This window comes from Sphingobium sp. SCG-1, from assembly GCF_002953135.1.
Classification (GTDB): Bacteria; Pseudomonadota; Alphaproteobacteria; order Sphingomonadales; family Sphingomonadaceae; genus Sphingobium.
Map to the genome: position 1 here is coordinate 512667 of NZ_CP026372.1, position 57671 is coordinate 570337.

46 protein-coding genes (2 of these 46 cut by a window edge) are annotated in these 57671 nt (G+C 57.4%); 22 read left to right on the forward strand and 24 right to left on the reverse strand.

The annotated features are described in order from the left end of the window. From C1T17_RS02315 to C1T17_RS02340, 7 genes are all read right to left on the reverse strand, one after another. Positions 1 to 1055, reverse strand: the 5' portion of a protein-coding gene (locus tag C1T17_RS02315; RefSeq protein WP_104952030.1) for a hypothetical protein. It extends 277 nt beyond the left edge of the window; 1055 of the gene's 1332 nt are visible here — the first part of the coding sequence; the start codon lies at positions 1053 to 1055; the stop codon falls past the left edge of the window. A 435-nt stretch (positions 1056 to 1490) separates the two neighbouring features. Beyond that, positions 1491 to 1673 carry a helix-turn-helix transcriptional regulator gene (locus C1T17_RS02320; protein ID WP_104952031.1) on the reverse strand — a complete coding sequence of 61 codons (183 nt, stop codon included), beginning with the start codon at positions 1671 to 1673 and terminating at the stop codon, positions 1491 to 1493. A gap of 155 nt (positions 1674 to 1828) precedes the next feature. After that, on the reverse strand, positions 1829 to 3010 hold the full coding sequence (locus C1T17_RS02325; RefSeq protein ID WP_104952032.1) for a tyrosine-type recombinase/integrase: 1182 nt from the start codon (positions 3008 to 3010) through the stop codon (positions 1829 to 1831). A gap of 653 nt (positions 3011 to 3663) precedes the next feature. Further along, positions 3664 to 3786: a hypothetical protein gene (locus C1T17_RS21875; RefSeq protein ID WP_262982719.1), complete on the reverse strand. Its 123-nt coding sequence runs from the start codon at positions 3784 to 3786 to the stop codon at positions 3664 to 3666. 256 nt (positions 3787 to 4042) lie between these two features. After that, entirely contained in the window at positions 4043 to 5248 is a 1206-nt protein-coding gene (locus C1T17_RS02330; RefSeq protein ID WP_104952033.1) for a 3-hydroxybenzoate 6-monooxygenase, read from the reverse strand. Continuing rightward, positions 5245 to 6099 carry a fumarylacetoacetate hydrolase family protein gene (locus C1T17_RS02335; RefSeq protein WP_104952034.1) on the reverse strand — a complete coding sequence of 285 codons (855 nt, stop codon included), beginning with the start codon at positions 6097 to 6099 and terminating at the stop codon, positions 5245 to 5247. Before C1T17_RS02335 ends, C1T17_RS02330 begins: the two co-directional genes overlap by 4 nt. Further along, a complete protein-coding gene (locus C1T17_RS02340) occupies positions 6099 to 7163 on the reverse strand; it encodes a cupin domain-containing protein (RefSeq protein ID WP_223262752.1) in 1065 nt (354 codons plus the stop codon). Before C1T17_RS02340 ends, C1T17_RS02335 begins: the two co-directional genes overlap by 1 nt. Before the next feature lie 390 nt (positions 7164 to 7553). On the opposite strand from C1T17_RS02340, the gene C1T17_RS02345 reads away from it, so the two are divergent. From C1T17_RS02345 to C1T17_RS02355, 3 genes are all read left to right on the forward strand, one after another. Next, positions 7554 to 8306 carry an IclR family transcriptional regulator gene (locus C1T17_RS02345; protein ID WP_104952035.1) on the forward strand — a complete coding sequence of 251 codons (753 nt, stop codon included), beginning with the start codon at positions 7554 to 7556 and terminating at the stop codon, positions 8304 to 8306. 126 nt (positions 8307 to 8432) lie between these two features. Further along, positions 8433 to 9908 (forward strand): aldehyde dehydrogenase family protein, encoded by a 1476-nt coding sequence (locus C1T17_RS02350; protein ID WP_223262753.1) that lies wholly within the window; start codon positions 8433 to 8435, stop codon positions 9906 to 9908. A 10-nt stretch (positions 9909 to 9918) separates the two neighbouring features. Beyond that, on the forward strand, positions 9919 to 10677 hold the full coding sequence (locus tag C1T17_RS02355; RefSeq protein WP_104952037.1) for an SDR family NAD(P)-dependent oxidoreductase: 759 nt from the start codon (positions 9919 to 9921) through the stop codon (positions 10675 to 10677). Between the two features lie 306 nt (positions 10678 to 10983). Here C1T17_RS02355 and C1T17_RS02360 read toward each other — a convergent pair whose 3' ends face one another. Beyond that, entirely contained in the window at positions 10984 to 11751 is a 768-nt protein-coding gene (locus C1T17_RS02360; protein WP_104952038.1) for an IclR family transcriptional regulator, read from the reverse strand. Between the two features lie 433 nt (positions 11752 to 12184). Then, positions 12185 to 12472 carry a hypothetical protein gene (locus C1T17_RS21150; protein ID WP_189338464.1) on the reverse strand — a complete coding sequence of 96 codons (288 nt, stop codon included), beginning with the start codon at positions 12470 to 12472 and terminating at the stop codon, positions 12185 to 12187. Here C1T17_RS21150 and C1T17_RS02365 point away from each other — a divergent pair. The 8 genes from C1T17_RS02365 to C1T17_RS02405 all read left to right on the forward strand — a co-directional run bounded on the left by C1T17_RS02365 (position 12471) and on the right by C1T17_RS02405 (position 24055). Continuing rightward, on the forward strand, positions 12471 to 13637 hold the full coding sequence (locus tag C1T17_RS02365) for an iron-containing alcohol dehydrogenase (protein WP_189338465.1): 1167 nt from the start codon (positions 12471 to 12473) through the stop codon (positions 13635 to 13637). The genes C1T17_RS21150 and C1T17_RS02365 overlap by 2 nt on opposite strands. A gap of 5 nt (positions 13638 to 13642) precedes the next feature. Then, positions 13643 to 14611, forward strand: a complete 969-nt coding sequence (locus C1T17_RS02370; RefSeq protein WP_145958936.1) for an amidohydrolase family protein — start codon at positions 13643 to 13645, stop codon at positions 14609 to 14611. Then, positions 14608 to 15348 carry a class II aldolase/adducin family protein gene (locus tag C1T17_RS02375; RefSeq protein WP_104952041.1) on the forward strand — a complete coding sequence of 247 codons (741 nt, stop codon included), beginning with the start codon at positions 14608 to 14610 and terminating at the stop codon, positions 15346 to 15348. Before C1T17_RS02370 ends, C1T17_RS02375 begins: the two co-directional genes overlap by 4 nt. Positions 15349 to 15394: 46 nt before the next feature. Continuing rightward, a complete protein-coding gene (locus C1T17_RS02380; RefSeq protein ID WP_104952042.1) occupies positions 15395 to 16264 on the forward strand; it encodes a CmcJ/NvfI family oxidoreductase in 870 nt (289 codons plus the stop codon). A 1164-nt stretch (positions 16265 to 17428) separates the two neighbouring features. Continuing rightward, on the forward strand, positions 17429 to 19837 hold the full coding sequence (locus C1T17_RS02385) for a TonB-dependent receptor (protein WP_104952043.1): 2409 nt from the start codon (positions 17429 to 17431) through the stop codon (positions 19835 to 19837). 446 nt (positions 19838 to 20283) lie between these two features. Beyond that, positions 20284 to 21948 carry an MFS transporter gene (locus tag C1T17_RS02395; protein WP_189338466.1) on the forward strand — a complete coding sequence of 555 codons (1665 nt, stop codon included), beginning with the start codon at positions 20284 to 20286 and terminating at the stop codon, positions 21946 to 21948. Between the two features lie 35 nt (positions 21949 to 21983). Further along, on the forward strand, positions 21984 to 23186 hold the full coding sequence (locus tag C1T17_RS02400; protein WP_104952046.1) for a CoA transferase: 1203 nt from the start codon (positions 21984 to 21986) through the stop codon (positions 23184 to 23186). Then, entirely contained in the window at positions 23183 to 24055 is an 873-nt protein-coding gene (locus tag C1T17_RS02405) for a MaoC family dehydratase N-terminal domain-containing protein (RefSeq protein ID WP_104952047.1), read from the forward strand. Before C1T17_RS02400 ends, C1T17_RS02405 begins: the two co-directional genes overlap by 4 nt. Here C1T17_RS02405 and C1T17_RS02410 read toward each other — a convergent pair. From C1T17_RS02410 to C1T17_RS02440, 7 genes are all read right to left on the reverse strand, one after another. After that, positions 24028 to 24252 (reverse strand): hypothetical protein, encoded by a 225-nt coding sequence (locus C1T17_RS02410; RefSeq protein ID WP_104952048.1) that lies wholly within the window; start codon positions 24250 to 24252, stop codon positions 24028 to 24030. The genes C1T17_RS02405 and C1T17_RS02410 overlap by 28 nt on opposite strands. A 252-nt stretch (positions 24253 to 24504) precedes the next feature. Beyond that, positions 24505 to 25287, reverse strand: coding sequence for an enoyl-CoA hydratase-related protein (locus C1T17_RS02415; protein WP_104952049.1), 783 nt, complete (start codon positions 25285 to 25287; stop codon positions 24505 to 24507). A 72-nt stretch (positions 25288 to 25359) separates the two neighbouring features. Further along, complete coding sequence (locus C1T17_RS02420; protein WP_104952050.1) at positions 25360 to 26835, reverse strand: aldehyde dehydrogenase family protein; 1476 nt, start codon at positions 26833 to 26835, stop codon at positions 25360 to 25362. 162 nt (positions 26836 to 26997) lie between these two features. After that, positions 26998 to 27747, reverse strand: a complete 750-nt coding sequence (locus C1T17_RS02425; protein WP_104952051.1) for a TetR/AcrR family transcriptional regulator — start codon at positions 27745 to 27747, stop codon at positions 26998 to 27000. A gap of 11 nt (positions 27748 to 27758) precedes the next feature. After that, on the reverse strand, positions 27759 to 28523 hold the full coding sequence (locus tag C1T17_RS02430; RefSeq protein ID WP_104952052.1) for a FadR/GntR family transcriptional regulator: 765 nt from the start codon (positions 28521 to 28523) through the stop codon (positions 27759 to 27761). Between the two features lie 796 nt (positions 28524 to 29319). Then, positions 29320 to 29514: a ferredoxin gene (locus tag C1T17_RS02435; protein WP_104952053.1), complete on the reverse strand. Its 195-nt coding sequence runs from the start codon at positions 29512 to 29514 to the stop codon at positions 29320 to 29322. 71 nt (positions 29515 to 29585) lie between these two features. Continuing rightward, positions 29586 to 30902: a cytochrome P450 gene (locus C1T17_RS02440; RefSeq protein WP_223262754.1), complete on the reverse strand. Its 1317-nt coding sequence runs from the start codon at positions 30900 to 30902 to the stop codon at positions 29586 to 29588. A gap of 482 nt (positions 30903 to 31384) precedes the next feature. On the opposite strand from C1T17_RS02440, the gene C1T17_RS02445 reads away from it, so the two are divergent. From C1T17_RS02445 to C1T17_RS02455, 3 genes are all read left to right on the forward strand, one after another. Then, on the forward strand, positions 31385 to 32776 hold the full coding sequence (locus C1T17_RS02445) for an MmgE/PrpD family protein (protein ID WP_104952054.1): 1392 nt from the start codon (positions 31385 to 31387) through the stop codon (positions 32774 to 32776). 71 nt (positions 32777 to 32847) lie between these two features. Beyond that, positions 32848 to 33792, forward strand: coding sequence for a cyclase family protein (locus C1T17_RS02450; RefSeq protein ID WP_104952055.1), 945 nt, complete (start codon positions 32848 to 32850; stop codon positions 33790 to 33792). Positions 33793 to 33827: 35 nt separating this feature from the next. Continuing rightward, on the forward strand, positions 33828 to 35903 hold the full coding sequence (locus C1T17_RS02455) for a PQQ-dependent dehydrogenase, methanol/ethanol family (RefSeq protein ID WP_223262755.1): 2076 nt from the start codon (positions 33828 to 33830) through the stop codon (positions 35901 to 35903). Between the two features lie 478 nt (positions 35904 to 36381). On the opposite strand, the gene C1T17_RS02460 is transcribed toward C1T17_RS02455, so the two are convergent. Both C1T17_RS02460 and C1T17_RS02465 read right to left on the reverse strand, forming a co-directional pair. Further along, a complete protein-coding gene (locus tag C1T17_RS02460; RefSeq protein ID WP_104952056.1) occupies positions 36382 to 38748 on the reverse strand; it encodes a xanthine dehydrogenase family protein molybdopterin-binding subunit in 2367 nt (788 codons plus the stop codon). Positions 38749 to 38752: 4 nt separating this feature from the next. Continuing rightward, the gene (locus C1T17_RS02465; RefSeq protein WP_104952057.1) at positions 38753 to 39268 is read right to left on the reverse strand and encodes a (2Fe-2S)-binding protein; all 516 of its coding nucleotides are present in this window, start codon (positions 39266 to 39268) and stop codon (positions 38753 to 38755) included. 261 nt (positions 39269 to 39529) lie between these two features. On the opposite strand from C1T17_RS02465, the gene C1T17_RS02470 reads away from it, so the two are divergent. The 5 genes from C1T17_RS02470 to C1T17_RS02490 all read left to right on the forward strand — a co-directional run bounded on the left by C1T17_RS02470 (position 39530) and on the right by C1T17_RS02490 (position 45671). Continuing rightward, a complete protein-coding gene (locus C1T17_RS02470) occupies positions 39530 to 41656 on the forward strand; it encodes a PQQ-dependent dehydrogenase, methanol/ethanol family (RefSeq protein WP_145958938.1) in 2127 nt (708 codons plus the stop codon). Between the two features lie 177 nt (positions 41657 to 41833). Beyond that, a complete protein-coding gene (locus tag C1T17_RS02475) occupies positions 41834 to 42853 on the forward strand; it encodes an acyl-CoA dehydrogenase (protein WP_104952059.1) in 1020 nt (339 codons plus the stop codon). A gap of 23 nt (positions 42854 to 42876) precedes the next feature. Continuing rightward, complete coding sequence (locus C1T17_RS02480) at positions 42877 to 44040, forward strand: acyl-CoA dehydrogenase family protein (RefSeq protein WP_104952060.1); 1164 nt, start codon at positions 42877 to 42879, stop codon at positions 44038 to 44040. Positions 44041 to 44070: 30 nt separating this feature from the next. Then, positions 44071 to 44496, forward strand: coding sequence for a Zn-ribbon domain-containing OB-fold protein (locus C1T17_RS02485; RefSeq protein WP_223262756.1), 426 nt, complete (start codon positions 44071 to 44073; stop codon positions 44494 to 44496). After that, the gene (locus tag C1T17_RS02490; RefSeq protein ID WP_223262757.1) at positions 44493 to 45671 is read left to right on the forward strand and encodes a thiolase family protein; all 1179 of its coding nucleotides are present in this window, start codon (positions 44493 to 44495) and stop codon (positions 45669 to 45671) included. Before C1T17_RS02485 ends, C1T17_RS02490 begins: the two co-directional genes overlap by 4 nt. A 753-nt stretch (positions 45672 to 46424) precedes the next feature. Here C1T17_RS02490 and C1T17_RS02495 read toward each other — a convergent pair. After that, the gene (locus C1T17_RS02495; RefSeq protein WP_104952061.1) at positions 46425 to 47402 is read right to left on the reverse strand and encodes an acyl-CoA dehydrogenase; all 978 of its coding nucleotides are present in this window, start codon (positions 47400 to 47402) and stop codon (positions 46425 to 46427) included. A 1-nt stretch (position 47403) separates the two neighbouring features. Continuing rightward, positions 47404 to 48573, reverse strand: a complete 1170-nt coding sequence (locus C1T17_RS02500; protein ID WP_104952062.1) for an acyl-CoA dehydrogenase family protein — start codon at positions 48571 to 48573, stop codon at positions 47404 to 47406. Positions 48574 to 49162: 589 nt separating this feature from the next. Here C1T17_RS02500 and C1T17_RS02505 point away from each other — a divergent pair. Further along, positions 49163 to 50212 (forward strand): enoyl-CoA hydratase/isomerase family protein, encoded by a 1050-nt coding sequence (locus C1T17_RS02505; RefSeq protein WP_189338467.1) that lies wholly within the window; start codon positions 49163 to 49165, stop codon positions 50210 to 50212. Here C1T17_RS02505 and C1T17_RS02510 read toward each other — a convergent pair. Together C1T17_RS02510 and C1T17_RS02515 are read right to left on the reverse strand one after the other, a co-directional pair. After that, positions 50169 to 51551 (reverse strand): amidohydrolase family protein, encoded by a 1383-nt coding sequence (locus C1T17_RS02510; RefSeq protein WP_104952064.1) that lies wholly within the window; start codon positions 51549 to 51551, stop codon positions 50169 to 50171. The two genes, C1T17_RS02505 and C1T17_RS02510, sit on opposite strands and share 44 nt — an antisense overlap. A 124-nt stretch (positions 51552 to 51675) precedes the next feature. Next, positions 51676 to 53142: an MFS transporter gene (locus C1T17_RS02515; protein ID WP_104952065.1), complete on the reverse strand. Its 1467-nt coding sequence runs from the start codon at positions 53140 to 53142 to the stop codon at positions 51676 to 51678. 66 nt (positions 53143 to 53208) lie between these two features. Between C1T17_RS02515 and C1T17_RS02520 the strand changes: the two genes are divergently transcribed. Both C1T17_RS02520 and C1T17_RS02525 read left to right on the forward strand, forming a co-directional pair. Further along, a complete protein-coding gene (locus C1T17_RS02520; protein ID WP_104952066.1) occupies positions 53209 to 54405 on the forward strand; it encodes an acyl-CoA dehydrogenase family protein in 1197 nt (398 codons plus the stop codon). Then, entirely contained in the window at positions 54402 to 55466 is a 1065-nt protein-coding gene (locus C1T17_RS02525) for an acyl-CoA dehydrogenase family protein (RefSeq protein ID WP_104952067.1), read from the forward strand. The genes C1T17_RS02520 and C1T17_RS02525 overlap by 4 nt, the downstream gene beginning before the upstream one ends. Positions 55467 to 56521: 1055 nt before the next feature. Here C1T17_RS02525 and C1T17_RS02540 read toward each other — a convergent pair. Both C1T17_RS02540 and C1T17_RS02545 read right to left on the reverse strand, forming a co-directional pair. Further along, the gene (locus tag C1T17_RS02540) at positions 56522 to 56956 is read right to left on the reverse strand and encodes a nuclear transport factor 2 family protein (RefSeq protein WP_104952070.1); all 435 of its coding nucleotides are present in this window, start codon (positions 56954 to 56956) and stop codon (positions 56522 to 56524) included. Positions 56957 to 56986: 30 nt separating this feature from the next. Continuing rightward, positions 56987 to 57671: the 3' portion of an SDR family NAD(P)-dependent oxidoreductase gene (locus C1T17_RS02545; protein WP_104952071.1), read on the reverse strand. It continues 86 nt past the right edge of the window; the window shows 685 of its 771 coding nt (coding positions 87–771); its start codon lies beyond the right edge, outside the window; its stop codon occupies positions 56987 to 56989.

Consider the following 57671-nt stretch of genomic DNA (forward strand, 5'->3'; position numbering starts at 1 on the left):
AGGCCAGTATCGATCCCACGCTTCTTAAGCAGATTGGCCTTCGCCTCTTCGGGCCAGCGCCTGTGAAATTGATGATGCCCCAATGTTGCGGTGACCCAAGCCTTGATCAAATCACGGGGAAGCCCATCGATGGTGTAGGCGTCCGCAGGGTTGAAAGCCACCTTGTGCAGGGCATGAAGAATGGTGAGATGGCTTGCGCTGAAATCGACATCTGCCGTCGGCTCCCCATTGATTGTGATAGTAAAGCGATCCTCCTTGGAAGCCTGCTGATAACCGCCCCCCAAGATATATAGCCGTCCCCCTCTATCCCAGCCATAGTTGGGCAGATCGCCTTGGCTAAATATCCGTTGAAATGGGGCATTTAGCTCAGCATCATCAATTTTCGGCGAAGCTATTATCTGTCGAGCCATATAGGCGTTGAAGGCGTTTACCTCCGCTATGAATGCATCAACGGGCGGCAAGGTCGGATCGAAGTGCATGGCCTCACCATCGACGGCAACGTTCCCCCATTTCTTGACCTTGCTGGATTTCAGCACGACTGGCGAAGCTGCTTTTACGGATCGATCAACTGCAAAATGTTCCGCCCACTTTGCAGGCTCGATACCGTGCGATACTACAAGCTCATATAAGGCGGATGTGGCCCTCATCCGGGTTGCCATACCCTTTCTATGGATATTACGCGGGTCTTTGTACCCCGTATGGACCTCAAGCAAGCCTGCATCCCGCAGGTGGTCCATTGCAGCTTTGCAGGGGCGATATCCGACGTAGTGACCTGTGAAGCTGCCAGCGCTCATCTGACGATAGCTGTAACGGCCAACATTATGCTTAGTGGCCCGCAGCAGGTCTGAGATGATGGCACCTAATGCCCTATGGTATTTGTCGGAAGCCGCCTTCCTGCCTGTTGGATATAGCTGTTTAGCTAGAGCAGTAATCATAGCCTTGGCTTGATCGGAAACCGCTACGCTGATGAGCGGCATGTACGCTGCCTCTAGGGCCTGTTCATCGGTCAGTTCGCCTGCCAGATCATTGGCAGGAATGGCAGTGTCGTAGTTCACAAATCACCTTTTCCATACAGGGCTTCTCAGCCCGTATTCCCTCTATTTTCCTCCTCTAATTGAGCGCCATAATCGAGCCATCACACCTACCTCAAACGAATGTGTTACACGTATACTAAGCTAAGCTCTCTAAATAATTTAATAAGTTAGAGTCATTTAGAATTTATAGATGAAGGTTTAATATGATTTATCTATATTTAGATCCCAGTTTAAATATAATGATCCATTTAAACTTATCGGTTATACATTGTCATCATTCAACCTGTTGAAGTGTTGTATTGAGACATTTAGATACGATTATGGTTTCTATTGAGGCATGTTGCAGTTCCATGCAGCTAGTTCGATGCGATAAAGCTAAAACTCACATAGCAAAACGAGTTTGGGCCGTGCCCAAATAGGGTTTCGAGAAGACCTGAGCGTTACCAGATAAGACGGTCAACGACTTGAAGGCCGGGTTGCGATCCAATTTCTGACTTCGCTGGCGTACCAGCCAACCGCTCTCTTTGATATGCGGACAGGCCTAGGAAACTCGCCTCTGTCCATAAGTGCGTAGATTGACGAGCGGCTTAGGGAGGTCATTCCCTCTACCGCAGGTCGCCTCAATATAGATTCATTCATTCCGAACTCCTTGCTAAAGAAGCCGTGTATCTATGCTCAAAAATAATCCCGTCAAGCAAAATACACCATATAATATTGAAATATAAAGATTAAAATAACAATAACAATCGCCTTAATGATTTCAGATGCTTGCAAGATAGGACCAATATTTGATTTTACTTTAAGTAATCTGACCACGTTTGCATCAATAGCTTTCTCTTCTCAAAAAGGTCAGAACGAGCATAGGCGGCTTCGGCCTTGTCTTTGATGACATGGGCTAGGGCAAACTCTATTACCTCACGGGGGAAACTGGTTTGCTCGCCAGCCCAATCCCGGAAGGAGGAACGGAAGCCATGCGGAACAGCTGCGATACCGAGTTCCTTTACCAGTTTCGAAAGCGTAACATCGGAAAGGGGTTTTCCGGTTGTAGCGCTGGGAAATACCAACTCACTATCACCATTCTTGAGGGCCTTAGCTTGCTCAAGAATTTCAAGGCATCGGTCGGAGAGAGGAATGCGATGAGGCTTCTTTGCCTTCATGCGGCTGGCTGGAACAATCCACTCTGCTTTCTCAAGATCAAACTCGTTCCATTGCGCCAGCCGAGTTTCTCCCGATCGGGTGGCCGTCAATATCAGAAACTCCATCGCTAGCTTCGTCGCCACCATAGCTTCGCTAGCTTGAATGGTGCGGATGGCGTCAGCTACCCTGTCATAGGGCAGGGCCTTCCGATGCTCCACTTTCGACCGGTCATGCTTAGGCAATGCCTTGGTTATCACGTCAGCCGGATTATCGGTTCGCCAGCCCTGAGCCATGGCCCACTTCATAACTGTACCGATACGCTGCTTAACGCGCCTTGCCGTTTCGGGATGGCTGTTCCAGATTGCCATGAGGGCGGTCAGCACGTCGCTGCTGCTAACAACGTTGATCCGCTTATTGCCGAAATGGGGATAGGCATATTTTTCCAAGGTAGTCAGCCATTGGCTGCCATGCTTGTCATTACGCCATGTTGGTACATTAAGGTCATGGACCTTCTGCGCCGCCTGCTTGAACGTAAGCACAGCCATATCCCGTTTCCGGGCCTCTAGAGGGTCAATGCCCGCTCTGGCCTGCCGTCTATTGTCCAAAGCCGTCTCACGCACATCAGCGAGCTTAACGAGGTTTGCAGACCCTAATCCGATGTCGGTACGCTTACCATGTATAACCAGCCGTTGAACCCAACGCTTCGCACCGGAGGCATCGACCTTGAGATATAGGCCGTGGCCATCTGCATAAAATCCCGGTTGTTTGAGGTTGTTGATCGCGACGACCGTAAGCCTCTTTTCCCGATGTCGTCCCTTACTCTTCCCTGCTTTGTCCATAACATTCCGCCCAACATTCGTTTCTGGATGTTGCCTAGCATATCAGGAATTTGCTGGAACTGGTTTTGTTAAAACCTTTTTAAATAAGATAGTTATGGAACGCTGTGGAATGTGTCGGAACTACAGCCGGGGGACTCCGTCTCCGCCAACGTCCATTGATAATGCTAAACTTTATCTGGCGTTGGCTTCCTATGCCCACTCACGAATCGGCTTTGGGCGAACGTCCACCAACGTCGTTCCCACGTTGACGGCCTATAACTGGTCGAGCATGGTAAACCCCAAATATCTATCACTCCCTATCGGCCGCTTTGGCATAGCCTAGGCTCTCGTAGTGGTTTTTCAGGGAAGCTGTGGAACATAGCTGGCCGGTAGGACCGCTTACCACTTTCTTTGCGCCTCAACGAAACCGCGCCTCTCGCCCTTTGCGACGATGCCGCGCGACGAGCTTTTGTAGAAGCACAATGGAATCGGTTGTCAAAGCCCGGGAATCTGCATGACTGCTGGGCCACAGGCGGAACATCCGACCTTCCCAGACGCTCAGCCGCCAATTTTCACTTCCCAAGTGCAGACCGGTCGCCATTCCAATGTGGAAGACCAAGACTGGCCGATTGCGGTATGGTGGCTTCGCCTCGGCCACATGCAGTTAGCTGACATTAGCCTACCTCATTGCCTTCCAGTCCACGCGCACTAATGCGCGGCGCGACACCTTCACGCAGATGGACGACATGATCCGAGAGAAGTGGGGCGGGATCAATCAGGTCGGCAGAGCCCGTCATTCTATGGGTTGAGGAAGCCACCGCCTCGGTTGTCACGCCACGCGAGGCTCCTTTGCGTTTGCACCGGGGCGTACACCTACAGTGGACGCCTTTTTCCTGGCCGCAGATGCTCGACCCGACGCGCTGCATGGCAGGAGTTGATCCAGGATGAGCAATTCAGCAAAGCTCGGTAATTATGGACATCGGTATGCGGCGGCGGGCCGGAGAAGAGCGAAGGAACCATTTGTTCAATAGCTCCATTCCGTTTGTCACCGATTTATATTATTCTAGGCTTCACAACGGAACCTGGATCAAAATCGTAAAGCCACGCCAGGCTCTCAAAGGACTCCGCATCATTGCGCGATTGCAGAAATCGGGTTGCAAGCTCGCGGGATACACCTTCCGCATGATAGAAGCCGCCGTAGATACGCGCCATAATTTGGCACCGTCCGGTTCGCAAATATCTGAGTGTCGAGTAACGGGCGAAGGCTGACGAAAGGTCTTCCGGGGATTTTTGAACTTCTTGCGCCAATATGACGGAGTCTTCCAGAGCCATGCTGGCGCCCTGCGCCAGATATTGGAGCATCGGATGGGCGGCGTCGCCGACTAAGGCCGACCGTCCCTTATGCCAAAATTTGGCCGGTTCCCGATCGCAAAGGACCCACATGCGCCAGGTTTCGACTTTGCTGAGTAGGGTGCGGACAATGTCGCAATTGCCGGCAAAACGATGCTTTAGTTCCTCCGGATCCCCTTGACGGTCCCACCCCTCAACATAACGATCGGAATGAAAGACCGCGACAAGGTTGAAAAGCTTGCTGCCACGGAGCGGATATTGAACTAAATGATTGCGAGGCCCGGCCCACAATATCATGTCGTTCTTGCGGAACCGCTCTTCGACGGCTTCAATGGGAAGAACGGCGCGATAGGCGATATGGCCGGAAACGCGCGGCGGCCCGTCACCTAGGAGCGCTTGGCGTGTCATCGACCACAGGCCGTCGGCGCCTACAATACCATCGGCTTCGATGGTTGCGCCTGCGGCAGTACCGATTTGTACCTTCGACCCATCATCTGTGTAACCGCTGACCTGTACGCCGGCGCGGAGTTCGATACGCTCGTCCGCTTCGCAGGCGTCGACCAGAGCCTGGTGAAGGTCGGCGCGGTGGATAAGCGCATAGGGATATGTGAAGCGGTCGCGAAAGGCGCTGCTGCCCACGGGGACGCGCGTGACTTCCTCTGCGCTCACGCCGTCCATTACTATCAGGTTGTCAGGGAATACAGCGGCGGCAGCGACGGCGTCGCGCAAACCCAAGGATTCGAGCAGCCGGAAGCCATTCGGGCCGATCTGAATCCCTGCACCGACTTCCTCGAACTGAGGGGCCTGTTCGAGTACGACGGACTGCCATCCGGCGAGCGACAGCGCCCGCGCGGTGGCCAGACCGCCTATGCCACCGCCAACGATGGCGATGCGACCGGTGATGCTCATGCCCCCACCACGTCGATGAACAAAGCACCCACTTTCTCGATGCTAGCGGCGATCTTTTCGCCCGGAAAGATCGGCCCGACGCCTTCTGGCGTACCGGTAAATATGATATCGCCCGGGAAGAGAGTGTAGAAGCTCGATGCAAAGGCGATCAATTCCGGGACATTCATGATCAAATCACGCGTGTTTGCACGCTGCCGCACTGCTCCGTCCACCGTGAGCAGCAATTCCAGTCTCGCAGGATCCGGGATTTCGTCGGCAGTCACGAGCGCGGGCGCGAGCACGGAGTAAGTATCGAGGGACTTACGCAGCGAGCGTTCCTCGGGTCCGCGAATGGTAATGTCGAGACCGATGGAATACCCCGCAACATAGTCGAGCGCATCGTCCACGGAAATGTCGCGGCCGGTCTTGCCGATGATGACGGCGAGTTCGATTTCATGATCGGTGCGGCGATCGGAGTGACGGACCTGGATCGGGGAACCGGCGCCTATGAGCGAGCTTGTGGCTTTCAAGAACAGTCCGGTCTCCTGGATCTTGCGCACATGGGCTCGACTGAAGGTGCCATGATCGGCGATCGCTTCGTCCAGATGAGCCTGATAATTGACCGGCGCTGCCACCAGCTTGCCCGGATTCGCCACTGGACTGAGCAATGTCACCGAGGATAGAGGCACAATGTCACCCCCGGACAGCATATCAATCTCGGCCGCGATGGTCGGGAGATGCTCTATCAGAATGTCTTGACAGGGGAATGGATAACGAAAAGCCGGAAGCTTCTGTAGTGCCGGGGAGACGTCGCGCACAGTATCGCCCTCAATCAGGCCGAGCCTGCCCCCATCATACCGGCATAAACGCATCAGGCTCTCTCCTTATCCATTCGTTCTTCTCGCCAGAAGCCGAGTTGCCTTTGAAGCACCTCGTCCGAAAAACCGAACAGGATGAGTTCTTCGTCCACTTCGAACTGCGACCATGTCCAACTCGGCACCACGAACACGTCATTCAGGCCGATGTCCCAGCTTTGTGAGCCGATGCAGACGCGCCCATGCCCTTCGACCACCGACATCACCGTGCCCGACACGCACCGGTAGGGATCGCTCGAAAAACCCGCGGGTAGGAGGCGCATCGAGGCAGTCATGGTAGGAATGGGCGACTTTGCGCTCGTGGGATCGATGAAGTCCATTTTGACGCCCAGAGCGGGATCCACGCGTCCCGCCTTGTTGAGCAAGTCGAGCGCCGGCCTGGTGCGGCTGTAGGGCCAGCAGAAAATCGGCGAACCGCCCTGCGCGCGCGTGAAACCGTGCGGCACTAGGCCGCTAGAGAAAAGCGCCGCCGATTCACCGGATGTTTTGGTGATAGGTTGTCGCGCTTCGGGATAGGTGTCGGCGAATGGGGCGTTGAGAAGATTGACGACGAATACGTCGAGTCCATCCAGCCAGATGATCGGATGGTCTGTTTCGTTGCCATGATCGTGAAACGTCCCGGATGGCGTGACGATGAAGTCCCCGGGCGACATGATGACTTGCTCGCCGTCCACGGACGTATAGCCACCTCCACCTTCCATGACCAAGCGCAATGCGGAGGCGGTGTGGCGGTGGCTGGGCGCGACTTCGCCCGGCAAGAGCAACTGAATGCCGCCATAGAGTGAAGATGTCACCTTGCCTTCGCCCGGAAACTGCGCATTTTCTAGCACAAGTACGCGGCGTTCAGCCTCTTCGGCGGTAACGAGTTCGCCAGCGCGCATGACGCGATTACGAAGGTCGTTCCAGGACCAGTGCATCGGCGCACCACCCTTGGCAGGTTCGAGTGCTGCCAGCTTGCGCATTATTTCCCACAAGGGGGCGAGATGATTGGCCGCCAAATCGGTCCGAAATGCGTCCATAGCCATGTCCAGATTGCTGGCGCGATCCGCAGTTGTGCTCATCTGTCCATCCCAACAAAATCTTCTGACCAGAACATTCAACTGTGACGATCTTCCAGTCGGAATGCGGGCTAGCGAAGCTGGTGTCCCCGCATTGGCCAAGCGGTACTTTCATATATGACATATTATGTCAATTAGTACCTATACGCAATGAAGCAGCTTCGTGAATTGCTTTACATGATGCTATGAAATCGCTACGTCTTATCGAAATGGTGATGCGAACGATCCTTATCAACATTGCCGCACTGTGACAAAAATAGATCTTAGGAAGCAGAATGGGCGGGGTTGAACTTCCTGAAATATGTAGAGGTCGCTTTTGGCGGTTCGGTGGCTATATTCGCCGATGGGGCGAGGCGCCCCGCAATGGATCATGTTTAATTTTGCGAGCTCTGGATGTCATCTTCGGACCGAATGCTGGCTGTTCTTTCGCTATTTTCTCTGGATCGCCGCGAAGTCACGGTGGAAGAAGCAGCCGAACTGCTGGGAAGCTCCCTGCGGACGACCTATCGCTATGTTCGAAGCCTTGCGGCGGCGGGCCTCTTGTCACCCATGAGGGGCGGCCGCTACGTTCTGGGTCCGGCCGCGGTTCAACTAGATTGGCTGATCAGGAATACCGATCCGCTGACCAGCGCGGCCGGCCCGGCCATGTCCATCCTTGCAAACACCGTTCAAATCCCGGCGGTTATCCTGTTATGTCGGTTGTACAAAAATCAGGTGATGTGTATTTCGCAGTTGGCCTCGGGACTACCGCCCTTTGCCTCCAGCTATCAACGCGGACGGCCCATTCCGCTATTTCGCGGCGCGGCGTCGAAATCGATCCTCGCTTCCATGCCCAAGCGGCTGGTGCGGCAATTCTATTCGCAGCATCGGGAAGAGATGGCGGCGAGCGGGCTTGGCGTATCCCTGCTGGAGGTGCACGCGACGCTGTCGCAGATCCGGGAGGCGGGCGTTTGTACGACCTCGAGCGAACTCGATGTTGGACTAACCGGCCTTGCGGCTCCGCTGATAGGCGCGGACAGCCTCCCGGTCGGGTCGCTGTCCATCGTGGTGGCGGAAGCGAAGCTGACGCCGGACTTGGAAACCAGCGTCAAACATTTGCTAAAGGCTGGCGCAAATCAGGTCAGCGGAACTTTGCAGGCCCTTTAAAGAGCGCCGTCACGCCGAGCGTTCAAGCGCGTCCCGTCATCAAGCTGGGCAGTCACGCTCTGCCGAGCGCCCTGACATCTGGTTCGAAGCGCAATGATTTGCGCTTCGAACGCGAAGGAAGCTGAAATGGCAGTCATATTTGATCCTGATCTCATAGACTTTCCTTCGGGCAGCCTGATAGCGGGCGAACGTCTGAGAGGCAGTGGCCAGCACTATGCTGTACTGCGGCCTTCGGACGGCAAGGTCGCTCGAGAGGAGCGGGGGGCAGGTCAGGATCTGGTCGACCGTGCGGTCAACACTGCGCGCGACTCTTATAAGACAAGCGGGTGGCCCACTTCTGAACCTAGGGCCCGGCAGCGCGTGATGCGCAAATGGGCCGATCTGATCGATGCGCATTTCGAGGAGCTGGCGAGGCTCGAAGCGGCGGTGTCCGTTCGAGTAATCGGCGCCGTCAGGCTGCGAGACGTCGCCATGTCGGCCGAACTTATCCGCTTTTACGGCGAGGCGATCGATAAGATCGAAGGCTCGGTCCTGGCGACGCGCGCGGGAAAGCTCAGCACTTTGGTGCGCGAACCCTATGGCGTTGTTGCCGCCATCGCTCCTTGGAACACTCCATTGCTGTTGGCGACGTTGAAGATCGCGCCGGCCATTGCGGCAGGAAATGCCATCGTCCTTAAGCCGTCGGAGTTAACGCCCTATTCGATCATACGTCTGGCCGAATTGGGCGTGGAGGCCGGACTGCCCGCAGGCATGATCTCCGTGCTGCCGGGGCTTGGCAGTGAGACGGGCAGCGCGCTTATCCGTCACCCTGGCGTAAACTACGTGTCTTTCACAGGTTCGGCAGCGACCGGGGTTCAGGTGATGTGCGATGCCGCGCAGACGGGGCTCAAACCGGTATCGCTCGAGTTGGGTGGAAAGTCGCCACAACTGGTATTCGCCGACGCGCCGGACCTGGATCGGGTCGCCGATCTGGTGGCCCAGTCGGTATGCGCGAACGGCGGCCAAGTCTGCTTTGCAGGTACGCGCCTTGTCGTGGAGCGTTCGATCGAGGGGGAACTGGTCGAAAAAATCCGGACCCGCATGCAAAATGTTACCCCGGGACCAACATGGGACGACCAGACGACGTTGGCGCCGATAGCCTCCGCTTCGCAGGCGGCGCGGCTAGAAGCTATTCTGGAACAAGCGAAGGCCGGTGGCGCCGAGACGCTCGAAGGCGGCGGGCGCGTCGAGGGTGAACCAGGAGGCATTTTCTTCGCGCCGACGATCCTGCACAAGGCACCCCCCGAGAACCCAGCGGTGAGGGATGAAATTTTCGGACCTGTGCTCACGGTTCAGCCATTCGAAGACTTCGAGGAGGGGCTCGCCCTGGCAGACCATCCGACCTTCGGCTTGGCGGGAGGGGTACATACCTCCAATTTGCAGAAAGCTTTGCAGGCGGCAAACGCCATCCAGGCGGGAACGGTGTGGGTCAATCATTTTGGGCCGAATACCGATCCTAACGCCCCCATGGGCGGCTATAAGCAGTCTGGGTTTGGCAAGGATTTCGGTGTGATGGGACTGAATAAATTCCTTAAGACGAAAAATATCGCAATTACATTCTAGGGGAAACGGGATGCCAAGCTTGGATCAACGTGTCGCAATCGTCACAGGCGGCGCGAGCGGGATCGGTCTTGAGTTTTCAAGGCGTCTGGCAAGCGACGGCGCGGCCGTCGTAATCGTCGACATCGACGGTGCTACGGAAGCCGCGGCGAGACTCATTTCGCAGGGACTGAAGGCGATCGGAGTCCGCGCAAATGTGTCCTCCGAGGACGATGTGGCAGGCATGGTCGAGGCCGCGTGTTCGACGTTCGGCGGGCTCGATATCCTCGTCAACAACGCTGCCCTATTCAGCACGTTGGCACCAGGCCCGTTTAGCGCAATAAGCGTCGATGACTGGCAGAAGGTGATGGCCGTCAATGTGCTGGGGCCATTTCTGACGGCCCGCGCCGCAGTTTCGGCGATGCGCGCGAGGGGTGCCGGCCGGATTGTGAACATCGCGTCGAACACTGTTCATAAGGGCGCGCCGGGCCTGCTGCATTATGTCACCAGCAAGGGTGCCGTGATCGGAATGACCAGAGCGCTGGCGCGGGAATTGGGGGCGGATAACATCACGGTCAATGCGCTCGCGCCTGGATTTACGCTGAGCAGCGGCGTCACCGCTAACGCCGCCTACCAGGATACGTTCAAGGCCGCTGCGGTCGACGTGCGCGCGATCCGGCGCGATCAGGTACCCCAGGATCTGGTGGGCGCACTGGCTTTCCTGGCGAGTGACGATGCGGCGTTCATGACAGGGCAGACGCTCGTCGTCGACGGCGGCAATATCTTCCTGTAGAATTAGTCGGAGCGGGCGATCGCCATCTTCCCGTTAACACCGTTGGGCTCATCTGCAGCTTGGATTGCCGGTTGATTAGGTCAATTGGACCCGCCCGTCCCCGTCGGGTCCGGCGGCACGTCCTTGCATGCGCGGGAAGCCTCCGGGATATTCCCTGTGGTGCTCGACATTCAGAAGCTGCTCGCCTCGACATCGTCACGGATGGCAGGTCCCCTGGGAGCGCTGCCTGCCGGTAGAGCGGATGCAGATATAATTCTGTGCAGGGATCTGACCAACGACTAAAACAACCAGGAAAAGGCACTGAGTTTAGCCAGTGTCGAGGAGCACTTCATTTATGAAGTCCACATTGATTTCTTGCGTGTGTGATTTCACGATGTCGCAGGAAGCTTTTACCGCTTCATCCTGTAGCTTGTCGGACAGCACCGCGCCGATGCTGCCGATGACGTTTCCGTCCGCGTCATACAAGGGCGCAGCAATGCCGATGACGCCTGCGTCGAGTTCGGAGTGAGTCACAGCGACGCCAGCGTTGCGGAGGCTGCGGAGCAATCCCCGAATGTCGTGCCATTCAGGCCCGAAGCCAACTTCGGCCAATTCCTGGCTGTGCCGCAAGCAATAGGATTTAACGAAGCGGGCGGGCAAATGGGCGAGGATGATTTTGGATGCAGCGCCTCTGTGGAGAGACATTAACTTACCGCGTTCATAACTGACGGTCAGCCCGCGTACGTCAGTAGGCTCCTGATGAATGCACATGACCTGATCGCGATAGAGACGGCATACCAGCACGACTGCTGGCACCGGGAGCGCTTTTAGAATCTTTTGCGTTCCGTTGCGCGCGGCGGCAATCAGGGGATCAAGAAGACGCATCTGACGGTCAAGCTGCGTAATGGCGGGCCCGAGAATGTAACAGCCGGAGCGGAACGCAACGATGAGACCTGCATCAGCAAGTACCTTGAAATAGCGATAAGTGGTGCTGCGTCCCAAATCCAGCTCTTGAGCAGCTTCATCGACCGTCCACTCTGGGCGCTCGAACGAAAAGAGATCAAGAACGGAGATAATATTGCTCGCTGTGCGCATAAACCCCTAAGGCTTTAGGTGACGATGAAGGACTGCGAAGTCTCCGCTCTTCGCTAACTAGCGGCTGGATTGTTGGCAACCTTCTTTGCGTTCCCTCCTGTCCATCATGCCCCACAGGGTTCCGCAGACGTTCAGCCAGTGGGCCCGAATTCTACGTGTGATCGTTCTTCAGCAGTATAAGCGAGCACCAGTAGGTGGCCAGCCTTTTGGCCATGGAAACAGCAACTGCCCACTCGCTCAAGGTCGGCAACGCTTGCCATCGAACCGCTGAGCCCGCAGCGCCCTGCTCGTTGATGGCTAAGCAATTGCGGGCCGATTATCGCCTTTGGCCCGCTCGTACCGGCTCCACTCCCTTCACTCCACGTCACCTGCTTTTCCGTAAAGCATATCGCCATCCCACTCCGCGTCTGCCCGAACCAGAACTTGTCTCTGTTCAAGGATGTCCGAAAGCGCTGGAGGCGACCGCTATTTCTAAGCAAATTTCTCTGAATAAGGGAATTTCGTTGACAAGCGCCGCTTCACGGCCTTTTGTGTCATAAGACAAGATCATATCAGATCGGGGGTCCGAGTAGGAGAGCGGAACGCTCGTGCGTGATCGAGCGAAGCGGATGCGCTGCTGCTTTGGCAAATAGGAAGCGGATGATGCCGAACCAAGCAATGCAGATCCGTGTTCGCCGAAGGAATCGGCTATGACACAAACCGGAAATATTCCTTTCTTCATGCCGACAAAGATTGTGTCGGGACAGGGCGGACTCGCGCGATGCGGCGCACTGGCCCAGTCAATCGGAATGGCCAAGCCGCTTGTGGTAACTGACGCTGTTATCGCCAAGCAGGACTTTTGTAAGTTTGTAGTTCAAGCCATAGAAGAGGCGGGGCTTCGCTACGAGCTGTTTGAAGACTGCGCAGTCGACGCACGGCTGCAACAGGCCGAATCGCTGGCCGGATTATGTCGCCGCAAAGGGCTTGATGGCGTTCTCGCGATAGGCGGCGGGTCGGTAATGTGCTGCGGCAAAGCAACGGCAATCTCCGCCGTCAATGAAGGCAGCCTCAGGGATTATGCCTTTCCCAGACTGGCCCCGCGCCATCCCTTGCCTACCCTCATGATTCCGACGACGGCCGGGTCGGGTGTCGAAGTCAGTCAGTTCAGCGTGCTGAAGGATGAAGAGCTTCACGAGAAGCTGATCGTCGGCGGCGCGAGCTGCTTCCCAACCCTTGCCTTGCTCGATCCGGCCACATTGGCGAGCTTGCCGAAAGCTCTGGCGGCGGCAAGCGCGGTGGATGCGCTTTGCCATGCGCTGGAAGCCTATTTTTCGAGCTTAGCAACACCGTTGACGGACAGCATCGCGATTGGCTCGGCCAAAACGCTATATAATTGTATGCGCAAGTCTGTTCTTGATCGAGATCTCGACGCGCAAGCCGATAATCTTCTGGCAAGCTCGATGGCTAACATAGCCTGTGGCAACGCGCGGCTTGGTTTGGGGCACGCGCTGAGCGATCCGCTGGAAAGCCATCTCGACGTTCCGCACACCGTAGGCGTCTCCGTGCTGCTGCCGCGCGTCGTCGCCTTCTGCGCGGAGGCGGCTCCGGCCAAGGCCACAATCGTGGCGCAAGCACTGGGAGGCGTGCCCGGTCAAAGGGATCCGATCGATCATATTCGCCGATCACTTTTCGATTTATACGATGACCTTGGACTTCGGAAGAGCTTTTCACTTGAGCAGCTTCCGTTAGAGAAAGCGTCGGCAATTGCGGCGCTAGCCGTGCCCGGATTGTACGGAGGCATGGTTCCACACAGCATTGATAACGAAACACTTATTAACAGTCCCGCGCTCCGCAGCATGACGGTGAAGCAGGCGAGGGAGTGCCTTCTTGCCTGCTTGTCTGAGTGACAGCCATGTTGATTGATTTCCACCATCATTATCTGCCACCCTTTCTCATCGAGGCTTTCGAAGAGGCAGGACGTCGCGCGTCCTTGGCTCGATTCCCCGAATGGTCTCGCGATGGTTCGCTGGCCTTGCTGGACTTGATCGGTGCCGAGATGGCGATGATGTCGGCCCCGACACCCGGCGTGCATCTGGGGGATAATGGCGCTGCAGCCGATCTGGCGCGCCGCTGTAACGACTTCACGGCCGGGCTTTCGGTGGAAACAGCGGGGCGGTTGAGTGCTTTTGCGACCTTATCCCTCCCTGACATCGACGCCGCGTGTAAGGAAGCCGAACTGGCGCTCAACATGGGCTTTCTGGGAGTGGGCGTGCTCGCTAGCTATGGCGATATTTTTCTTGGCGATCCGCTGTTGGATCCGTTAATGAGCATATTGGACGAACGCGGCGCGATGATGTTCGTGCATCCCGTTGGACATCTCAGCAGCAGTGCGCTGGCGCAGCCTGCCCCATTGTGGATGATCGAGTATCCGATTGACACCACCCGGGCAGCGCTCAATATGATCTTAGCCGGAACTCAGGATCGCTTTCCCAACATCCGCATTATCCTTGCGCATGCAGGGGGTTGCCTGCCCTTTCTCAGCGTGAGGCTGCGGGAAATGTCGGTGATTGACAGCCGGTTCGCGCATCTCACTCCCGAACGCATCGACCGCCATATTGCAGGCTTTTATTATGATCTTGCTCAGGCGTCCGGTGCCGCAACCTTTGCGGCGCTTGGCGTCGTGGCGCAACCTAATCATCTGCTGTTCGGCAGTGATTTTCCCTATTGCGGACGGCAGGCGATCCAGAACATGGCTGACAATGTGTCGTACCTTGCCGGCGGCTTTGGCCGCTTGCGCACAAATGGCAGCAAACTTCTGAAATCGGCATCCGAGGGAAGAGCCGGTGGTAACGTCAAGGTGAGAGGGGAAATTATTGCATGAACGAGCCAGCGGAGCTGAACAGCGCCGACGAAGCCGGTGGGCATTTGGCTGGACTCAAAGCGGAACTCGTGAAGGCCAACAAGATATTGGTGCGCTATGGCATCGTCGATGCGTTTGGCCATATCAGTGTACGTCACCCCTCAAAGCCCGGAATATTCCTTATGGCGAGGAGTGTTCCTCCCGGTGTGGTGCAGACAGACGACATTAAGGAGCATCGCCTGGACGGTGAATTGGTGAATGATGACGGCTCCAAGCTTTTTCTAGAACGTTTCATTCATGGCGAGATATTCGCAGCGCGCCCCGAGGTGCAATCCGTCGTCCATAGCCATTCGCCCACGATCGTGGCGTTCGGCGTTGTGGAATCTTTGCCTTTACAAGCGATATGCCACACCTGCGGGTTCCTTAAGGGGCCGACGCCGAATTTCGAGATGCGCGATTTCGCGGGAGATGACACGAACCTTCTCATCGATTCACGGGAGAAAGCCCATTCGCTAGTCGGCATCCTGGCTGACAAGAATGTGGTCCTTATGCGCGGCCATGGTTCAACGGTGGTCGGATCCAGTATCGGACAGGCTGTTTATCGAGCAGTCTACACCGAGACGAACGCACGCATTCAGGCCACTGCGACGACGCTCGGCACCATCAAATATCTTTCGGATGCCGAAGCGGATGCCTGCGAGGCGCTGAATGAAAAGCAGGTCGAGCGTACATGGCAATTATGGAAGCATGAGACCTAAGCTCGCGGAGGCGCGGTGTAGAACTGCGGAAGGTAAGGAGAGAGTCATGAATCAGGTCATCGAAAAAGTCGCGCAACCTAGAATGGTCGAAGCCCAACTTAGCTACTGTGGTCATATGGATTACAAACCGCAAATCGGTGTACGCACGAAGTTAAAGGATGGCAGCGTGGAAAGCGACGCCGATCGCGCGAACCGCGACTTGAAAATAGAGCCGCGCAGCGTTTCGATCAGGGATGGCAGTAGTGTCCCCACCATGACCGATCTCGATAGGGAGGGGTTCATCTTTACTCATCATCCAAGCATAATGGAGCATCGCCCTGACGAAACGAGCGACTTTCATAATGAAGACAAGATCGTGCAAGTCCATTTTCTGGAGGTGCGGGCGCTCCTCAAGGAACTGACGGGCGCGGACGTTGTCGAATTTCCCTTCACCAGAGGCTCCGTCCGCAGCAGTGCTCCAGGTGCGCCTCAAGGACCCGCGCCGTTCCCCCATATCGACTTCAGCGAAGCGGGCGCGGTAAATACCGTCGACAGAATTTACCCTGACCGGCCAAAGGACGTCCGTCGCTGGGCTATTATTCAGCTATGGCGGTGCCTTTCTCCGGACGCGCCGGTCGACCGGCCGCTCGCTTTGCTGGACGCACAGAGCGTGAAACCCGAAGACTGCGTACGCATCGATGTTCAGTTCGACACCCATGTCGGGATGAACGAGGTGTTTTTCATGAAATATAGTCCCGATCATCGCTGGACCTATTTTAGCGAAATGAAGCTTAATGATCTGCTCATATTCAAATCCTATGACTCCGATCCCGGCAGGAATTTTCCGGCCGCCCATGTCTCCTTCCAGGAAACATTGCCCGATGCGCATATTCGTATGAGCTATGAATTGCGGGCCTATGTGGGATGGTACGAATAGGGATTGCGCGTGTCGCAAGGCGATGCTGTGGAAGGGCAAAGGGGTCAGCACGTTCGATGTTGGTCCGCACGGAAGGATGTCACCGAATGCCGTCGCTTACGAACTGGCGGCCGCCAAACTCCGCATGAACCGTGGTAGTCGCTGAAAGAAGTAACGCGGCGACCGGTGTTGGCGACCTATTCCTGGGCAGTGCTGAGTCTTATGATCCCATTCGAGCAGGCGAAGAATGTGTCGTCCGGTTACGGGAGATTACAACTTCTCGCCTGCCTCTGCCGCGGGTGCGGCATGCGTGGAAGAGATCACGGGAAGGGTGGGGAGACCCGCGCGCGGTGGGGTATAGAGGACTGAACGCGCGTAGCTTTGCAGAAACGATCCATCTGGCCGTTTCCTTGAAGCCGCGAACAGTCCGCCTTCTCTTCTGCTTTAGCCATCGCGCGTCATCATTATCTTCTGTTGTCAAAGCAATGCTGGTGCCATCAGCCAGTGTTCCATTCTTTATGATCACTATCTTTGATTTGGCTTTACAGTCACACCCTCCACGGTGTCCGAGCGACCTTATGGGCGTCAGTAGCCGACGAAACTGACGAAGGTGGTACGCTCAGGCGCGCTTCATTCTCCGGAAATTCTAGAGCCGGCAAAAGGAGGCTTGATCGTTGAGCGCCGCGTCCAGCAGCACATCGGAGCGATCGTATTAGATCGGCGACAGCCGTGCCTCGAACATCACAAGGGGTCGCCAAGCGGGCTGGCCTTGGAGGTTGGGTAGAGCAGATCGAGCAGTATAGCGATCAGGCTTTAGTCGATCAGGAAGGAAAGCATGTCGAATTATGACGCCGCTCGCCCGCGACCTCCAAGCCGATACGCTCCCGAACCCATCGGACAATGCCGCCATCCGATGCTCTCCCGGCGGGAAAGCTCCCAGGATCATTCGCCATTGCTGCCGTCTAGACCATCTGCGCACGCGTCTCCTGGCGAAATGAGGGCCGGAGCCGAGATCGCCGCCTTCAAAACTAAAGTGCTAGCGAGCATCGAAGTTTAACCCCTTTTTTCTGTGCACGCCATCAACGCGTGGCGTTTGACGTAAACATTATAAGGATCTATATAATACGACGAAATGCCGAGTTCAACGGGCATTGGGCGCTCAGCGTTAAAACCATAGGGGGGTACATGAATAAGCGGTCTAGGGCGGGCTCTCGTCAAAAAATAAAAGCGGCATTGCTGTTGGCTGGCTGCTCCTGCGCGGGCCATACTTGGGCGCAGGCTCCTGCAAAGACCGCCCTCGCGCAAGACGCCGCGCCTGAAATTGGAGAAATAGTCGTTACCGCTCAGCGTCGCGAGCAGCGCCTCAGCGAAGTTCCATTGTCGGTGCAGGCGGCAAGCGGTGAAGCGCTTCGGCAAGCTGGGATCACGGACTCTCGTGCTCTCGAGCAGATCTCGCCCGCCGTTAGCTTCAATTCAAACTATTCGACAACAACAACGACATTGGTCATTCGCGGCGCGGCGTCCATCGCACAGGAAGGCGGCATCCAACCGAGCGTGGGTGTCGTGATCGACGGGGTTCCAGTCGCACGCCAGGGCGAATTCGTCGCCGACTTGGCCGACATCGACCGCGTCGAAGTGCTTTCGGGGCCGCAAGGCACGCTGTTCGGGAAAAATTCGACGGCTGGTGTTATCAACATCATCAGTAATCGTCCGAAGCATCAAATGGAGGCTTCATTTGACCTTTTGGGAACGTTCGACGGGGAAATAATCCCTAAGGCCATGGTAAACGTCCCGGTAGGCGACAATGTTGCACTACGGATGAATGGCTATTATCATTACATCAAGCCTCAGATCGAAAATTTGGCCGGTCCCGACATTCACGGCCAGAGATCATGGGGTGGCCAAGCCAAGCTGCTGTTTGACGTCTCCGAAAGAACAAACATATTACTCAGCGGCTCGTACAACAATTTCTACAGCACATTTGGAAATAATTTTGTAGTCACACCGAACTCCGGGCCATTCGGAGATTTCCAACGTCTGGTTTTCGGACCGATAGGCTGGGGTGTTGATGTTGCCAATCAGGACACAATCTCCTACTCCAGAAACCGGCTTTATGCGCTGGTCGGCGAACTGAATTCCGAGCTGTCCGACAATTTGTCGCTGGTGGCTATCGCTGGCTATCGAAATTCGCTCAACAGGACGGAAATCGATGTCGATGCAGGACCCATCGGTGTTAATCCGGGGCGTGGCATTTCCCCCAACCCCTTCGGTTATCCCCTTGAATATGTGGCGACGGAGGACGACCATCAGGTCGAGCGGTATAAATACTGGTCGCAGGAGCTCCGTTTAGCCTATAGCGCACCAGGCATCGATGTTGTCGCGGGCGCTTATTATCAGGATTATAAGGAGACCCGTCAGCTTCTTCTGCCCTTCCTGTTGGACGGCTCTGCGGTGCCGGATGTTCCTGTCGTAACACCTGCAGGTGCGCGCTTTTTCAACAGCGACGAGCTTTCTACCGGTCTCACAGACAAAACCATGGCAGCCTTCGCGGACGTTACTTATGAGATCGTACCCACGGTCAATCTATTCGGCGGCCTTCGCTATACGCATGAAAAGCTTAGGCTCACTTACCGCCATGACGTATTCTTCAATCCCGCTACAGGGTTCTTCAACCCAATCACGGTGACAAACACCGCCCCTCCTGTCGATACTCAGAACTTCATATCGCGGCGTAGCGACGACAATCTCTCCGGGCGTATCGGCGTGCAATGGCAGCCGACCCGCAGCCTGAATTATTATGCATCCTACAACCGCGGTTATAAGGGATCTGCAGCCAATCAGGGCCGTACGGCGGGTTCATTGGTGCGGGCGGCGAATGATTCGTCCCTAGCGCTAATCGACCCTGAAATTGCAGAAGCCTTCGAAATCGGCGCGAAGCAACGGTTCTTGGACGGGCGTCTCACATTCAACCTTGCTCTTTACAAACAGATAATCAAGAATATCCAACAGACAGCCGTGACGCAGGGCATCAGCGTCGATCTGATCAACGCCGGTGATCTCAAAATTGATGGTTTCGAGTTCGTTTCGACGGCGCAACCGTTTGAGGGGCTGAATTTGTCACTTGGCGTGGTTTACAACAAAGCGCGGTACAGCGGTCATAATTTCTTCCCTTGTGGTCCATCGGACACACGCGGCGTTGGCAAATGCGGAATCAACGGCCTCCAGGATCTCGACGGCCAACGTGCGATTTCGTCGCCCAAATGGAAGGTCGTTACGTCCGCGGCTTATGAAACGCCGATGTCCGAGGATTTGAAGCTGATGCTTCGCGTTGCTTATAATTGGCGCAGCAGCATCCAGTTCCAGTTGTTCGAAGATCCGCTTACTGCGCAACCTGCCTATGGGTTGCTCGATGCCTCGATTGGCTTCGGTTCTATTGACGACAAGTGGGCGTTAACTCTCTTTGGCAAGAACCTGACCAACAAGTTCTACTATGGCAATCTGAACACCGGCGACGGATTCATTGGTCAGCAGTTCGGTAATATTCCGCGTGATTACAAGCGATACGGCGGTTTGCGCCTGACTTACAAGATGTGAAAATATCAGGAACGGAGGCAGAAGTTATGCCTCCGTTCCATTACTGATTGAGCAGCCGATCCATGGGCAGGTGCTTAATGTCGACGGCGGTTGGATCGTAAGGCCATAGACCTGCAAGACCTCCGACATATAACTGCCTGGACAACGCAGCCTCGAAGTCGATGATGCCAGCTGGATGTGCGGCTGAAGCGGGCGGCGGGATCACCGCGGACCTGCTGGCGGCAGCTGCCAATCGCATCGCTCGAACGCCGCCGAAAGCTCCTGCATAGTCAGGTAGGTCTTCGTCTCGTCCGCCAAGCACAGCGCCATGCTATTTCGATGTGACAAATATCATATATAGAATTAGCAGGATTGCGTGCGAGTTGAGGGTACGAGAATGGCGAAACGACAGGCCCTGAGCTTCTACACAAATTGCTGCCGGTCGGGCAGGGGCGGTAAGGATGAATATGGGAACAAGGCAAAAGGCTCTTGACGCCTCTCTAGCCGCGCCTTTACGTGCACCGCTTTTCCGGCGCCTATGGGTGTCCAGCATGATGGGCAATTTGGGTTTGATGATACAGGCGGTCGGTTCCGCCTGGGCGATGACCAAATTGACCGACAACCCGGAAATGGTGGCGCTTGTACAAACGGCGCTGATGATGCCGGTCATGATTTTTGCGGTGCCCGCGGGCGCGTTGGCGGACATGTTCGACAGGCGTAAGGTAGGCATCTTCGCCGTCATGGTCTCGGTGACCGGGGTGATCTGCCTGTTCAGTACGGCGGCTGCCGGTCTCCTCGATGCCCGCCTGCTCCTTTTCTTCTGTTTCACCATAGGAACGGGCTCTGCGTTGTTTGGGCCTGCGTGGCAGGCGTCAGCCGCCGAGGTGGTTTCCCGACAGGATCTACCGCATGCCATCGCTCTTAATTCGATGAGCTACAACGCCGCGAGGGCAATCGGTCCGGCGATTGGAGGTTTCGTTGTCGCGAGTTGGGGAGCCGCAGCCACATTCGGCATCAATGCCGTGCTTTACTTGCCGTTGCTGTTGGTGCTGTTCACGTGGCGCAGAACTGCCATGGCCTCACGGTTGCCAGCGGAGGGCTTCGGCCGCGCGATTACCTCTGGGGGACGCTATTTTTTGAATTCGCCGGTCGTTCGCAACGTCATCGTGCGCGCCTTCATTACCGGTATGGCCGCGGCTTCGATCACTGCGCTGCTACCTCTCATTGCCCGCGATATCATCGGCGGAGGGCCCCAGACATTCGGAGCATGTCTGGGTGCCTATGGATTGGGAGCCATATTGTCGGCGTTTTTCCTCCCGCGTATCCGATCCCGGTTTTCCGAGGTTCAGATCGTCATAAGCTGCTTGTGCTTAATGTCGGCTTCGATCCTGGTCGTCGCCTTTTCGGGGCACCTTGCTTTGGCTTTGATGCCGCTACTGATATTTGGCGGCGCATGGCTGACCATAGCGACCATATTCAACGTCGGCATTCAAACCTCCGCGCCGCGCTGGGTTGCCGCACGTGCAGTCGCTGCTTATCAGGCCAGCATCGCTGGCGGCGTGGCGCTTGGTAGCTGGCTTTGGGGCACGATCGCCGACGAGACAAGTCTGGTCACCGCGTTGCTTTCGTCTGCTGCTGCCGTCCTGTTGACCATTTTGGTGTCGCGTCGGCCGCTCGCCGAGACGATAGAGAGCCATTCTTACGCAGCCATCGAACTTCCGCCGTTGGAGACCGCAATGGCCTTGACGGACCGTAGCGGTCCCATTCTGGTCGAGATTGAATATCGGATAGATCCGGAACAGGCGCGCAGATTCTATCGGCACATGGAGAAAGTTCGCGCGTCACGCGCCCGGCTGGGCGCCTATAGCTGGATGATTGCCCGTGACATCGCGGACCCGTGGCTGTGGACCGAACGTTTCCATTGGCCCACCTGGCTCGATTATCTTCGCCATCGGACCCGGCATACTTCTGCGGAGCGCGAGCTTCAGGACGAAGCCAAGAACTTTCATATAGGGAGTGCTCCGATCCGCATCCGCCGCTGGCTTGAGCGGCCTTATGGTTCGGTCCGCTGGCAGGAAGGAGCTCTTGATCCCAGGCTGGAAGGATCTCCGGCAGGATCCCCAAACATATAGCGTGAGCGCGTGCTCAGCACTTCAGGAGACGAAATATGTACGATCTATTGGGAACGATGCGGGTGGTCGAAGCCTCCTCATTCGTAGCCGCCCCTTCAGCGGGACTGTATCTTTCCCAAATGGGAGCGGAAGTGATCCGGATCGACCAGATCGGCGGCGGCCCCGACTTCAAGCGCTGGCCGCTCGCCGACAATGGCGCAAGCTTCTATTGGGAGGGGCTTAATAAAGGCAAGAAGTCCGTCGCCCTGGATCTTGGCAATCCGGAGGGGCGCGACCTGCTTGCGGCGCTGATTACGGCCAATGGCAAAGAGGGCGGGCATTTCTTAACAAATTTTCCTGTTGTGGGATTTCTTGCGCATGATAAGCTTGCGGAGCGTCGCGCTGACCTTGTCACTGTGCGTGTGATGGGGAAGGCGGATGGTGGCCCCGCATTCGACTATACGGTCAACTGCGCGCTCGGTATCCCACAGATAACCGGGCCCGGACCAGCGCCCGCCAACCATGTGCTTCCCGCCTGGGACTTGCTGACCGGAGCCTATGCCGCATTTGCGATGTTGGCGGGGTCTCGCAACCGTGCCGCCGCCGGCGAAGGAGGGGAGATCAGAATTCCTCTGGCGGATGTCGGAATTGCAACTGTGGCCAATCTTGGAATGTTGGCGGAAGTGCAATTCTCCGGTGCGGATCGCGAGCGCTTCGGGAACGATGTCTATGGCGTCTTCGGACGTGATTTTGTGACGCGGGACGGCGCTCGGCTGATGATCATGGCCATCACGCCACGCCAGTGGAGTGGCTTGCTCAAAGTGCTGAGAATCACCGGAGATGTGGCACGGATTGAGGCTGAGCTGGACGTGTCGTTCACGAGCGACGAGGGACTGCGTTTCACTCACCGAAACCGGCTGACGCCGTTGGTCGCGGCGGCAGTTGCGCAGCGTGATGCGGGGGAACTGAGCAAGCAGCTCGATGACGCCGGTTGCAGTTGGGGACCTTATAAAAGCATGTCCGAAGCGATCCGCGATCCGCAGCTTGTCACGGAGAATCCTGTATTCGCCCAGATCGAGCAGGTCAGCGGCTTCAGCTATCCCGTACCCGGTGCAATGGCAACCTTGGCCGGCATTGACCGGCGTGCGCCTGTACGCGCGCCACGCCTTGGCGAACATACCGATGACGTATTTAGCAACGTGCTGGGCTTAGGGTCGGGATCTATCGGCCGATTGCATGACCAGGGAATTATCGGATGAATGAGGAAATCCGTGAAGACATCATAACGCCTGCGCTGGCGGCCCGAATCGCGGCGACGTTTGATCGCGAGCCGCCGCAGCATGATGCGCGGCAAGGCGTCCACTGGTGCCTGTGCACCCCCGATGCCATGACGGCAAACCTCGGACAGGATGGCCATCCAACTGGCAAAGGCGGTTTTCTGCCGCGTAGTCCGCTGCCCCGGCGAATGTGGGCGGCTAGCGAAGTTGAGTTTCTGCGGCCGTTGAGGGTCGGAGCGGTCGTCGAACGGCGCTCGACCGTTGTGAACACCGCAGAAAAATCAGGCGGCAGCGGTCAGTTGATGTTCGTGACGGTGGAGCACGAGGTGCGCTGCGGTGGAGAGATGGCGGTCCGCGAGAAGCAAACCATCGTCTATCGCGAGGCGGCAACGTCAGAATCCGGTCAGTCGGAGGAGATGTCCTTCCCGAAGCCGGATCCCTCTCGCGGTGATGGATGGGCCTGGCAACGGGCGATCACGCCCACAACTCCTCTGCTGTTTCGCTATTCGGCGCTGACATTCAACAGTCATCGCATCCATTATGATCTGCTTTATGCGCGGAGCGAAGAGGCCTATCCGGGCCTTGTAGTGCATGGCCCTTTGATGGCGAGCCTGTTGCTGGACCTGTGCGACAGACAAATGGGTAGCAATCGGCTGGCTTTCTTCGCGTTCCGCGCGAAATCGCCTGCATTTGTCAACGAGCCGCTGTTGCTGGTGGGGAAGCCTGGCGCCGGGGAAATCGAGCTGGCGGTTTTGGGCGGAGACGGGCGCGCAGTCATGGCGGCGAACGCTCGAGTAGAGTGCCCTAGTGGAGCGACTAGACCTCAGTTGCGCGGCAGGACGCCCGTCTGATCCATGACCCACGCGGCCTTCAGCGCCAGCGGCATATCTCCGGCGGCGACGGCCTGACGAAAGGACCGGATCGCCAGCGCCGCATTGTCGGAATCTGCGGCGAGCGCCCTGCATAGCCGCTGACCGCGAGCGGGAGCGCCGTGTCCCCGCTCGCCAGCCGCGCGCGTGCATAGGCATTCAGTGAGCGTATCGACCACCGCGCCCGCGCCTGCCCCTGGTCTCCGCTGAAGGACCGGTCAGCGACGGGAGGCCCACTCCACCGCAACGGATGTGCTAAGGGTTGAATGATAATCTTACCGCAACATGAACGAACGGCGATGGTAGCCGGGCAAGGTCCAGTTGCTTCCGCATTGGTGCAGCAAAATAGCCGTTGAGCTCGCGCGATGCCTCCGGCTGCGAAGTGCCTTAGTCCGCATTCTAGAGACCCAGGCAAGTGGGATCATGAGAGTTCAGCGCCCCTTGAATATGGGAGGGCGCTTCTCGCGGAATGCCGCGACCCCTTCATAGCAGTCCTCGGTAAGGCCGGCCGTCCGCTGATTGCGCCTTTCTAACAGCAACTGTTTTTCCAATGGCGCATCGAGCGCCGACCAGGCTGACGCCTTTATCATTCCTAACGAGCGCGGCCCCTGAGCCAGTCTCGTTGCCAATTCGTGCGTCGCCGCACTGAGTTCCTCGTCCGAGACCACGCGGTTAATGAGCCCCCACTCTAGCGCCTTGGGCGCATAGAGCCGTTCTCCAAGGAGCATCAGTTCCATCGCGCGCACGCGACCGATCGCTTGGGACAGGAAGTAACTCGATCCACCATCTGGGCTTAGCCCGATCTTGCAAAAAGCCAGGTAAAAAAAGGCCTTTTCCGCAGCTATGATAAGGTCGCCAGCCAGTCCGATCCCGCAACCAACGCCAGCGGCTGCGCCGCGGATCGAGGTGATCACCGGCAGCGGTGAGTCGCGCATTGCGAGAATGAGCGGGTTAATAAACGGCTCCAATTTCTCGCCCAGGTCGCGCTGAGGGTCGTCCATATCGAAACCGCCCTCGCCCAGATCGCCGCCGGCGCTGAAGACGCGGCCCGTCGTGCCGATCACAATGGCGCGCGCTTCGCCTTCGGCGCGGCGGATCCCGTGCGTCATCTCTGCCGCCAGCTCACGCGACATCGCATTGAGTTTCTCGGGATCATTCAGCAGAATGGTTGCGACGTTATCGCGCAGCTCATACTGGATTTTTCCATATTTCATGGCGCGCTACCTGTTTCTTCGTTGGTGATCAGGACAAGTTCATGAAAGCACGCACATTGGGTCACTAGTGCCTTATTCGGCATGAAAATGAATATTTTTCATGTAGGTGAACTCGTTAAGCCCCTCCATGCCATATTCACGACCGTAACCCGACCGTTTGATGCCGCCAAAGGGTGCCTGGCTGGACATTCTCCCCGCGCCCCCATTAAGCGCAACGGCGCCGGTGCGGATGCGTAGGGCCATTTCATAGGCGCCGCCAACATCGCGAGAAAATATCGCGCCAGCCAAGCCAAATTCGCTATCATTTGCCAATGCGACTGCTTCCTCGTCATCCTCGAAGCCGATTACGACGGCGATAGGGCCGAAAATTTCTTCTTGAGCGACGCGGAAACTGTTTTTCACATTATCGAACAGGGTGGGCTTGTAGAAGAAGCCGGCGCCTGCTTCGCTAGGACGGCCGCCGCCCGTGACGAGCGTGGCTCCTTCCTGCAACGCAATGTCGGTATATTTCTCGGAACGCGCCCGCGCCGCTTCCCGGATTAGCGGCCCCATGCCGACCGACCGGTCAGCTGGATTGCCGACCTTGATGGCGTCGATCTTTCGCGTGATCATGTCGACATAGTCTTTGCGGATTGAATTGTGGACAAGATGCCTGGTCAGCAGGCCGCAACCCTGGCCACAATGCGTGATAAAGCCGGCGAGCCCGTTGGAAGTCGCTTTGTCCAGATCGGCATCCGAGCGTACAATGAGGGCGGACTTGCCGCCTAGCTCGAGAAGGAGGCGTTTGAGTGTCGGCGCGGATTGCGCCTGGATCGCCGCGCCAACGGTGTCCGACCCGGTGAAGGTGACAAGATCGACGCGCGGGTCCGTGGTCAGAGCTTCGCCAACGTCCATGCCACCCGTCACAACATTAAGTACGCCATTGGGAAGGCCAACTGCTTCGGCAATTTCGCCGAAGATAAGTGCTTCGAACGGCGTATAGGGCGACGGCTTCAAAATAACGGTGCAGCCGACGGCCATTGCAGGAATGATCTTGCCGAGATTGAGGAAGAATGGAAAATTATAGGGAGTGATGGCGCTCACTACCCCGACAGGCTCCCGCGAGAGCGCGCCCGCACCGAGCGTCCTGCCGCCTGTTCCATTCGGAAAACTGTCGACGAACAACGGTTCCACTGCCGGCCGGGAAGAAATCGCCACGCTGTGACGCGCATGGCGAACAGGGGTGCCATATTGATGGTATTCGGCAAGGCTGATGGTTGAGCCGGCTTCGGCAACGATGAGGTTGATGATTTCCTGCGCACGTCGCTCTATTTCGTCGAGAAAGGCGCTGAGAACCGCCTGCCGCTCGGCTTGGAGCATGCGAGGCCACGGTCCTTTATCGAAGGCATGACGGGCAGCGGCGAGGGCATCTTCAACATGCGCCCGTCCACCCACCGGCGCTTCGCCGATCATTTCTAGAGTGGCTGGATTGATGATGGCGTCATGCTTGTCCGTTGGGATCCATTCACCGTCGATATAAAGTCCCCGGCTTTTATATGTTTGGGTCATTGCATCCTCTCTCTACCCGATCAGCATGTCAGAGCCAGTTCAAGCCGGGCCGACGATATAGCTATATTATATATATTTTTAAGGAGCAAGTTACGCAAGGCGCGATCTTGCTCCCACCCCACCTCACGGTTCAGGTGGCGGGCCGTAGATCGCGGTCATTCTTTATAAGGGTTCGACGTCGCCGGGCAGCGCGGTCACCGCCGCCAGCATGATTCTTGCCGCTGAGTTAACGTAATCCTTCTTCGTAAAAAGCCGGGCCCTATAGGGGCCCTGCATGAGGAGGATGGTAGCACGGTCTATCATGCCGATTAGCAGCCCTGCAGTCAGGCGCGCGTTTTCGGACAGATGGGCCGTTATCTTTGCGTTGTTAATCTTGCCATGCGTCACAATTTGGTGCGCCAGCATGTCGATGATCGGTTGAGCAGTCTGGGAACGGATTTTCGCCAAACGGTCATCGCCTTCGTCAGCGAGATGATTGCGAAGCCGGATGATTGGGTAGTTCGCGACATTATAGTCGATGAGGATAGTCATCATTTCGATTATGCGGTTCAACGCCGAGGGTCCTGTCCACGGCACCTCAAGAAAGCCACTGACGTTGGGGATGTCGAGCGCCACCGCTTCGGAAAGCGCTAAGATCACGGCGGCCACATCTTCAAAGTATGTATAGAGCGTCGCGACAGAAACCCCGGCACGCTTGGCAATCTCCACAGCCGAAATGTCACGGAAGGCGCGCTCGAATATCATATCGCGCGTCGCATCCATAATCGCTTGCCGAGTCCGGGCGCCTTTGTTTCCCAACACCTGTCCGCGCTGGTTCTGTGGTTTTGCCGTTCTGCGGGCAATTGTCTTCACTTCGTGCGCACTCTGCCCTGTCTTAAGCGCTTCAGATATTTCGGTGGTGAGTTTCTGCATATTCGCCCTGGTCACATCCAACTCGTATTGTCGAGCACCTCCAGAACCGAAGTCTTCTCCAGTCCGGGCAGGATAATCTCCGCAAGCTTATCCATGTGGCGGCGCCAGTGGGCCTCGGCTTCCTCGGCTTCTCCGCGCAAGATCAGGTTTGCAAGTTTTTCATGGGAGCGTACGCCGGAACGGCTTCTTTGGGCCTCGCTTGGGGCACGGGTCTGATGAAAAAGCTTGAGGTGCCTAAGCACCAAGTCGTGCAGGGCGACACCGAGCAGGGCGAAGGTCTTGTTGCCGCATTCGCTCAGCAAAAGCCGATGGAAGTCCGCCGCATCATTTGCGTTTAGCCGAATCTGATTTTTAAGGGTTTCAGCTTCTTTTTCGGCCTGATTGAGCAGTTTCGTACCTGCTTCCTCACTTCGGAATTTTGCAGCCATGCCTGCCGCTGCAGGTTCGAGGACTGCGCGAGCGGCATAAACATCGCCTAATGTGGCGTTGGTTGTCTGGAGCGCAACGCCGACTGCCTTCGAGACGAAATCGGGACTTGGGGGTTGAACCACCGCGCCTCCCCGCGCGCCCCGCGTTACGTTGATCAGGTTTTCAAACTCGAGAATCCGGATCGCTTCGCGAATCGTAGGTCGCGAGACCTCGAACAGTTCGATCATCTTTGCTTCGGAAGGAAGAAAGTTGCCTGGTTCTATCGAGCCGTCGACAATCGACCGGCGAAGTTTGCCTGCTACGATCTCAGCCGCCTTTGGCACTCGTACGCCAGGTTTACTGTTCATTCCATTCCGACCTTGATCATTGCATGGTTATCCTAGCTGACCGATGGAGCCACATAGGCCATTGGTTGCATTACTGTTATCATAAAATCTGCAAAAATTCATTTCGAGCCCGTTTGCGTGACCGAGTTCCTCAAGCTCTAACACCTTGCATTTCGGAAATTCGCGTGAACTCCCATTGGTTGAACAATCTCCCCAACGCCGATTATGATGTAGTGGCCAGAATCAACTTTCGTTGCAAGTGCCATGCCGCCGGCTGAGTTGACGCTCGCCTGCACGGCGCTATTGGCGTTCCGCCTGCTATTTCTTGACCTTGCCGGTGGAGCCGGTTCACCCTCGGTGTTGGCTGTGCAGGGGGAAGCAGAGGATGCATCGCGTAACCTTAAGACCAGAGCGGCTGCCTCGCCTTGTCTCTGGCAATCCGCAGCAAAGATTGTGGAACGCCCTATCCGACCCAGAAGGGGCCGCTGCCGTTGCAAATTCTGCCTCGCAGCAATTTCTCTTGATCAAGGACGCAGGCAATAACAGGCCGGAAAACAGCTCATCTTGGCGGTCGTCGCCACTTCCGGGGTTACTCCACGCAACAGTCGCAGTGAGCGGCCTTCGCCAAGTGCGGCCGGCCGAGCTTCGAAAACATAAGCGTCAGCCACCCCACCGTCGATTGTTTCAGATCGACATGTGGGCCATCGTCAGCGGCACGTGGAGCGTATCATCTCAAGCGTTCGGTCTTGAGCGAAATGGAGACAAGCCGACATGCCTTTGAGGAGGCAAAGACAGTCCAGCGAGGCGGGTGCATCGATTACTCCTCGATGATTTCCAAGGCTCTTTCGGGGCAGGCTCGCACGCCCCTCCGCGCCATTGCTTCGTTTTCAGGGCTGACCTCGATTTCTCCGATAGCAATATAGCCGTCATCGTCCAGATCAAAGATATTAGGAGCAACGACCGCACAACGGGCATGACCCGAGCATTTTTCCTTATGAGCCTTGATCTTCATCGCATTTCTCCCGCGTTTCGGATGTCGCTTGGAAGGAACAGGCGCAGCCCGCCTCCTTCCAAGCGAAATATTTACCAGGCGATATTGAGATTGCGGACGGACATCAGGCCGGGATGAACTCTACGATCTTCGTCCGACTTCAGCGAGAACATCGGCAGGCGGGGCAAAGCTTCTTCAAGGGCGATACGGAGCTCCCGGCGCGCCAAGTGCGAACCGAGGCAGCGATGGGGGCCACCTGACAATGTGAAATGGCGGTTTGGCTGGCGATCAAGCATCACTTCGCGCGGACTATCAAATTCATTTGGGTCGAAATTGCCTGCGGTGTTCAGGCAGATCACCCAGTCGCCTTTCTTGACCTTCATTCCCGCCAATTCGGTATCCCGCTTCACCAAGCGCTGCGAATTGACCAGCGGCTGAGTGCGCAGGAACTCCTCGACCGCGTCAGGTATCTTGGCGGGGTTCTCACGAAGATATTGCTGCATCTTATGGTCCAGCGCGATGCGCCGGAACATCATTGCTATCGTTGCCGCCACCGTGTCGAGGCCACCAAGCCAAAGGAAGAACATAATGCCCATGATCTCATCGTCAGTGATCGGCCTGTCATCGACCATTCCATTCACAATGTCCGTGGTGATGCCTTCTGGCGATTCGCGACGAACCGTGCCGATGAACTCCCGCAAATAGGCTAGAATCCCCCTAAGTGCGGGAAGCTGGATATCGATGTTCATGCTGTGCAGAACTTTGTTTTCCCAATCTAGGAACGGCTCAAGCTGATCCTGCGGGAAACCCATCAGGTCCAGAAAGACTTGAACCGGGAATATCCTTGCAAACTCATATGAGAAATCGCAGTCCTCACGGCCATTTATGCATGTGTCGAGCAGTAGATTGGCGTTGCGGCGCATTTTCCCGTCGAGGTTGTCGACAGCCTTTGGCGAAAAGAAGGGATTGAGCAGCTTGCGATACTTCATGTGATCGGGTGGATCGATGCCAAGTGGAATGGCCGGCCATTTTTCTCCCGCAAGCCATTGATATGCAACAGTGCCTTCGGTCGAAAAGGTCTCGGCGTCTTGATACACATGGGTGATGTCGTCATAATGGGTCACCACCCATGCGCCCTTGCTCACTTGGCCTCTTACCGCCTTGGGTACATACATGATCCGCGGCGCGCCGCCCTTAAAGAACCGTTCGGTTTCACGATAGGGCTCGTCATAGTCCACAGGGACATAGCCAAATGCCCAATTCAAATCCCTTACCAACTCAGCTGGCACATGATCGGGAAGATTATCCGCCGGTACGGCATCCATATTGGGCTTGAAGTCAGTAACCATAAGATATCCTTCATTATTCAGTACTCGATCGAGCAGGAGAGACTTGCGGAAATCCGTCATCCTTGATACTGTCTGATATGAGAAGCTGCGAAGCGTCCGACGCATTGTCCTGGCTGCTCATCATTCACAGCCGAATAGATCGCATTCTACCACCATTGCGCACTGCCGTGCCTTGATCGATAGGCGCGTGAACATATGCTATTTTGGAATGCGACTGCATGCCGAGGGCTGCTCTCCCGAGCCTTTTTCACGTTTGTAGCGGCAATCTACACATTGCAGATGTACCGTGCAATAAAAATTGAAGCTTGTTCGATTTTCTCTCGGTCACTTTACATGGATCCCTCGTGCCGGGCCACGCAACCGTTATTGCAGTACATTTAACATTCCGATTGCGATCACCCGTAAATTATTCTTATAGAGGATTAAGATGATTAGGGACCGATTTCTGTAGGCGGCTTGCCTCGTCATCTCCGGCGGGCGGGAATTTCCAGCAGCCTTGTGAAGGGAAAGCCTTCGGCTGATTTTGTTTGTGGAGGGAAGGCATGACTACGAACATCGGTGCGACCGAAGCATTAGCCCTGTTCGCTGCACATTATGATTATAATACCATCTCGGAGGTGGCGCGAAGCCGGGGCATCGACTTGGTTGTTGATTACTTCGGTGTGAAGCTGGCGGCGGTGCGAAGCGAACTGGCGCATGCCGCGCTTGCAAGCTTCTCTCCGCATCCGGACCTGCCCGCCACGTTGGTGGGCTTATCCAGCTGCGCTTCGGCTGGCGACGCGGCCTTCTACCATGGCACGCTGGCGCATGGACTGGAATTTGATGATTCAACTCTCAACCCGGTGGGCCATCCCAGCACGGTAATCCTGCCTGCGCTGTTCGCACTTGCAGAACAAACAGGGGCGTCGGGCAAGGCACTCATGCAGGCCTATCATGCGGGGCTGGAAGTGCATTCGCGGCTTGGCGCGGCGCAGAAAGGCAATTGGAGTTTCGCAGGCGGCTGGTTGCCGATAGGCCATATCAGCCTTATTGGCGCGGCCGCTGCATGCGCCAATCTGCTGAAGCTGGACGCGGCTCACACGGCGCATGCAATCGGCCTTTCGGTGCAGTTCTGCGGCCAGCTCGCCGTGAACTCGGCCTCGCTTGCCAAGCCGTTCGGCGCTGGAAACTCGGCACGTTGCGGCCTCGTCGCCGCCCTGCTGGCAAGCAAAGGTGCAACCGCTGTCGATGCCGTGATCGAGCGGCCTGGCGGATTTGCCGACACCTTCTTCGGCGAGAAGTCTCATGACCTTGAAGGGGCGCTGGCCAAGCTGGGCAATCCCTTGCAGATCGAGGAGATAGGTATTGCGATAAAACGATACCCGTCCTGCTACGGTGCCCATTGGGGCAATGATGCGCTCATGGCCATTATGGAGGAGAACAAGCTGGCAGCGAACGATATTCGCAGCATCGAATTGGCGCATCCCGCCTCTGGCGCATTCCTCGATGCCCCTGATCCTCGCAATAGTGAAGAGGCGAAATTTTCACATCAGTATAATCTCGCGGTAACGGCGCTGGACGTTTTTCCTGGCGTTGCAAGCTTTTCAGAAGAGCGTGTCGCGCGACAAGACGTACGTGATTTTCTGGCGCGTGTGAAAACCAGGGTGCATGCGCCCGACCTGCCGACGCCGGCAGCATGGGAATATCGGGTTTCAGTGGAGACCACGGTCGGTCGGACGATTTCTCATTCCGTGCCACGGCCTCTTGGGCATCCCCGCCGTCCGATGAGCCAAGACGACGCTGCCCGCAAGTTCCTGAACTGCGCATCGGCAGCCCTTGACGGTGATGCAGCCGCTCAGCTGATGGACTTGCTGAAATCCATAGACAGCCTGAACGACATGAGGCCAATTTCGCGGCTGCTCGACCGGACCGCTCAGGTGGAGCTTGCAGCGTGAGCCCCCGCTGGAAAAATCGACCGGAAGGATCCAACTGGGGCGATTTTGGACCTGACGACCAACTCGGCCGAATGAACCTGCTGACCAACGAGACGCGGTTGGCCGCTATCCGTGAGGTGACGCACGGGCAGACGTTCAGCATGAGCCTACCGCTCGACTATCCGGGGGGTGACAAGGTCTCGATGGGCCGAAAGCCGCCACAGCTGGCTGCGGTTCAGTTGGCCGATGGAACCGAGAAGTATAATTTCGACTTAGCCCGCTTTGCGCCTGCTTTCACCGACGTGATAAATGACGACGTGATCTTGTTGCATACCCAATATTCTACCCAGTGGGACGCCCTAGGTCATGTTGGTTCTCTGTTCGACGCGGATGGCGATGGTAAGGCTAAAAAGGTATTCTACAACGGCTATCGTGGTGGAGAGCATCTCTCGCCCTCTGGCGAGGGCAAGGGCCCCTATGCGCATGCACTTGGCATCGATCGGCTCGCGGAAACGGGGGTGCAGGGGCGAGGCGTGCTCGTCGATCTCCACGCCGTATACGGCCGCGAGCGAATAAGGGTCGGCTATGCCGAGCTGATGGAAGTTATGGCGAAGCAGGGAGCCGAGGTGCGGCAGGGGGACTTTCTCTGCCTCTATACAGGCTTTGCGGACCTTGTGCTGGAAATGTGTGGAAATCCCGATGCGAAACTGCTGCATCATAGCTGTGCGGGACTTGCGGGCGAAGATCAGCAACTGCTCGACTGGATCACACATAGCGGTGTCGCTGCAATATGTTCGGACAATTCAGCAGTAGAAGCAGTGAAAACCAAACCTCGCGGCGAGGATTGTCACGCCATGTTGCCGCTGCACGAGCATTGCTTGTTCAAGCAAGGAATCCATCTGGGCGAACTATGGTATTTCTCGGAGCTGGCGAATTGGCTCGACCTGAACGGTAGACGATCGTTTCTACTGACGGCGCCCCCGCTGCGGATGCCTGGCAGCGTCGGATCGCCGGTCACGCCGGTAGCGACAGTGTGAGATAGCGTGGGTCGTCCACAAAATAGGTCCGTACGATGAGAGAACATGCGCCAATCTGGATATCGGGACTGCTGCTTGCGCTCTCCGGCTGCGAAGCCGGGTCGCGAAGCGGATCGGAAGCCGCAGCGGGAGACTGGCCGGCTTACGGCCGCACCGCAGATGAACAGCATTACAGTCCGCTCGATCAGATAAACGCCGAAACGGCACCTCGGCTGGGACTTGTGTGGTCCCATGATTTGCCAGTCGGAATGAGCGCGACCCAGCCGATCGAGCAAAGTGGCGTCGTTTACATCACGACCGGGCATAGCGATGTCACGGCGCTTGATGCTAAATCCGGCAGGCGCCAATGGATTTGGGAAAGCAACGCCCGCCAACTTGCCGGAGACAAGCTGAGGCAGGGATATGGCGCGCGGGGCCTTGCCTATTATGAGGGCCGTATCTTCGTTGGCACGCATGATGGCCGCCTCGTTGCCCTAGATGCCGCAACAGGCGAACCGGTCTGGACCGCGCAGACGGTCGCCAAGGGGGACAATGCCTATATTTCAGGTGCTCCGCGCGCATTCGATGGTAAGGTCATCATTGGCTTCGGGGGAGCCGATGGCGGGGGCGTGCGCGGTTATGTCAGCTGTTATGATAGCAGAACGGGAAAGCTGCTGTGGAAATTCTACATTGTCCCCGGTAATCCGGCCACTGCCACAGATGAGACCACCAAAGCAGTGTCAAGTAGCTGGCGCGGCCAGTGGTGGAAATCAGGTGGTGGGGGAACTGCTTGGAACGCGATAGTTTACGACCCTGAACTCAAGCGTTTCTATATCGGCACGGGCAATGGCTATCCTTATAACCAGAAGCTGCGCAGTCCGGGCGGAGGAGATAATCTTTATCTGTCTTCAATTGTTGCAGTCGATGCCGAAACCGGCAAGTATGTGTGGCACTATCAGATAAACCCTGGAGAACAATGGGATTACAAGGCAACTCAGGACATCACGCTTGCAACATTGGACATTCACGGCAGGCCGCGCAAAGTGTTGATGCAGGCGCCCACGAACGGCTTCTTTTATGTGCTGGACCGGGAAACCGGGAAATTGATATCGGCAAAGCCTTATACCAAGGTAACGTGGGCGAGCAAGATCGACCTCATAACGGGACGACCCGTTGAAAATCCGGGCGCACGATTTGAGAAAGGGCTGTTCGAGATGTGGCCGACCATTGCAGGTGGCCATAATTGGCCGCCGCAGTCTTTCAGTCCGAAAACCAAACTCGTCTATATTCCAACTATAAATCGCGGGATGTTTATCGGCGACGAAGGGCTCGACTTGACCACCCAAACACGAAAGGGTTATCCCAACAACATCAATGTTGGGATGGGCATTACCGGCAATTTTGAACCGTCCCTAGCCGGGCAAGGCAGCTTTCTGTTGGCTTGGGATCCGATTACGCAGAAAGCGCGCTGGAAGGTGCCGATGCCAGGATTTTGGCCCGCTGGTACGATGGTAACGGGCGGAAACTTGGTTTTTCAGGGGCAGATGGACAATAAGTTCCGGGCATATGACGCGGTGTCGGGCAACCCGGTCTGGAGTTATGATACGCGCGCCCCGATCGTTGCTGCGGCTATCAGCTACTCTGTCGAGGGCCGCCAGTACATCACTGTCCTTACTGGCAATGGCGGATCGAGCGGCGGCTATCATGGCGTGATGGAGCAGCAGTTCAAGATCGATTATCGTAGTCAAGCGCGCCGGGTGCTGACATTCGCGCTCGACGGGAAAAAGGCCTTGCCGCCCGCGCTCGCGGCTCCCCCAAAAATAAGGCCGGTTGACCCAGGCTATCGGGCCAATCCTGCGCTCGAGAGGCAAGGCGCCGGCTACTACGCCCTCGCCTGCGGAACTTGTCACGGCAGTGGAGGCGCGGCGGCGGGAACCGCGCCCGACCTCCGTATCTCACTGGCGACCCAATCAGAGGAAACATTTCTTGCGATTGTTCGTGAAGGGGTGCTGATGCCCCAAGGCATGCCTCGCTTTCAGGATATGCCGGAGAACTGGGTTCTTGCTATCCGCCAATATTTGCGCGCCCGCGGACAAGCACTTCCGCCGACCACGCGAAGCGGCGATGGATAAAAGGCTGGTCCAAGGCGGCATCAGGGAGGGGCGGATGGCTGGGTCGGAACCAAAACGGCATGCTGACGTCGGTCCAAGGGGTAATCGGGGGCGTGGCAGTTTACCTGGTTCTACGTTCCGATCACAGCCAAGCTTTCATGGGACAAAGTCGCACATGTCCATTTGAATATGTCGGCGGCAGTCGCTTCTGCACTCAGGTTCCGCCCGTTCCGGCCAACGAGGCTGAAGCCGCGCGTGCCAGAGCCATGGAGCCACAGACGATGGCATCTTCGTTGAAAAATCGTCGGCCGAACTGCTCGACCAGCCAGAGGTCGGATGCTGGAGACTGCGAAGAACAGTAATGTATCAGGTTCAGCTTCCCGAATGCGTCAGGCGGTTCGTCATGGCTTGCAGTTTTGGAAGCGTCCAATGCTATGGCTGATCGCGACGCTGTCCCTCAGATGCTATTCCTCGGCGATGCCCCGCCTGCTCACTGGATTCAGGCGGGAAGGGGCCCCAAGCTTAACGTTTCATTTTCCGAAGTGGCCTCGCGCACGCGCTTTGGAGAGAGTGGCACCTGGCGTATGACCTTTCCGGTTGCATCCGCAAAGGCCGCAGCAATGGCTGATGCGGGTAGTGCATTGGCAGCCTCTGCCCCGCCGCCGTAAACGCCGACATCGGGTTGTCCGGCAAGCACCACCTCAATTTCCGGCATGTCGGCCATGGTGAATATCGGATAACTTGCCCAATCTTGGCTGGTGACGATGCCTTCGTCGAACTGGACTTCCTCCCGAAGGGCTTGGCTCAATCCCATGGTAATGCCACCCTCAATCTGACGCTTGAGCTGCTTCGGGTTGATGACGATACCGGGATCGACCACGACGGTAACCTTTTCGACCCTGATGGTCCCATCGGAGGGAGTAACGGCGATTTCGCAGACGCACGCCCAATAAGAGCCTTGCCGAAATATCGTCGACACGCCGCGACCGCGGACCTGCGAGGATTTTGCCAATGATGCGCCGGGGGTAGGCGAAGGGCGGGGCACCCATCCCGAAACTTCGCGCACCTTCTCCAGCACGCCGACCACGCGTTTGTCCGTCGCATGGTCGATGCGGAATTGCAGCGGATCCTTCCCAGCAAGCATGGCCGCTTCGCTGATCGCCAGCTCACGCGGGAAGTTCTGTTGAAAATGCCCAGGCGTCCGCATGCTGCGGCAGCGCAGGCCGATGTTCAGAGGCGAGTCAGCTTCGCCGACCTGAGCGCTGCCGTGGGCCCGCTGCGCGTAGTCGCCCAAGCCGTCATAGAGCCACTGGTCCCACATCATGTTCGTGATGCCAACACCCATCCCTTCCTTCACCTGATCAGGCCGGGCTTCGGTGGGCATGCCGGCAAGCAACGCTCCGATCGGGCGATTTTCGTACATGGTCGGCATATAATGATCGGCTTTATAGGCGACCATCTTGCCGCTATCGTCCAGACCGATCTCGATATCCGAAAATCCTGCCGGAGACTGTGTCGACCACTGGACGTCTTCAGCCCGGCTCCATTGGACGCGGACCGGTTGGCCCAGCTCCTTTGAAAGGATGACGGCTTCGTCCTCACCTCCCGCAGATCCGCCATTCGACCGTCCATAATGGCCCGGACCCGGCAGTGAGCGTACCACGACCTTGTCCAGCGACGTATTCAGCATCCTTGCAATCTGTCGGCGCAACATTTGTGCATTCTGGACATGGGCGTATACGAACGCCGTGCCGTCTGGCTTCACATCGGCAACAGCCATGGACGGTCCGATCGGTACATGCTTCTGATAAGCCAGATAGTAGGACGCTTTATGGGTCCTTTCTGCAGCCTTCATGGAAACCGAAACATCGTCCTTGCCACCGGCCTTTTGGGCGGGCACCTTGGTCCAATTCAGCTTCCGAAGGGCGTGGTTGAGCCCGGCATTGCCAGGCAGGCCCTTCCATTCGGTCCACTTCGCCTCGCCGGCGAGAGCGCTGGCGGCCTGGACCGCCTCCCACTCATCAGGAGAAACGACCGCCACCAGATTTTTCTTTACTACCAGTCTTGTATTGGGGAACGCATTCTTGTCGAGAGTTCCCACCGACTTAAGCTTCGAGCCGAAGCTGGGAGGACGTATGATACGCGCATGCAGCATCTCGGGAAGTTTGAAATCGGACAACCAGTTCGTTGTACCAGAAACTTTCGATGCTATGACGCTGTTGTCGACTGACTTGCCGATGATCGTATATTCGCTCACCGGCTTGGTAGGGGGGGTTCCGCTAATCATAAGCCCCATCGGCCAGAGGGGCGTGACCGGGATCGTGAGCTTCAGTTCCTGTCCGCGCACCAGTTCGCCATAAGTGACGGACTTGCCGTTAGCCGTAAAGGTGCCGTCGCGGGCGACCAGTTTTTGGCGCGGAACATTCAGATGCTTAGCGCCGAGATCGAGCAGGGCTTGATAAACATAGGCGGCCGCCTTTCGGATGTTTGGCGAGCCTTCGCCGAGAAACGCATAGGACCCGCCGCCGTCCGGCGTCCTATCCGTATCGCCCATCACGATGGTGGTGATAGCATCCACCGTCGTGCTCATCTCTTCCGCAACGATTTGCCTGTAGGCGGTGAAGATGGTTCCCTGTCCGAAATCACTGTTGCCCGTTCGCATGACAATCGAATTGTCAGGCCGGACTTCCACCCACGATGCTGCATTGGTCGGGTCGATAGCCATGTCCTCGAGATATTCGGCCGTGCCGCCAACTGATTTGCAGCCGAACAGGCCGAAGCCTATCAGCAAGGCGCCGCCGCCTATCAGCTTGCGCCTCGTCAGCGTGGCCATCCCCGTGATCGGGATTGTTTGAGACCGATCCATAGGTTTAGCCCTTGTTCATGATGCCGGCGGCGCGGTGCACCGCATCTATAATTGCCGTATAGGTTCCGCACCGGCATAGCCGGGGCGATGGACCCGAAGTCGTGAAAGCTTCCTTGATCTGAGCGGTGGTCGGGCTCGGCGTCTTCTCCAGCAACTCGGTCGCTTTGATCATCATTCCGCTCTGGCAGAACCCGCACTGTGGTGTCTGTTCCTCGATCCAGGCCTGCTGAACCGGATGAAGCGGAGCATCCTTCACGCCGCTTTGGCCGTTTGCACGAGCCCAGCGGTTCGGTAGGCCTTCCAAAGTTGTGACCTCCTTTCCTTCCGCCATCGCCAACGGAGTCACACAGGACCGGATTTCCTCTCCATCCAGTAGCACGGAGCAGACCCCGCATTGGGCCAGCCCACAACCGAACTGCGGCCCTTTGAGCCCCAACTCGTTGCGTAGAAAATAAAGCAATGGAGTATCAGCTGATGTGTTCGCTTTTCGTGGCGATCCATTCACAACGAGGGAGGTCATGTCTCATCCTATCACAATATATTATATCGGCGATTTTCAACATATTTCCGTAAGGCTTCAGCATGCTGCTTGGTCTTATCAATCGCGCACAGAACCGTTAGTCTACTGAACTGCGTAGCGAATTTTCCTGCCGATGATCGAGTGCATTCGCCACGGTCGCCGTCAGCCTTGTTCAACATCATTATAATGATATATATAATTTGAAGGGGGCCGTCGAGAAATTTTGTGGGCACGTCGGTCCTTCAAAACATCGAGGATGAAATGACCAACTTGGGACGAATCGCGATTGGTGGAACCGCTCTTGCCTTGCTTCTGGCTTGCTCAATTGCCCTGGCGGATGTTGCGGTAACACCGGAGGCGCGGTTGCGCGATGGCGGGGACGGCCGTGATTGGGCGGCCTACGGCGCGACCTACGGCGAACAGCACTTTAGCCCTTTGCAACAGATTAACCGGAGTAACGTCACCGAGCTGGGGCTTGCATGGTCAATGGACTTGCCTCCTGGTTTGTCCGCCGTTCAACCACTGGCTATTGACGGAATACTCTATTTTGGCGTCGGCTACAGCATCGTGCATGCGGTGGAAGCGGAAACTGGAAAGTTGTTGTGGAAGTATGACCCCGACACCGCGGGCGCGACAGAAGGGCGGTACCGTAAAGCCTGGGGCGTACGTGGCATCGCCTGGTGGAACGGCAATATATATACCGCTACGGTAGATGGACGGCTGATTGCGCTGGATGCTAAGTCCGGCAAGCCTTCATGGTCGGCCCAGGCCGCCGATTACAGCGCGGGCTACTACATAACCGGCGCACCGCGTGCCTTCGACGGTAAGATCATAATCGGCAATGCGGGCGCTGATTTCGCCGATGGCTGTACGCCGCCCGATTGTCCGGTCGTTCGCGGCTATGTCGCTGCCTATGATGCAAAGAGCGGAAAGATGCTCTGGCGCTTTTATACTGTTCCAGGCAACCCGGCCGTCGATAACGACGAAACCACGCATATGGCGGCAAAAAGTTGGGCGGGCGAGTGGTGGAAGAAGGGCGGCGGAGGAACTGTCTGGAATGCGATAACCTATGACAGGGACTTCAATCAAATGCTGATAGGAACCGGCAATGGTGCACCGCACCTTCATCGGGAGCGTAGCCAAGGCAAAGGCGACAATCTCTTCCTCGCTTCGATCGTCGCAATCGACGCCGGAACCGGTGCTTATAAATGGCATTATCAAGTAAATCCTGGTGAAACCTGGGACTATAACAACGCGATGGACATCCAGCTGGCCGATCTTCCGATTGGAGGCACCATGCGGAAAGTGGCCATCCACGCGCCGAAGAACGGCTTTGTATATGTAATCGACCGGAAATCCGGAAAGCTGCTGTCGGCAAGCAACTGGGTGCCGGCGACCTGGGCCAGCGGGATCGACATGAAAACCGGGCGGCCGCTGGAAAATCCGGCCGCGCGGGATCTTGGCGACAAAAGCTTCATCATGCAGCCCGGCTCGATGGGCGCGCATAATTGGCAGCCATCCGCCTATAGCCCCACATCGGGTCTGCTCTATATTCCCACCTTGTATAACCAGCCCTCGGCGTACGAGCGGGGAGCCCGTCCAGGCAAAAGGGAGGGCAAGCCAGGAATGGAGGGCAACGGTCTGGACCTTCCTTCCGCGTTCACGATGCCGACCCAGCAGCGCTCAGAGCTCACGGCCTGGGATCCGGTCACGCAAAAAGCTGTCTGGCGGCTTCCAACGCCGGGGCCGTTCAACGGCGGGTTGATGGCCACTGCATCTGGACTTATTTTTCAGGGGCAGGTCGATGGCCGGTTCGTTGCGCATGATAGCAAATCAGGTAAAGCCCTATGGTCGTTCCTTGGCCAGACCGCGATCATCGGGGCGCCGATTACTTTTTTGGCGGGCGGCAAGCAATATGTCACGGTGTTGACGGGCATAGGCGCATCACCCGCCGTTCTGGGCCCGCAACTCAGCCAGTTTGGCGTTCGCTACGATCAGCCGCGCCGTGTGCTTACCTTTAGGCTAGGCGGCAAGGCGAGGCTGCCGAAGCCCACTCCGCCCACTCCGCTCGTCTTCCCTGACGATCCGACGTTCAAGCCGGACTCAATCAAGGCGAAGCGTGGCCAGCTTCTCTACACGTTCAACTGCATGAGCTGCCATGGCTTGGATGGGGTTGCGGGAGGGCAGGCGCCGGACCTGCGAGCCTCTTCGGTGCCTCAGTCCTCCGAGGCATTCAGGACGGTGGTCGTTGACGGGGTGCTCAGTTCGTCAGGCATGCCGCGTATCGATGGCTTGGACAATATTACGTTGAATGACATCGGCCATTATATTCGGACACGCGCAGCGGAAAGTCGCGCCAATGCCAGAGCGGCGGCAGCACCCCGTTGAATGCTATACGGCGGCAAACGCTAATTCAGTCCCAGCTATTGCTTTATATCATATAGATATTTAGTGTCAGAGGGTATGGCCGCTAAACTGTTCAGCGGCAGAAGAATCTAAAAGCGCCTTTAGCCTCCAACTTGTTGGGAGTGTTCAGACAGGCGCGTTGACGATTGCGAGGGGTGCATGATTGATCTTCTGACCATTGCGGATGAGCAGGAAATTGCGGACACGATCGCACGGAAGCTGGCGGAGACCTATCCGGTCAGTCGGTTCCGGGTTCCTGCCCATGATCGTCCGACTGCAGATGACACCGTTCTCTCCACCTTGGCAGAGATGGGAACGCTTGGTCTGGGCGTGCCGGAGACGGCCGGAGGGTTGGGCCTGGGATGTGCGATCGAGGCGTTGGCCTTTCGCGAATATGGCCGATTCCTCGTTTCGCCAGCCATTTTGGGCACGATCATGGCCGCGCGGATTGCCGCTGCTGCTGGTGACGAGACGCGAGCCGGCGACCTCGTTTCCGGTCGCACGCGCGTGGGCGTCGGCATTGCGGCTATAGGCGAGGGCGGCCGCTTGGATGGTGACGTGCAACTGTTCGAGCTCGGTCCCGAACGCCTTTTCGTATTGTGGAACGAAGCCGGCGCTGGCCTATATAATATAGATGCCCTCGCTTGCAGGGTGGTAAAGGGACTCGACGAAACATTGACCATGGAAGTGGCGGCCAATTCTAAACTTGATCCGCTGCTATGGGTTGATGCATCCAGCGAACCTTTGCCGCTGTTCGCCAGCCTGTTTTCTGCCTCCCTGATGGTCGGTATGGGCGAAGCGGCGCGCGACATGGCCGTCGAATATGCGAAGACGCGGGAGCAATATGGAAAGCCGATAGGCCATTTTCAGGCAGTGGCTCACAAATGCGCCGATATGGCGTTGCATCTGGAAGCTGCCTGGTGCGAAACGATATATGCGGCGCTCGATATGCAGGAGGGTGGAGCAGGGGCCCCATTCCATGTTCTGAACGCTAAGATCTTGGCGGCCAAAGCTTTGCTGGCGGCGGCAAAGGAGAATATTCAGATACATGGCGGCATGGGATACACCACCGAGGTCCCGGCCCATCACTTCATGAAGCGCGGCCATGTGCTGAGCGAAATCGGCGGCAGTGCGCGCCAAGTACGCACTCGCCTTCTTGACCTGCCCTTCGTATCGTAAGCGCCTGAGGATAATATATACGTATGGAATTGACATATTCCTTGGAAGAGGTTGCGTTTCGGCAGGAAGCCAGGATCTGGCTGGAAGCCAATGTGCCTAATGGCCCACTGCCTCCGATCGGGCCGGAACAGCGCGAATATCTGCTCGCCTGGCAGCGCAAGCAGTATGAGGCCGGTTGGGCGGGGATTTCCTGGCCTGTGGAATATGGCGGCCGCGGACTGCCTCCCATCGAGCAGGCTATCTGGTATGAGGAATGCGCCCGAGCCGACGCCCCGGAGGCGGCGTGTCTTTTTGTTGGGCTGAATCATGGTGGACCGACACTGATCACGAAGGGCAATGAGGAGCAGAAGGCCTTTCACTTGCCCAAGATACTGAGGGGCGAGGTAATCTGGTGCCAGGGCTTTTCCGAACCAGGCGCCGGTTCCGACCTCGCCAACATCAAGACGCGCGGTGAGATCGAAGGCGATTATCTGGTAGTCAATGGTCAAAAGATCTGGACCAGCTTCGCTCAGATCGCAGATTATCAGGAACTGGTCGTCAGGACCGAGCCGGGGTCAGAACGACACAGGGGGCTGACCTGGCTCATTTGCGACATGAAGACTCCAGGCATCACCGTCCGCCCCATCGAATCGCTGGACGGGCAATATCATAATTGCGAAGTCTTCTACGACAATGTGCGCATACCGCTCAGCAATGTAGTGGGCGACATGGGCGACGGTTGGAGAGTCGCAATGTCGACTCTGTCGTTTGAACGGGGCAGCGCGTTCATGCAGGCGCAGCTGGAACTGTCCCAGCGGGTCGAACGCCTGATCGACCTGGCTGGCTGCGAACGCGATGTTCTGGGACGGCCGCTGATCAAGGATAGTGCGGTAGCGAATGAACTCGCCGCGTTGCGCGGCGAGGTGAATGCAATGCGAGCGATGACGCTGATGGCCGTGTCCCGCGGCCGGCGCGAGGTCATGCCCGGACCCGAGGGTACGATGCTCGCGCTATATTATGCCGAGTTGATCCAGAAAGTGCTGCGTACCGCCATGGAACTGCTGGGTACGCGCACCTTGTTTAGGGAAGGCCAATGGGCCGACTGGAGCGACGATTATCTCAAGCATTTTGCCCGCACCATTGGCGGGGGTACCGCGGAGATTCGCCGCAACATCATCAGTCAGCGCGTTCTGGGTTTGCCGCGCTGAATGGCTGGCACCTGCGACAGGAAAGACATGATGACCACACGGATACTGCCTCGCCCCTTGCCTGAGCTGTCCGAAATGAACAATTATTTCTGGACGTCGGGCAGGGTCGGCAAGCTGCAGATACGCCGTTGCGGCGAGTGTGGCACATATCATCACCCTTATCAGGGAGCCTGCCATATATGCGGTTCGCGCAATGTCGGCCCGCGGGAGGTGTCCGGACGGGGAACTGTCGTGGCGGTAACCATCAATCACCAGCCGTGGTTTCCCGGCGTTCCCGTTCCCTACGTCCTGGCGCTTGTCGAGCTCGAGGAACAGGCGAGCATAAGGCTGATGACCAATCTTCCCGGTGTTTCGGTGGAGGAGGCGAAGCCCGGCATGCAGGTGGAAGTCTGCTTCGAGCAGCATGGCGAGATCTACGTTCCGCAGTTCCGCAAAGCCGGAGGCCCGGCGCAATGACCATCGTTAATGAAAGGCTGGTCGCCATTTCTGGCATCGGTCAATCGAGAATCTTTCGCAAGCCCACGGTTTACCCGTTCGAGCTTGCTGTTGATGCGTGCATCGCGGCAATCCAGGATGCCGGGCTGACTGCGGCGGACGTCGATGGTATTGCGACCTGGCCGGGCGGAGAACCGGGCGTTGGCCATGGCAGTACTGCGGCGTCCGTCGTTGACGTCAAGAACAGTCTTGGCCTCAAGCTGAACTGGTATAGCTCGGGGCGCGGTCCGTCGCAGTTCGGCGCTATTGCCAATGCCATTGGCGCAATTGCCGCAGGACTTTGCAACCATGTTCTGTGTTTCCGGGCCGAGGGCGAGCGCTGGGTACCTACTTATGGCAGGGCATTCGCGTCCGGCGAGCTGCCCGTCGCTTCTGGCTATTTCGAATGGATGCTCCCTTATTGGTCGCCTTCTGCAGGCAATTGGACGGCGCTTCATGCCGATCTCCACATGCGTCGAACCGGGCTGACGCGCGAACAGCTGGGCTGGATCCCCGTCACTCAGCGTCGCTTTGCAGCAATGAACGAGGCGGCGGTCTATCGTGAGCCGATGACGCATGACGACTACATGTCCGCCCGCATGATCTCGACGCCCTTGTGCATTTATGATTGTGATGTCCCTATAGACGGCGCTGCCGCGGTCGTTATCTCGCGGCTCGACGCCGCGCGTGAGCTTCCCCAAAAGCCAGTGCGGTTCGAGGCGGTAGGTACGGCGATATACGATCATGACAGCTGGTTCGGTCGGTCGGATTTCCCCAACATGGCCATGCACGACGCTGCAAAGATGATGTGGCAGCGCACCGATCTTAAACCGTCCGACATCGATACCGCGCATCTTTATGACGGCTTTAGCTGGATGGTGGTGGCGTGGATGGAGGCACTTGGCCTCACAAAGCCCGGCGAGACTGGCGCTTTCATCGAAGGTGGGCAGAGGATCGGGCTGGAGGGCGACCTGCCACTTAACACGAATGGCGGCCAATTGTCGGAAGGGCGGCTGCACGCTTTTAGCCACTTGATCGAAGCGGTGCGGCAGTTGCGTGGCACGGCGGGTCCGCGTCAGGTGAAGGACGCGGAGGTGTCGGTCTGCGGCGCGGGCGGGGGTGTTTACGGTGCGAGTTTCCTGCTGACCTGCGCTTGAGATAAGCTCAGCAAATGGGTGCTCGACGGATGGTTCAGTTATCAAAAGCAACTACCGTTGTCTTGGAGACGAAGAACCGGGACCGACAGGTGAAGATGCTTCGAATCCGGCCGGTCGGGCTCTGATCGTTCGGCTACAGGCGATATTGCTGTCACGGGTGATATCATAGGATGAATAAGCCGAGGACTGTTGGCCAAGGTCTGCGCAATCAGGTCGTGCAACTGTTCCGGTCCAACCGCGGCATCCGCTTGTTGTGACAGGGCCACTCTCTTCCTGTGACACTCATGATCATCACGACACCGTGCTGGGCACGGCCTGCGACTGCTCGTCCGTCACCGACTGTATCACTGCTCGCACTTGCTGACCAGCATATGGCGGGTCGCGTCCAGCCAACGATCGGACCCGCGGACGCTCTCTGCACTAAAATCTGAGGGCAAGTCGATTACGTTATCAAAGCCTGCTTATTCGGCGCCATGGAAGTGAGACGATGAAGCTCGCATACATCCACTAATGGCATGACGACATGCTCGGGATTCACCTCCCAAGATTGATACTATGTCCTGCAAAACGCACCGTTGGCTGCCAGTAGTACCATGCGGCGATCCCGAAATGGCCTATTACCCGTCATGCACAAGCATGACGGACATTTCCAGGTAAGCGGGCAGGCACTGCCAGTTCGACCCGGTCAAAGCCGCAGATGGCCCCCAAGGCCTGCCATGGTAGCTCTTCTCGTAGTAACAAAACTGTAGGCGATTAGCCCGTGTCGGCAAGCATCGCCCTCTCATGCATGCGGATGCCGCCCACGATCTGACGCAACACGACGGCCCGCTTTAAGTACAGATGTGCGCCGGTTTCGGCGGAATAACCCATCGCTCCATGCGTCTGGATATTAGTTGTCGCGTTGCGGAGGCCCGCATCGATGCCAACGAGCAACGCCGCGGTAACTTGCTGCGTCGCGTCGGGGAAACCGTCTCGCAAGGCGATCGCGGCGTAATAAACCTGATTTGTCGCCGCTTCGCTACGCAGCGCGCAATCGGCCAAGGGATGGGCAATTCCTTGAAAGGTGCCAATAGGTTTGTCGAACTGTTCGCGTGTCTTGGCATATTCTGCGCCCATGTGAAGAGCTGCTTGACCTGTGCCGGTCAGTTGCGCCGCCGCGAACAGCATCGCGACTTGCCAGATCCCCTCTTTCCCGCCAACGGACCATGGCTTTACAGCGGTGATCGTCGCTCTGCTCGCCGAAGCTGACGCGTCCATGCTCTCGACTTGTTCATGCGTCGCAACGTCGCTCGCTGGAACAAGGCAGCCGCCATGGGGTGAGAGCGCAAGGTATAGATCGCCATCGCCAACAAAATAGGCGTCGCCAGAGGGGCCAGTGCTACTCCGCGGCCAGCCTTGAACAGGCACGGCAAAGCCTATTTTTTCCCTGCCGATGATCAGGGCCTTGCACAAAGCTGTCTCTCCATTAGCCGCAGCCAGCCGCGCTGCGAGCATTGTGGCGAGAATACGGATGTCGGCAACGTGACGGCCCAGCTTAATATGGATCAGAGCCTCGTCAGCGACGCTGAGCCCGAAGCCGCCATCCGCTTCCGACAGGCCTGCACCCAGATAGCCGAGTTCGGCAATTGTGGATATGTCCGTTTTTCCCAAGCCCTGACTTGCCAGCGCGCGCGCTATGCCCTCGACGATCTCGAGCTGATCATCTGAGGGAAGTATGTCGATGCTGCTCACGTCAATAGCTCCTTGGGAGACCCAGCATCGTCTTGGCAATGATGTTACGGCGTACTTCGGCCGAACCGCCCGCGATGACGTACATACGATCAGTCAGAAAGCCGCGCGTCCATTTTTCGAGCAGCGAGTCCAGCGCGAGAATGTCGCCGCCCAGCACGTCAAGACCAGTCAGCCGGACGCGCTGAAGCAGCTCGCCGAAATATAGATAGGGTAAGGCGCCTTCGGGGCCGGGCTGATTGCCTCGATTTTGTTTCGATATGGTGGCGTAGGTCATCGCGCAAAGGGCAGATGCCTCGGCGCGATGACGTGCAAGCCTGGCCGCCAGTTCTTCGTCGGCGATCATCGGCCGGCCGTCTGGCCCGGTCCGCGTGCGGGCAAGCTCGATCAGATTTTCGACCGTGTTGACAAGATCGGCACTGTGGCTTGCAGCTGCGGCGATGCGTTCGTTATTGAGCGTCACCATTCCCATTTGCCAGCCATTGCCAAGGCCCCCGACCACATTGGTGAGCGGAACCCGCACATTGTCATAAAATACCCCGCAGAAATGCTGGTCATTCGCGATGGTATCGAGGGGGCGGACGTCGATTCCCGGAGTTTTCATGTCAACGATCAGCCAACTAATTCCCTTATGCTTGCCGATCCCGGATTCGGTACGAACCAGCGTTTCCTGCCAGTCAGCGAACTGACCGAAGCTTGTCCAGATTTTCTGGCCATTGAGGACGAGGTGATCGCCGTCAATTTCTGCGCGCATGCGTATGCCGCCCAGATCCGAGCCGGCTCCGGGTTCGGAGAAGCCTTGGCACCAAAGCACATCGCCCTTCAGTATTTGAGGTAGATGGAAGGATTTTTGCTCGTCGGAGCCGGCGGCGATGATCGTCGGCGCGGCATGGTTGAGGGCCGGGCTGAGGCTGTTGACGCCAGGGGCGCCAGCCTTAGCCAATTCCTCAAAATATATGAGCTGCTCGACCGCACTAAGGCCGGCACCGCCATAATCCTTCGGCCAGGTGACCGCGCCGAACCCCCCCTCATATTTAGCCTTCTGCCATGCCAGATCGAAATCGCGGATTGCCCTGCCTCGCGGCGGCCGGGGCGCTTTCGGCTTGTGATCTACCAACCAATCGCGCACGCGTTCCCGGAACAGGCGTTCCTCTGCGGAAAACTCTATTTTCAAGATATTTCCTCCCTGAAGCTCTTAGACTAGCTTCCGAAAACCTATACCTAATAAAAAACATTTAGATGTATGGCAAGGCCGTTTCACTTCCAATGGCCACTCGCCGCAGGACTGAAATTCGCCAGCAAATGGCCGTCGGGATCGTCGCTATCAAGGGGTATATCGCTGGACAACTCAGTTAAAAAGGCTCATGATATTTTCCCGGATGCGAAATTGCAGGGCCTAGACGAGGCTCATTGCCGCATCCGTACATGCGCTACGGCCGCGGCTCGGCTAGAAGATCGCTAGCGAGAATTGGTGTTCATGGGCGAGAAATTCTGGAACAGAATAGCAGCATCAGTCAGTCCCGACGGCCGGTACTTATTGCGAGTGATGTTGATCTGCACCTCTGCAGAACTGGAGAGAGGTTACACTTCTAATCCCACTGAGAGGAGAGAATCAGCTCATTCCTTGACAGATTACGTCGGCGGGTTCTGCTCGGGTCCCTTCGCCGGTTCGAAAGGCGGCGGCTGGAATACTCATTGGTGTAAGAGAATGTGGCTGGACTTGCCCGGCGCGCGAGTCAGCCCGGCCGATGATGGCCGATAGATTGGCGAGGGAGCTCCGGGTCCGGCCAGACGAGCAGGCGCTAGCTCGTCTGACTCAGATCGACCGGATCGAAGCAGAAGATCATTCTCCTTTGGGAAGTTGGCCGGCTCAGATCATCGATTTGGCACTGCCGCGCGCGGAAGAAGCCGCGCATGCTCTCTCGCATGTCGGCATGACGGGGCTATTAGGGATCGATCTCGCGGGCGATTTGCCGCCGGTCGATCCGGACCATTTTGACATGATGCTGACCATCCGTCCCGGTGCGCCCGCGCCTTGGGTGAGCCTTAGGGCTGATCGGATTGAAAGTGAGGCGGAAAGCATCCTTCAGGCGGTTTACCGCACACCCGTGACGGCGACATCACTTTGCCGCATATTGCGGATGAATGGCAACATGCCGTTTCGGGATGCAGTCGCCTTGGAGTCGTTTGCCTATTCAGCGTTGCTCGGCGGCAGCGAGTTCGGACATTGGAACTGCATGCGCGGCCCCGAGGGCAGTCTACAGACGAACCCGTTCCCGGTGGAAGTGGAACGCGAGGCGGACCATCTCACGATAACGCTGGCCGACCGCGCCAGCGGCAACGGCATGAGCGCCATTATGCGAGACGCCCTTTTCAATGCGCTGGTGGGGGCATTGGAGGATCCGACCTGTCCTAGGGTGAGCCTGCTGGGGAAGGGACGATGTTTCTCCACCGGCGGCGTGTTGGGCGAATTTGGCACGGCGCGCGATCTGGCACAGGCGCATATCATCCGCACGACAAGGTCATGCGCGCTATTGCTGCATGAACTTGGCGACCGCGCCGACGTGGTGCTGAACGGCGCTTGCATAGGGTCGGGGCTTGAAGTGCCCGTCGCGGCGGCGATCCGGCGCGCGACATCGGATGCCTGGTTCCAATTACCTGAAGTTAAAATGGGTTTGATCCCCGGCGCTGGTGGGACGGTGAGCATTACAAGAGCCATAGGCAGGCAGCGCGCATGCTATATGATGCTCAGCGGCCGCCGAATTTCAGCTAAAGCCGGACTCGATTGGGGGCTTGTGCAGGAGCTGGTATAGATATTGAGCTTTCTTGATCGGCGATGAAAACCGGTTCGCCGGCTATTATCGTCGCTGTTACTTTGACTTTCGACAATGCTGCTCGTGCCTGCTGCCAGGGGCAATCGAGAATGCACAGATCCGCAGCTTCGCCCGTTACGATCTTGCGAGGAGTAGCGGGAGCATCGGCACGTCCGGTATAAAGCGCAAGTGCTTCTTCGGGTGACAAGGCCTCGTCTTCGCCGAAACCGCCCGCACGATTAACCGCAGCATGCATCGACAGCCAGGGCGCAAGCCCTCCGAAAGGGGAGTCGCTGCCGGCCGCGAGCGGAACTCCAGCCCGGCGAAAGCTCGCCAGCCGATAGAGAAGCCCTAATTCGTCCTTTGGCACATCCCGGAGATAGGTTTCGCCCTTCTCCGCAAGAAAATGCGGCTGAGATACCACCGTTATTCCCAGCTTCGCAATCACGGCGATCGCCTCGTCGCTGGCTACCGATGCATGCTCGATACGGTCGGACGCGATCGGACCAGCCTGTTCCAGAGCGGCAAGCGCGAGGAAAAGCTCGGCTTGCGTGACGCAGTGGATCGCCGCGCCGCGTCCCTCGCGATGCGCGTCGCCGATCTCCGCGGCAAAAGCGTCAAGCGCGGGCAGATCATGGTCATGATAATGGAATTTTACGGCGCCCACCATCGGCAGCAGCTCTATCGGGCAGTCGGGCAAGAGCCTGCCCATCAGGATGATGCGCTGGGGCAGGTTAAATGCGGCGAATTCCCGCATATCCTGGACCGCGTTGCGGGCAGTCGCATCGGTCATTCCTGTCACGCCTTGCCGTAACAGCAACAGCGATAGTGGACGCAGATCGATGGAAGTTGGGGGCAGGGCCGTGCGCAACTCTTCGTCGCTGTCCAGAAGCCTCCCGTCACTGGGCACCACCATGGCAATTTGTTCGATTGCCGCGCTGTTCATGATCCACATTCGTCCGCTGCGGTGCTGAATGCGGACAGGCCGGGGCGGGCCGTGCCGGTCCAGCCAAGCCCGGTCGATGCGCAGATCGCCGCTTTCCTGATAGTTGAACCCGCGGAGCCAGCCCTTGCCCCTTTGCTCATTCAGGACCCGCGCCAAATCTTCCGCGCTGCTTACTACCGGAGGTCCGCATTGAACCGAGTTAAGCGCCGCGGCGCTTGCACGCAGGTGAATATGGTGATCGTGGAGCCCCGGTAGCAACGCGCCACCGGCCGCATTTACTACGACCTCTCCAGGCTTAGCCGGAAGCGCATCGCCAATGGCCATGATCCGCCCTTCTGCGAGCAAGAGATCGACATATTGGCCATCTAATTCTGCGGAACGGATCAGGACCATCGCTTTTTCTCAGCCTCCCGATCCAGTTGCTTGGCGCTAATGGTGCATTCCTGAAACATCACATATGGTCACCTTTTACGCTTGCGGCATTTCTGCATGGACTGGTCTCATGTCACAGGTCTTGTCACGCCGTGATGGGTGGAGCCGGTTTCATACCTTTCGGCCTTAAGAAAATCAGTGCGGTCACCGCCGCCATCGCGCTCATCAACGCCAGTAGAGTTAGGGAGATTATGAAACCCTGATGGGCAGGGTAAGGCGAACCGGGTCGGGTGTGGAACGCCAGCGGGACCATTGTCATCTGGACGCCGATCGCCATGAATACCGAACGCAGCACGGTCATAACGCCGATAGCTTCGCTGGTGCGGTGTTCGGGTGCATGCTGGATGATGATGTTTGGCGCCGCTACCAGCATCATCGTGGACCCGCCGGTCACGAGGACCGATAGGCAGATGACGGCGACTATATGCTGACTGAAAAAAATGAACCCCAAAAGCCCCAACCCTGCGATCAAACCCCCTGCAACGATTATGGCACGTCCTCCGAAATGAGCGACCAGTTGTCCATCGACCGGGGCGGTAATCGTGGAAACGATATTGCCCGGTAGTTTAATCAGTCCCGCCACAGTGGCAGTGACGCCCAGCCCCACGCCTGACGCAACCGGTTGCTGGACCATTAGGATAAGGAACTGGGCGAATGCCATGCCGCTCATGGCTAAGAAGATCATGCATATGTTTGCGCTTAGAATCGGCCGGTAGGCAAGCAGTCGAACATCGATCAGGGGGTTGGGATGGCTCAGCTCATGGCGCGCCCACAAAACCAATGCAGCCGCCGCTACGGCAATGCCCGTCCAGATGCGCCCATCCAGCCACCCCAGATTGCTGATATTGCTGAGCGCGAGCAGGATGATTGCAATTGGCGGCATGAACAGCGCGCCTGCTATCAAATCGGCATTTCGGGTAAAGCTAATCTGTGGCTTCGATTTCGGGACTGTAAAAGGCATCAAGACCATTGCGATCGCAGCGGTCAATGCGCTGCAGTAGAAGATAAGCGACCAGTGTCCATAATCCACCAGCAGTCCGCCCAAGACCAAGCCGCCGCCCGCGCCTGCTGCGGCGGTAGAGGAAATTATCCCTACGCCCAATGGCACCCGGCGCATGGAAAGGTTTTCCCGCAAAAGGCCCACGCAAAGGGGCAGAATGCCGCCCGACAACCCCTGAATGGCACGACCGGCGATGATGCCCTCTAGACTATGCGAGACGGCGCTGATCAGCGATCCCGTGATAGCGAAACCGAGTGAGATCATGAGAACGGTGCGACGCCCGAAAAGATCGCCCATACGGCCGCCGAGCGCAGCTGAACCGGAGGCGACAAGGAGATAGCTGGTGAGCAGCCAGCCGATGGCGACCGGCCTTTCGAACTGGACTAGCAGCTGCTTCATCCCCGCGATGATCATCGATGTTTCGAAGGTGGCGGCCAGCTCGGCTATGACAAGCGTTGCCAGCATCATCAGCGCAGCTTTACCGCGCAGCATTTTCGGGTTGTCGGACCCGCTATTCTCTAGTGCCTGCACAGCCTCGCTCGTCCTTGCCATTGCCGAGGCCCTGAACTAGCGTAAGTCTTAAACATATAAAAGAATAAGCTATTTGAGGCAAACGGGATGAACCTTGATTTTGGCCTTGCGGCCGAGGAATTTCGGACGGAAATCCAGCACTTTTTAAAGGAAAGCTGGCCTCCAAAAGGCAAAACGCCGCCCTATGCGGCGTCGGATCTTTCCGACTTTCGCGGTTGCGCGACTCGAGCCGGATATCTTTACCGCAACATTCCGTTGCAATATGGCGGCTCGCAACAGCCGGTCGACGTCATCCGCGCGCACGTCATCCGCGATGAGTTCACGCGCGCGCGCGCTCCGATAGAGCTTGCGGATAATGGCGTCAGGATGCTTGTGCCTACCTTGCTCGAACATGGTACAGACGAGCAGAAGGAACTTTTCATCCGACCGACGATCGAAGGCGCGATGCAATGGGCACAGGGCTATTCAGAACCCGGTTCAGGTTCGGATCTCGCCTCCTTGCGCTGCAAGGGGGAAATGGTCGATGGGCGCTGGCTAATCGACGGACAGAAGATTTGGACGAGCAACGGCGGCCGCGCTAACCATATGTTCGCGCTGGTGCGTACCGAGCCGGACGTTCCGAAACATGCTGGGATAAGCTACTTGCTGATCAATCTGGATCAGCCGGGCATCGCGCGGCGTCCTATTCGACAATTGACGGGTGAGGCGCGCTTTTTCGAGATATCCTTTAATGGCGTTACTACCCCGGCGGACTGGATCGTAGGGAAGCGAGGCGAAGGATGGAAGGTCAGTCGCTCCACGTTAAGCCATGAACGTGCTTCTATCGGTTCAGCGGAATCGCTGGGCGCGCAGTTCGACAAACTTGTTGAGCTGGCTCGTACGACCGTCCGCGATAGCAAGCGTGCGATCGACGAGCCGTTGGTACGCGACGCGCTTGTCGGAATAGAAGGCTGGGTGCTCGCGCACCGCTACTCCAGTTACCGCTTGTTCAGTCTCGCCATAGCGAAGGAAGGTGCAGGCCTGATTCAGCTGATGATGAAGGTGCTGACGACCGAAACTGGTCACGAGATAGCCAAACTGGCGCTCGACCTAATGGGAGGCGACGCGCTTATTCAGCCGGCGGCCGCCGGTTCGCCGGGGCGGGGGCCTGAAAAGTGGCTCGATCAGGTGATGGGATCGCTTGGCAACTCGATCGCTGGCGGCACCACCAATATCCAACGCAACATTATTGGGGAAAGAGGGCTCGGCCTGCCGCGGGATCCGGCGATGGGCGCGGGACAATGAGGTTTCATCCAACGGAAGAGCAGGAAGCCATCGTAGCGGCTGTCCGCGGCACGCTCGGGGAGTGCTGGGCACCCCGCCTGCGGAACTTCGCGGAGGGCGAAGCCGACTTCGACGCGCAAAGCTGGCAGGCATTGATGAACCTGGGGCTGACCGGACTGATGGTGCCAGAAGATCGCGGGGGCATAGGTCTAGGGCTGGTAGATGCCGCGCTGGTCATGGAGGCAGCGGGCATGGCTGCCGCGCCGGGCCCGCTTGGCGCGCAGATGTTGGCATCAATGCTGCTGTCGAGCTTGCCCTCAGAACGGTCGCGCGATTGGCTCAAGGCGCTGCTTGAGGGGTCCCGGATCGCGACTATGGCGCTGGGCGGCAACTGGATCCCCGAAAGCTGGAATGTAGCATTTGACGGGTTCGCCGTGAACGGCGAAGTGCGTTTTGTTCTGGGTGCAGGATCCGCCGATTTCTTTATTGTGGGAACCACCGATGGAGGTCTGGCTTTGGTGGAACGAGGAGATGCAGTCTTGTTGAAAACCCTGCTGTCCTCCGATCATACTCGCCGTCTTTCGAGCGTCACGTTCCAGGCGGCGCCTGCGACCTTGCTGTGTGCGGCGGGTGATCCGCTCGTTCCTCGGCTTTTCGATGCTATGTTAGTTCTGTCGGCGGCCGAGGCATTGGGCGCCGCGCAATATTGCCTCGATCTTTCTGTATCCTATGCCCAACAGCGAGTGCAGTTTGGCCAGCCTATAGGAAGTTTTCAGGCCCTCAAGCATCAGCTTGCGGATCTGGCCCTGGAAGTCGAACCCGCCAGGGCTCTGCTCTGGTATGCAGCCTATGCCCAGGACGCGGGATTGCCAGACCGGCATCGGGCGGCAGCAATCGCCAAGGCACATATAGCAGATCGCTTCGTGTCCGTAGCCCGCGGCAGCGTCGCGGCACATGGCGGCATCGGCTATACATGGGAGTATGAGTTGAGCCACTGGTTTCGGCGCTCGCTATTCGATCACGCCTGGCTCGGTACGCCAGCGCAGCATCGCGCTCGCGCGGCGGCGCTGGCAGAGTGGTGATCCAACCAGGAGCATGGGGTGCGAGGAGATTTCCCTCATTCAAGCAGGCGCGAGCCAGCCTCATGACTACTTAACATGGATGTTCTTGCCGGTACGCGCGCGGCAGATTGCGGGATGTTGCGGTTGCGCATCAGTATAGCTTTCGGCGTACGCTCCCAACGATATGCTGCCTACTTTAACCGAACTTGTTTACGGCGAATTCAAGAGATCGTGCCCGAGAATTCGGCCAGCCAATCGCGGCACTAGGTCGGGGCCCCAATTTGAGGCAAAACCCCGCAATCTTTCCGATTATGGAGAATGATGCGGGCACCGGGGCGGAAAGCACGTCAGCGATTATGGGGAATTGGCGAAGTCACGCCCGCCCGCGAGCAGCATCAACGGCATTTGCGCCTATGCAACCGCTCCAGGTCGGGCATCAGGGGAGTTTGGTGGTCCGCTACCCATTCTCTGCCAGAGAAGCGTTCCACTTCCTGTTCCACCAACCCCATTTCGGGTAAATCCCTGATACTGTCGAAAAAGGAGTGCGACAGCCAGAGTGCTTTTGCTTGCTCCAAGGGGTGCGGCATTTACGATTGCCCACCATTGGCTGCACCATTCCTCGGACCAGTCCCATGGCCGTGTTGATCAAGCTTAGACTGCGTGTCCTTTCTGGCTGGTTCAGCGCGGAATTCAGTGCGATGCTGTCCCCCATGGACATGCCGACCAAGTCGCATTGGTCACAAAGCCAAGGGCGTCGAGCAGACCGCCCAAATCTGCAGAGTGGGAAAAGTTTGATCATCAGCGAGAGGAGATTGGCCGAAACCTCTCAAATCATAGCGAACATAGCCACGGCCCGTTGGCAGGATCGGCCAGAGTGGATCCCAACTCGCCACCGCGCCGCCAAAACCAGGGACGAAAACCGCCGGCGTTCCGTAGCCCTTGCCTTCGACGTGCAAACGAGCGCTCTTCGATTTTGCGACGTACGAAGCTGACACAGCGTTCTCGAGTTAACTAGGACCGGACCATCGGGTGCCCAGAGTCTGCGGTCAGGCTGGTAAGCATTGCTCAGAACTTGTCTATCCTTGGCTCGGCGGCGGGATCCTGACATCACCTTGGATAAGTTTGTGCGAGAAACACCATGTGCCATCGACAAGCTTCAGTTTGTCATAGTGCCGGCCAAAACCGTTGCAATGAACTGGAGTGCCCTCCGAGACGGTGAAAAGGCAGGAATACATGCGTACCTCAGCACTTCCCGCAGCCTGGTCGATGTCGATGACATGATTGCTAAGAATGTGGCGACCGATGTGCCCTGCGGACGGCGTAGGTATGATGCGCTCGAGGAGCTGACTGACTTCCGATGCGCCCGTTCCGGACATTGGAGGAAAGCCTGGAACTGTCATTTCCAGTGTGCCGTCGTCGCCAAACATAGCGGCTACGGCAGCAACGTTCCGCTGATCGAGGCTTTCTATAAATCGGTGTTCGAGATTGGTGATCGCCTGATAATCATTCATAGTCCAGTCCTCTTCCGCCGCGGCTTTCTATCATTTGATGTTGAAACGCTGCGCTCCGTCTATGCGAATGGTTTCGCCGTTGAGAAAGTCGTTCTCGACGATTTGGCAGGCCAGCGCAGCATATTCTTCCGGCCTGCCCATGCGTTTGGGATTGGGCACCAGCGGACCCCATTTTTTCTGCGCTTCTTCCGGCCCTATTCGGTATGCCGGCGTCAGGAAGGTGCCCGGCGCAATGCACATGACGCGGATGCCCAGCGGCGCGAGATCGCGCGCAGCGGGAAGCGTCAGCGAAATCACGCCGCCCTTGGCCGCCGCATAGTCCGACTGGCCGACCTGCCCCTCAAAGCCGGCAATGCTGGCGGTGGTGATAATGACGCCCCGTTGTTCGGATTCGAGCGGCTCATTCTTCGCCATGGATTCGGCCGCCAGCGAAAGAACGTTGAACGTGCCGCCGAGAAACAGATTAATCGTCTTCTGAAAGGTTTCAAAGGGGTAACGCTTGCCTTCGCGCCCCACAATGCGTGAAACCGCAGCCCCGCCGCCATGCACGATAACGCATGTGCGCAAGGGCCCGAGTTGTTCCGCTGCGACGATGGCCGTACGGACCGAGTCCTCGCTGGTAACATCGGTTTTCACGAAGTGCCCGCGATCGCCCAATTCGTAAGCGAGCGCTTGGCCCTTTTCTTCCGAGAAATCGGCAACGACGACGTTTGCG

What these genes read in the sequence shown, in the direction of transcription:
- C1T17_RS02320 (WP_104952031.1), bottom strand. Translation starts at nt 1,673, where the DNA reads ATGAATGAATCTATATTGAGGCGACCTGCGGTAGAGGGAATGACCTCC.
- C1T17_RS02325 (WP_104952032.1), bottom strand. Translation starts at nt 3,010, where the DNA reads ATGGACAAAGCAGGGAAGAGTAAGGGACGACATCGGGAAAAGAGGCTT.
- C1T17_RS21875 (WP_262982719.1), bottom strand. Translation starts at nt 3,786, where the DNA reads ATGACGGGCTCTGCCGACCTGATTGATCCCGCCCCACTTCTCTCGGAT.
- C1T17_RS02330 (WP_104952033.1), bottom strand. Translation starts at nt 5,248, where the DNA reads ATGAGCATCACCGGTCGCATCGCCATCGTTGGCGGTGGCATAGGCGGT.
- C1T17_RS02335 (WP_104952034.1), bottom strand. Translation starts at nt 6,099, where the DNA reads ATGCGTTTATGCCGGTATGATGGGGGCAGGCTCGGCCTGATTGAGGGC.
- C1T17_RS02340 (WP_223262752.1), bottom strand. Translation starts at nt 7,163, where the DNA reads ATGAGCACAACTGCGGATCGCGCCAGCAATCTGGACATGGCTATGGAC.
- C1T17_RS02345 (WP_104952035.1), top strand. Translation starts at nt 7,554, where the DNA reads ATGTCATCTTCGGACCGAATGCTGGCTGTTCTTTCGCTATTTTCTCTG.
- C1T17_RS02350 (WP_223262753.1), top strand. Translation starts at nt 8,433, where the DNA reads ATGGCAGTCATATTTGATCCTGATCTCATAGACTTTCCTTCGGGCAGC.
- C1T17_RS02355 (WP_104952037.1), top strand. Translation starts at nt 9,919, where the DNA reads ATGCCAAGCTTGGATCAACGTGTCGCAATCGTCACAGGCGGCGCGAGC.
- C1T17_RS02360 (WP_104952038.1), bottom strand. Translation starts at nt 11,751, where the DNA reads ATGCGCACAGCGAGCAATATTATCTCCGTTCTTGATCTCTTTTCGTTC.
- C1T17_RS02365 (WP_189338465.1), top strand. Translation starts at nt 12,471, where the DNA reads ATGCCGACAAAGATTGTGTCGGGACAGGGCGGACTCGCGCGATGCGGC.
- C1T17_RS21150 (WP_189338464.1), bottom strand. Translation starts at nt 12,472, where the DNA reads ATGAAGAAAGGAATATTTCCGGTTTGTGTCATAGCCGATTCCTTCGGC.
- C1T17_RS02370 (WP_145958936.1), top strand. Translation starts at nt 13,643, where the DNA reads ATGTTGATTGATTTCCACCATCATTATCTGCCACCCTTTCTCATCGAG.
- C1T17_RS02375 (WP_104952041.1), top strand. Translation starts at nt 14,608, where the DNA reads ATGAACGAGCCAGCGGAGCTGAACAGCGCCGACGAAGCCGGTGGGCAT.
- C1T17_RS02380 (WP_104952042.1), top strand. Translation starts at nt 15,395, where the DNA reads ATGAATCAGGTCATCGAAAAAGTCGCGCAACCTAGAATGGTCGAAGCC.
- C1T17_RS02385 (WP_104952043.1), top strand. Translation starts at nt 17,429, where the DNA reads ATGAATAAGCGGTCTAGGGCGGGCTCTCGTCAAAAAATAAAAGCGGCA.
- C1T17_RS02395 (WP_189338466.1), top strand. Translation starts at nt 20,284, where the DNA reads ATGGGAACAAGGCAAAAGGCTCTTGACGCCTCTCTAGCCGCGCCTTTA.
- C1T17_RS02400 (WP_104952046.1), top strand. Translation starts at nt 21,984, where the DNA reads ATGTACGATCTATTGGGAACGATGCGGGTGGTCGAAGCCTCCTCATTC.
- C1T17_RS02405 (WP_104952047.1), top strand. Translation starts at nt 23,183, where the DNA reads ATGAATGAGGAAATCCGTGAAGACATCATAACGCCTGCGCTGGCGGCC.
- C1T17_RS02415 (WP_104952049.1), bottom strand. Translation starts at nt 25,287, where the DNA reads ATGAAATATGGAAAAATCCAGTATGAGCTGCGCGATAACGTCGCAACC.
- C1T17_RS02420 (WP_104952050.1), bottom strand. Translation starts at nt 26,835, where the DNA reads ATGACCCAAACATATAAAAGCCGGGGACTTTATATCGACGGTGAATGG.
- C1T17_RS02425 (WP_104952051.1), bottom strand. Translation starts at nt 27,747, where the DNA reads ATGCAGAAACTCACCACCGAAATATCTGAAGCGCTTAAGACAGGGCAG.
- C1T17_RS02430 (WP_104952052.1), bottom strand. Translation starts at nt 28,523, where the DNA reads ATGAACAGTAAACCTGGCGTACGAGTGCCAAAGGCGGCTGAGATCGTA.
- C1T17_RS02435 (WP_104952053.1), bottom strand. Translation starts at nt 29,514, where the DNA reads ATGAAGATCAAGGCTCATAAGGAAAAATGCTCGGGTCATGCCCGTTGT.
- C1T17_RS02440 (WP_223262754.1), bottom strand. Translation starts at nt 30,902, where the DNA reads ATGACGGATTTCCGCAAGTCTCTCCTGCTCGATCGAGTACTGAATAAT.
- C1T17_RS02445 (WP_104952054.1), top strand. Translation starts at nt 31,385, where the DNA reads ATGACTACGAACATCGGTGCGACCGAAGCATTAGCCCTGTTCGCTGCA.
- C1T17_RS02450 (WP_104952055.1), top strand. Translation starts at nt 32,848, where the DNA reads ATGAACCTGCTGACCAACGAGACGCGGTTGGCCGCTATCCGTGAGGTG.
- C1T17_RS02455 (WP_223262755.1), top strand. Translation starts at nt 33,828, where the DNA reads ATGAGAGAACATGCGCCAATCTGGATATCGGGACTGCTGCTTGCGCTC.
- C1T17_RS02460 (WP_104952056.1), bottom strand. Translation starts at nt 38,748, where the DNA reads ATGGATCGGTCTCAAACAATCCCGATCACGGGGATGGCCACGCTGACG.
- C1T17_RS02465 (WP_104952057.1), bottom strand. Translation starts at nt 39,268, where the DNA reads ATGACCTCCCTCGTTGTGAATGGATCGCCACGAAAAGCGAACACATCA.
- C1T17_RS02470 (WP_145958938.1), top strand. Translation starts at nt 39,530, where the DNA reads ATGACCAACTTGGGACGAATCGCGATTGGTGGAACCGCTCTTGCCTTG.
- C1T17_RS02475 (WP_104952059.1), top strand. Translation starts at nt 41,834, where the DNA reads ATGATTGATCTTCTGACCATTGCGGATGAGCAGGAAATTGCGGACACG.
- C1T17_RS02480 (WP_104952060.1), top strand. Translation starts at nt 42,877, where the DNA reads ATGGAATTGACATATTCCTTGGAAGAGGTTGCGTTTCGGCAGGAAGCC.
- C1T17_RS02485 (WP_223262756.1), top strand. Translation starts at nt 44,071, where the DNA reads ATGACCACACGGATACTGCCTCGCCCCTTGCCTGAGCTGTCCGAAATG.
- C1T17_RS02490 (WP_223262757.1), top strand. Translation starts at nt 44,493, where the DNA reads ATGACCATCGTTAATGAAAGGCTGGTCGCCATTTCTGGCATCGGTCAA.
- C1T17_RS02510 (WP_104952064.1), bottom strand. Translation starts at nt 51,551, where the DNA reads ATGGTCCTGATCCGTTCCGCAGAATTAGATGGCCAATATGTCGATCTC.
- C1T17_RS02515 (WP_104952065.1), bottom strand. Translation starts at nt 53,142, where the DNA reads ATGGCAAGGACGAGCGAGGCTGTGCAGGCACTAGAGAATAGCGGGTCC.
- C1T17_RS02520 (WP_104952066.1), top strand. Translation starts at nt 53,209, where the DNA reads ATGAACCTTGATTTTGGCCTTGCGGCCGAGGAATTTCGGACGGAAATC.
- C1T17_RS02525 (WP_104952067.1), top strand. Translation starts at nt 54,402, where the DNA reads ATGAGGTTTCATCCAACGGAAGAGCAGGAAGCCATCGTAGCGGCTGTC.
- C1T17_RS02540 (WP_104952070.1), bottom strand. Translation starts at nt 56,956, where the DNA reads ATGAATGATTATCAGGCGATCACCAATCTCGAACACCGATTTATAGAA.